This is a genomic window from Virgibacillus sp. DJP39 (genome assembly GCF_049310925.1).
In the GTDB taxonomy this organism is placed as follows: domain Bacteria; phylum Bacillota; class Bacilli; order Bacillales; family Amphibacillaceae; genus Virgibacillus_F.
Window position 1 is genome coordinate 1 of the sequence record NZ_JBMERP010000022.1, and the last position, 53,416, is coordinate 53,416.

Consider the following 53,416-nt stretch of genomic DNA (forward strand, 5'->3'; position numbering starts at 1 on the left):
TATAAAAAAAGAAGCCATAGTATCTGCTTCTTTTATAAACTAGGTGGCAGGTCATCAGGTTGAAATGAAAATGGCAGTAGTTCCTCCATTGTTACTGTTTTCAGCTGATTTTGTAAATTGGTTAAGTGGATAGTTGTTTCTGGTTGGAAAAATTCGCTCATAACCTGCCTACAGGAACCGCAAGGCGAAACAGGTCTCTTAGTATCTGCTGACACCGCCATTTCTACAAATTCTGTTTCCCCATCAGATACCGCTTTAAAAATTGCTACTCGCTCCGCACATAAGCTGACTGGATAAGCAGCATTTTCTATATTACATCCTGTATATACCTTACCGGATTTTGTTAAAACAGCAGCACCTACTGGGAATTTTGAGTACGGGACATATGCTTTTTTTCTCATTTCAATAGATCTTTCTATCAAATCTTCTTTCTTCATATAATTTTATACCCCTCTCACACTATGTGGAAAAATAGTATAAAAGAATTTCCTTCAATTGTAAAGAAAGTTCTTTTGCCACTACAAGTTTCGAAGTAGTTGATCAAAAATGAAAATTACAGAATGATTAAGCTCCATATAACGTTTTCTTTTTACATCAATGTAATAACTATGCATTAACAATAATTCCATATTTTCTCTAGTAGACGTAATTTGATGAGGATGAACATTTACCTTACTCTCTTTTATTATCTCAAGCACTTCTGTTTCCCATTTATCAAGCATTGTATAAACTGGTTCAGTTTTATTTTTTACTTCAGTGAAAAAAGCCATGTCTTTTTTATTTTCCGGAGGATTGTTCGCTTCATAATTATCCTTTAACAGTTGTAGCTGTTCTTTTAACTCTATTGTTAGTTCTTTTATATTCATATATTTTCGCGCACCTTTCTAACTGCCTCCTCCCTATTTTATCATTTTTTTGACAAGAATCCCACTTGAAAAAGACTTAAAGGTTTCTTAAAGTAGTACGAATGTCGCTTTTTTTCTGCATTGCAAAATTGATTTCTTGGTTCTGCTGTTGAAATGTCTTTTGTATAGCATGATCAACTTGTAGATCCAGAACATGATCCATCAGTTGTAATTGCTCATAAATATGTTTAAATGAATTACAAGTGCTTTTGTTGTCTAGTCCATCGGCCATATTGCTAATTTCATTTCGCATGATACCCATCGATAGCCCTCCTAGTTAAATATATTGTTATAGCGTAGTATTCGCTCTTGTCTTTGTATTACCTTTACGTTCGACAAAACTAGTGACTATAAGCATTTAATAGAAGAATTTAGACAAAAATTTTATTAGGTAATCAATTCTTTTAGAGAAACATACGAAAACAATAGCTTTCTTTTTCTGTAAAATGACTTCCCTATATCTGTTTTGATTCCATCTTGAGATTGAAATAGCCATTTATTTCTGACACCCCTCCATTTATACCAATCGTAACGAATATTATCTTGATGTCTGATGGGTGGGTAAATTTTCTTTAGCGGTGGACTTACCGGGAATGAAAAATTCTGGAACTTTTCATAATCCCATCTGGACCCTGAATGGCATTGAAGTTGTACAAAATTAACCAGACCAGAATAATGGGCTGGACTAAAGATAATTGATGCCAGATGCTTCCCTAGTGCAATTCTTTTTGAAAGGTTCGTAAAGCTATGAACATAAGCTCCATAAAGCGGTAATGTTTTAGATGGTAGCATGACTGCGTTCATGTAAAGCATATTCTGCAAATGATAAGGTAAATCATTAAACACGTGTGCTTTGAAAAAAGATTGTTTTAAAACCGGCTCATGTATTACATTTTGCTCATTTATAATTAAGGCCGTCATCAGCCTGTTCTTATCTTGGTCTATCCAAAATTCATTCCATTCTTTTTCCATGTAGGAGGAGACTCTTAAATAAGGAAGTAAATGAAACATGGGCTTGCTTAGTTTACATGACAACTGATAGGTTAATAATTGGGGATAAACATCGGAAAAAATAAGCCAATTCGCACGCTCATATGTCATAAATAACCTATTTCTCTCTTTTTCCCCTAGTAGTTTTTTGAATGGGGCTAAGTTAAGATCAGTCATATTCCAGCCGGCGTTTCGAGAAACTATACTAGCTAAAAATGCCCAATTTATCTCTTGATACCTGAAATAGAAGTTTTGATATGCATGAGTACGGGTAATATTATCAAAGTTATGTTTTTTTGTTTGCTTTATAATATAATGGAGATAATCCTGATTTTTACACATAGTTAACACATTTTTACCTACTCTCAAATTCCTTTTTCTGTTATGATATTTAGATATATTAAGGGGGAAAGTAATGAATTACCCAAATGGACAAAAGATACAAAGAACCAGTTCAGATACATTTACTACCTCTACTAAGGGATATAGTAATAGAGGAATGACTTTAGAAGAAGATATCAATATAACTAACTCCTTCTATTTAGATTCAGACATTGCTGTTATTCATAAAAAGCCTACGCCAGTTCAAATTGTAAACGTTAATTATCCAAAGCGCAGTGCTGCCGTAATAACAGAAGCCTATTTTAAACAGGCATCAACAACCGATTATAATGGGGTTTACAAAGGGAAACATATTGACTTTGAGGCAAAGGAGACTAAAAATAAGACACGCTTTCCACTAGCAAACATTCACCAACACCAGCATAAACACATGCGTTCTATTGTAAATCATGGTGGCATTTCCTTTTTAATTATTCGATTTGCACAATTAGAGGAAACTTATTTTTTACCTGCAGAGGTATTGTTTAACCTTTGGGACAAACTTTCGAGTGAAAAAAAATCTATACCCTATGAAGACATTAAAAATAATGGATACCTAATTCCATTTCATTACCAAAAAAGAATTGATTATTTAGCAATTATCGATACGCTTTATTTCTAGAACGGAGGCTGATGCAGAATGGCACAAGATAGCCAATCTCGAACAGCAAGACGAAAACAAAAAAAGACACAAAAAAAACCTGTATGGAAAAAAATAGCACTTATCACTAGTATGGTAATTTTAGCTCTGATCCTCGGGGTTGGTGCTCTATTTACGTATTATATTGCCACTGCTCCGGAAATTGATGCAGAGAAGCTTTCTACACCTTTCTCATCAAAATTATATGATAAAGATGGAGATTTGTTTGCTGACTTGGGTGCGCAGCAGCGAACAAAGATATCTTATACAGATCTTCCACCCGTTTTAAAAAATGCTGTTATTGCAACAGAAGATTCACGATTCTTTGAACACCCTGGAATTGATATTTGGCGAATAGGCGGAGCAATAATCGCAAATATCACTGATGGATTTGGATCAGAGGGTGCAAGTACAATTACACAACAAGTGGTTGAGAAAGCTTTCCTAACACCAGACAAAAAAATAAGTCTTAAAGTTCAAGAACAATGGTTAGCATTAAAATTAGAACAAAAGTATAACAAGAAAGAAATTTTAGAAATGTATTTAAATAGAATTTATTATGGCAATGGAGCCTATGGTGTTGCAAAAGCAGCTCAGGTGTACTTTGGTATTACAGATTTGAGTAAGTTGACTTTGCCTCAAGCAGCTATCTTAGCAGGATTACCGCAACGTCCATCTGCTTACAATCCATATGAGAGTCCTGAACTAATGAAAAAGAGAATGAACACTGTTTTAGATCTAATGGTAATGCATGGAAAAATCACAGAAAAAGAGGCCGATAAAGCGAGAGAGGTGGATATACCTTCTCTTCTAAAAGAAACTAAACCTGATGAAGCTTCTTATGCGGCATTTATTCAAAAAGTAAGAGAAGAAGTAGCTGCAAAAGTCGATGGAGCAGATATATATACGGATGGTCTCAAAATATATACTACTCTAGACACTAGCGCACAAAAACATGTTGAGTCTTTGTTGACCGACACAGAAAACAATCCAATTCCTTATTACGATGATGAAATGCAGGCTGGTATGGTTGTGCTCGATACACAAAACGGTGCAATTCGTGCAGTTGGAGGTAGTCGTGACAGTTTAGAGAATCGCGGATTTAACTATGCACTAGATATAAAACGACAGCCTGGCTCAAATATAAAACCAATTACCGTATATGGACCAGCAATAGAAAACCTAAAATGGTCAACCTATCATCAAATAAATGATGATAAACCATATTTACTCAAAGGAACCACTCCTAAAAAATATGTTCGTAACTTTACTAGGGATTACATTGGTTGGGTGTCTCTTCGAACAGCTTTAGCTAAGTCATTGAACGTCCCTGCTTTGAAGACTTTAGAAGAAGTTGGTATTGACAAGGCACAACCATTTGCAGAAAGCTTAGGAATAAAGTTTAATGATGACAAAATGGCGATTGGTGATGCTATCGGGGGTACAAAAACAGGTACCTCTCCTCTCACACTTGCTGGGGCATACCGTGCTTTTGCAAATGAAGGAATATACAACGAACCATACGCAGTCACTAAAGTTGAATTTCCAGATGGATCTGAAGTAGATGTTAAACCAGAACCAAAGCCAGTGATGTCTGATTACACAGCATATATGATATCTGATATGCTGAAAACAGCAATTACTGAAGGAACTGGAGTAAACGCAAATATCCCTGGACTTCAAGTAGCAGGTAAAACTGGGACTACGAATAAAGATGGTCTAGATGGGCCTAAAGACTCCTGGTTTACTGGATATACAACAAACTATACAATATCCGTCTGGACCGGCTATGAACATGAAGATCAAGGTCTTCAAAATAGTCAGATACCACATGCATTGTTTAAAAACACAATGATCAAACTTTCAGAGGGTAAAGAAACAGCAGATTTCCAAAAACCAGATTCAGTGGTTGAGGTTGCTGTCGAGCAAGGAACCAGACCAGCTAAATTACCAAGTAAATATACGCCAGAATCAAAAATAATCACAGAGCTATTTGTGAAAAGTAATACACCAACGAATACTTCTAAAAAATTTGATCAACTAGATCCAGTTGCTGGACTAAAAGCCAAATATGACAAAGATTCACAATCTATACAGATTGAATGGGATTATAATTCTAATGATGCAGTATTCCAAGTTAGCGCAAGTATAGATGATGGTGCAATGCAAGAACTATCATCAACTGAGGATAAATCATTGGAAATTTCCAATGTCGAACCGGGTTCCAGCTATACTATCCAGGTTATAGCGGTAGATAAGGACGATTCCGAAAATGTAAGTGAAGCAACGACTACAACTGTAAAGGTTCCAAAAGATGAAGAAGAAGACAAAGATAAGGATAAGGATAAGGATAAAGAAAAACAGGTAGCAGAACCTGTAAAGGGATTAAAGGCTAATTATGAAGAAGAAACAAATGCCATCAACGTTTCTTGGCAATATGACAAACCTTTTTCCCTATTTGAAGTGACTGTAACTCCGGATGGAAAATCGGCAACGACTCAGGATGTGAAATCTAAAGGTCTTGTTATCGAAGGTGAAGGTGTACAGCCGGGGCAAACATACACTATATCAGTGGTTACGGTTGATAAGGCCGGAAATCGAAGTGAACCTACAACGACCACAGCCAAAGTTCCTGAAGCGGAAAACAAACCGGATGACGGAGACGATCCAAAAAAACCAGATGAATAACCAAAAAGATCACTCAGACTATGAGTGATCTTTTTTCGGCAGTAAAGAAAGTATAAACACTTCTTTCTGCATAAGTATAACTAGGGCTTTTGCTATAATGTTTGGCGATAAGCCCTATTTTTCTAATTTCTTTTTTTCATTCTTTTCTGCCCTTCTCTACATATACCCAATAAAGGACAGTCGGGACAATTTGGATTTTTTGCTTTACAATGGTACCTGCCAAAAAAAATAAGCCTATGATGGGTTGCTGTCCACTCTTCTTTTGGAACCTTTTTCATTAGTGTTTCTTCAACCTGTATTACGGAGTCCTTCCAACGACAGATTCCCAGGCGTTTAGAGACTCGTTCTACATGTGTATCCACTGCAATTGCCGGTTCACCAAAAGCTACTGACGCAACAACGTTTGCAGTCTTACGTCCCACCCCTGCAAGCTTAACCAATTCTGACTTCGTATTAGGAACCTCGCCATTATAATAATCAATTAACGAGCGACAAAGCTTTTGAATGTTTTTAGCTTTATTCCTGTATAAGCCAATCGATCGAATGTCAGATTGCAGTTCTTCAACTGATACAGCAAGAAAATCCTCAGGTGTTTTATATTTTTGAAATAGGTTTTTCGTAACCTTGTTTACAAGTACATCTGTGCACTGGGCAGAAAGCAACACAGCTATAACAAGTTCGAACGGATTTTTATAGGTGAGTTCACATTCGGCATTAGGGAACATTTTTGTAATTTCATCTAAGGAGTGTCTTATTTGGACTTTTGTTAACAAGATTAATCCTCCCCTTCTAGCCAATTATAGTAAAACGAAGTATCTCGCTTTTTTTCAGTGTTATTATTGGGAGTAGTTTGTTTTTTATGGAAACTCTTGCTCGATTCTCGGGCTTGTTCAACTGTTGTAATTCCTTTTTTCTTCCATTCACGTAGAATACGATCGATATATTTAAAATTTAATTTCCCCATCAAAACAGACTCTCTAAGGGCTGCTTTAATTAACGAGGGTTCTAATTTATCCTCATCCAACCAAACATTTACCGTTTCAATTTCAAATGGAGAAATAGGTCGTCCAAACTCTTGCTCAAATAAGATAAACAAGGTGCCATCTTCAGGTTCAGACTCCTGTTTTTTCTTCTTTTCTTCAAATAAACGGTTCCAAAGTGGATCTAAAGAATATATTTCGGATACTCGGTTTTCGCTATTTTGTTTCTGTTGAATAGACAAATAATTCTTTTGAATAAGTTGCCGTAATGTTTGGGCACATTCCTGCTCACTTAAGGTTAATATTTCAGCCAACTCTAGCGGGGTTGGAAACTCATTTTTCACAGATAAAAAACGATGTATTTGTAAAATGAGCATAGTTTCTGTTTCGTTTAAACCAAGCGATTTGTATGTGGTGAGTAACTTTATCGGTATAGACAATTGGTCGATTAATAGTGTTTGATATGATATTGATTTAGTCAAATTAATACACCTCATTCCTAGTATAGCATGAAATTCATCTATTTTTATTAGCTATTTTACTTAGGTATTGTTGCTCTTCAACTACCGTAGTTGATTAAAATTGAGACGTAACAGCTGTACTGATTTCCGCTACGGGCAGTCGCTTTCACCGGAATTTTATTTAAAAAGACTCCCCTGTGCTTTAGTCGCCAAAGGGAGTCTTTTTGAATTTTTATGGATATAAACGGTTTAGCAAACGAGGAAATGGGATAGTTTCTCGTACATGGTCGACCCCAGATAACCAAGCAACCGTACGTTCAAGTCCTAATCCAAACCCTGAATGTGGAACACTGCCATATTTACGTAATTCTAAATACCATTTGTAGGCTTCACCAGTAAGACCATGTTCTTCGTAACGTTCTGTCATCAATTCTAGATCATCAATTCTTTGTGACCCACCTATTATTTCTCCATAACCTTCAGGTGCAATTAAATCTGCGCATAATACAACATCAGATCGATTTGGATCTGGTTTCATATAAAATGCTTTTATCGATGCTGGATAATTCGTAATAAATACTGGTTTATCAAAGTGTTCTGCAATAGCAGTCTCATGTGGAGAACCGAAATCTTCACCCCACTCAATATCTTCAAAGCCTTTTTCCTTTAATAAAGTAATTGCATCATCATAAGAAATTCGTGGAAATGGCGCTTTAATCGTTTCAAGTTTTTTTGTATCACGTTCTAAAATAGTTAATTCCAACTTACAATTTGCAAGAACTGACTGAGCCACAAAGCTAACATATTGTTCTTGAATATTTAAACTTTCTTCGTGATCAACAAAGGCCATTTCTGGTTCAATCATCCAAAATTCGATCAGATGCCTTCGAGTTTTAGATTTCTCAGCACGAAAAGTTGGACCAAACGAAAACACTTTGCCAAATGCCATTGCTGCAGCTTCCATATAGAGTTGTCCACTTTGTGATAGATAAGCTTCCTCTTCAAAATACTTCGTATGAAATAATTCTGTTGTCCCTTCTGCGGAAGATCCGGTAAGAATTGGTGGATCTATTTTGACGTATTCATTTTCATTAAAAAATTCGTATGTAGCACGTATTATTTCATTTCTGATTTTCATAACAGCATGCTGGCGTTTTGAACGTAACCAAAGATGACGATGATCCATCAAGAATTCTGTTCCGTGTTCCTTCGGTGTGATAGGATAATCTGTTGCTTCGTGGATCAATTCAATTTCACTAACCTGCATTTCGTAACCAAATGGTGATCGCGTGTCCTCTACAATTTTTCCGGTTATGTACATAGATGTCTCTTGTGTCATATTTTTGGCTAATTGAAAGGTTTCCTCTGTAACGTCACTTTTAGCCACAACTGCTTGCATAAATCCTGTACCATCACGAAGTTGTAAAAATGCAATTTTACCGCTTGATCGTTTATTTGTAAGCCATGCACCTATAGTTACTTGTTGTTCTTCATTTTTTGGTGATTGTGATATTGTAATTTTCAAGTTAAATCCTCCATATTTTTAATTGTGACTACTGACAAAACGTTTAATTCGTTCTGCTGCTTCAGTTAGTAAATCAATCGAACTTGCATAAGATAATCTTACGTTTCCTGGTGATCCAAACCCTGATCCAGGAACGAGTGCTACCTTTTCTTCTTCAAGTATTGCAGTTACCCATGCATCAACGGAATCAAACCCGTTCATTCTAGCAGCTTTTTCAACATTTGGGAAAAGATAGAAAGCGCCTTTAGGTTTTTCACAATCTATCCCAGGTATGTCTACTATCAACTCGTATAACATTTCTAAGCGTTCCTTAAAAGCTTGTTTCATCTCTATAATTGGATCAACGGACGAATTATATGCCGCAAGTGCTCCATATTGCGCAATAGAGGTGGGGTTAGACGTTGAATGTGATGCAAGGTTCGTCATTGCCTTGATGATTGTTTCATCTCCTGCAGCATATCCTATACGCCATCCTGTCATAGCATGTGATTTTGAAAGTCCGTTAATAACTATAGTAAGTTTTTTAAGTTTGGCTGACAATTGTGCAATAGAAACGTGTAAATCATCTGTATAAATTAGTTTTTCGTATATTTCATCTGAAATGATTAAAATATTGTGTTTTATACAAACTTCACCTAAGGCTTTTAACTCATTTTCATCATACATCATTCCAGTAGGATTACTTGGTGAATTTATAATTACAGCCTTTGTTTGTTCCGTAATTGCTGCCTCTAGTTGTTCTGGCGTTAATTTAAAACTGTTTTCTTCTGTTGCCTTGACAATGACAGGGTTACCTCCAGCAAGCTTCACTTGTTCTGGATAGCTGACCCAATATGGGGCAGGAACAATCACTTCATCTCCAGGGTTTAATAAAACCTGAAACAACGTATACAATGCATGTTTAGCACCTGTGGTTACGATGATTTCATCAGTACTATAATCTAAGCCATTTTCATTTTTAAATTTAGCACTAATAGCTTTACGCAGCTCCAATACTCCACTGGATGGTGTGTATTTAGTCATGCCATTGTCCATCGCAGCTTTTGCAGCTTCAATAATGTATTGTGGTGTATTAAAGTCGGGTTCTCCAGCGCCTAATCCGATGACGTTATGTCCTTCTTCTTTTAGACGCTTCGCCTTGGCAGTTATGGCAAGTGTAGATGATGGTGTCAACGTTTTGACTCTATTTGCTAATTCCATTTTATCACCTTTTCTAATTAAAAATTGATTTAAGCCGGTATTGCTGTACACGTGTACCATCGAACATGGACAAGTAATCAAAAATATAGCGGTTTGAATCATCTATATACGTCACTTCCCATAAAGGCTCACTGTTTTCAATTGCCGGTGTAATATCTATTAGTTCACAATCCTCACATTGCTTTGCCCATGAGTTCTTTATTTCCTGCTGACTAATAATTTCTGCTTGATTAAAAGTGGTTAGTTTACCACTATTTTCATTTAACGGGACAAAAACGATTTTATTCGCGCCTTCATTTGTAGATCCGAAAATGACATGAAACTGATTTTTTCCATTATATTCTGTAATATTTTCAATCTGTGACACACTAGTCTTTTCAATAACCGCATCTTTTGAGTCTTGATATTTTAAGGTTCTGTTATCTTGAATATCACTGTACAAGAAAAAAAGATACGTTAAACAAGAAATAACGATTAGAATTAGTCCCAACAACACCCATTTAATCCAACTATGTACGGTATATTGTGAATTTTGCTTCCGCATTATTCTTATCATCCAATGCCAAACCAAACATTAGATTTTCTTCCTTCAGTGTTCGATTTAATGTATCGACAATTTTGTATAGATCTGATGAATAGGCAACCCTGACAGTTGAAATGGTTTCATATTTTTTATCCATCAATTTCCCTCCAATTATAAAACCTTCTTGTTTTATCATATTTTTCTACACATTATCCTCAAAACAATTGTTCATACTATGATTACGCTTGAGAACAATTCCCCATTAATTATAACAAGCAAATAACTTTTATGTTAAAAAAACGTTCCTAACCCAAACCTTTTTTCCTGGTGTACAATAATGTGCATCAGATTTTTTTTACATATGAATTGTTAAAACCACTCTTTGGCTTTTTTCATCAGATCATGAGTTGTCGTGAAACTTGTTGGTACATCTGGAATGGAGTCTATAAAATATTTACTGTACCTCGCCTTCATCATACGTGCATCACAAACAAATACGATACCTCTGTCATTTGATGAACGAATAAGCCTTCCGAATCCTTGTTTAAAACGAATAACTGCATTTGGCAATGATAGTTCAAAAAAAGCATTTTTCCCCTGTTCCTTCAAGTAGCTCGACTTTGCTTCATACACAGGGTGGTTTGGAGGTTGAAAGGGAAGCCTTACAATCATTAGACAGGAAAGATCTTCTCCTGGAATATCCACACCTTCCCAAAAAGAGCTTGTTCCTAATAATATGGCTTTATCGAAATTGATAAAATTTTTCTTTAATCTAGACCGACTACCACTGGATATACCCTGTGCAATCAACATGTATTTAGTATCAAGCGTTTCTTTCAACAAATAATAAGCACGTTTCAACATGTCATAGGATGTAAATAGGATTAACATCCTCCCTTTTGTAATGTCAGCAAGTGAAATTATTGCCTCACAAGTGGAATAAATAAAATCATCTATATTGCCACCCTTTATGTCCGGAAAATCATTCGGAACTAAAAGCTGCACTTGGTCATGATAGGAAAATGGTGATTTTATTTTGTTTGTTAGTAAGCGGTCATCTGGGATTCCTAACCTTTTTTTTATAAATGAAAAAGATTGTTTCATGGTCAATGTTGCGCTCGTTAAAACAATACTTTCTTTTTGTTGAAACAAGTCATTCGCAAGTAATTGAGAAACTTCAATCGGTTCGCTATACAAAAATGCTGCGTTTTTTGCACCGTACGCTTCAATCTCAATCCATTTTACATGTTTTTCGTGTTCATCTATTAAAAATAAATGTTCAATCCTGTCAATATTTGCTTGCAATGTCTGCATAGTCGATAAAAATTCATCCTGTTTTGATTTATCTAATGCCTGTATTTTCACCAATTGATGTTCGGCAAAAGTTAGAAAGTGAATAAGGTCACGCAAGTAAAACGTTAATCTTGATGCAATTTCTTTTATAGTTTGCCAATCCTTAGAACCTTCTTTATCCTTGTCAAAACGATATTGAATTCTCCCAACATCACTTACTGCTTTTTGAGTCCGGTTCTGTTCTGTTACAAATTGAAATAGCATGCGAAACAAATCATCTATTTCGTATTTAGTCAGGGAATATGTTTCATTCCATTCAGGTATAGCAATATCATTTTTTCCAATAACCTTAGCAAGCCAATTTCCATCGTCACTGGTACCAATACTGTTTAACGTGTATTGGAAGTTAGTATAATCCAATGTTAGTCCATAGTGCTTTGATACAGTTTCTTCAAGGTGATGCGCCTCATCAATAATCGCTTTTTGATAGGAAGGTATAAACTGGAACTCATTAGACATATCGGTACAAAGCAACGCATGATTGGTAATGACGATGTCAGCCTGCTGCGCATTTCTGCGTGCTCTTTGATAAAAAGACTTAGTTGACCATGGGGAGTTAATGTCATATACCCCTTCACTTTCGGCTGAGATACGTTTATGAAACAGAAACCCCTTTGATGGTAATTGGATTTCCTCAAAATCTCCATTTTCCGTTTCAGTCAACCAAACAAGAATCATTGCTTTTGTTAGTGTTATGTCATAATTATCATTTGTGTCATCCGATAATTCTTTTTCAAATTTTTCAAGGCTGATATAATGCTGCCTTCCCTTAAGCAGAGCTGTTTTAAAATTAAAGGGCACTAATTGCTTGACTAACGGTATCTCACTGTCCAAAAGCTGAGATTGTAATTGTGTCGTATATGTACTGATAACGATTCGTTTTTTCTTTACTACAGCTTCAAAGACAGCTGGTAATATATAAGCTAATGATTTACCAGTCCCTGTTTCTGCCTCGATTAATGCATGCTTTTTCCCTTGAAAAGCGTCAAATATTTCCTCAGACATTTCTCTTTGACCGACTCGTTTCTCATAATGATCCATTAAGTTATCCATCGAACCTTCTGACTCATAGATAGCATCCAAATAATCGCCAAATGAGAGTTGCATATCTGATTTGTGGCTTTCTATTTCATTAACCTTTTTAAAGGCCAATCCTTTATAAGAAGTTATTGTTTGTTGTTCAATCGTTGAGAATGCTAATGCTTCACTTCTTGCAAAAAGAAGTTCGTACAAATCAGATTTTAATTTTTTTTCTAATCGAAGCAACTGATTTACCGTTTCATATGGCAAAGTTTCAAGTTTTTGCTTTAAGTGTAAAAATAATGAAGCTGTTACATATGCATCAGATAGTGCACGATGTGGATCGGTATGTTGAATATTTGTATATTCCGCAAGCTGACTAAGTTTATAGCTTGGTGCTTGAGGAAATAATATCCGCGAAAGTTCTACTGTATCAATAACAGGATTATTTAATGGCTTTTTATCGTTTTTAATAAGTTCCGCATTTAAGAATCCCAAATCAAAAGGAACATTATGGGCAATTAGATAACTATTTTCAAAAATCTCCACGATTTCATCCGCTTTTTCTGAAAAGCTCGGTGCATCTATTACATCATCATCCATTATTCCTGTTAAGTTTGAGATAAATGTTGGAATAGGCTTGTTCGGATTAAGAAAAGTTCCATATTCTCCTATGATTTTATCATCTTCAACAACCACAATTCCTACTTCAATAATTTTATCATCATTAGACGGTGAATGTCCTGTTGTTTCAAGATCTATTATTACGTACCTATTCATTATCCCACCTCAATATCTACTTTACACTTTTCATTATATATGAAAACTCTTATCATTTAAAAATGATAAGAGTTTTCTTCTTTTATAAAACTTCTACATTTCCGTTAGTGGAGGTTCCTGTTCAATTACCTCTTCAACTTTATTATCCTGATTCATTAATGCAACTTTGGGTTTAAACGAAACCAATTCTTCATCCGATAGGATTGCATAAGTAACGATAATAACCGTATCACCAGGTTGGACTAATCTTGCAGCTGCTCCATTCAAACAGACAACACCTGAACCCCGTTCTCCTGCAATAACATACGTTTCTAGGCGAGCTCCGTTATTATTATTAACAATTTGGACTTGCTCATGTGGTAGAATACCTACTTTATCTATAATATCCTGATCGATTGTAATACTGCCAACATAATTCAAATTAGCTTCTGTTACTCGTGCACGATGAATTTTAGCTTTCATCATTGTACGAAACATACTATTTCCCCCTATATATGTTTAACAATTTCTCCGCTTCTATCGAACAGCAGATTGTCAATTAACCTTGCTCCCTCAAAAAAAACTGCTGCAGCCAAGATCACTTGCTGATCAACTGTAGATACAGGCTTAAGTTCTGGATAACTTAATAACTCAACATAGTCGATTTTACCATTAGTATGGTTATCAATCGTATCTAAAACCTCTTTTACTACTATAGCAGGATTTTTCTCCCCGTCAACAACTACTTGCCTGCCATATTCTAAAGCTTTGTATATCCATGGTGCGTCCACACGTTCATCCTCGCGCAGATTAACATTTCGACTACTCTTTGCCAGACCATCTTTTTCACGAATCGTTGGCAATGTAACTAGTTCAACAGGAAAATTTAAATCTTTTATCAAAGCATCGACAACTGCTACTTGCTGCGCATCTTTCCTCCCAAAATATGTTCTGGTAGGCTGAACGATAAGGAATAGTTTTGATAATACTGTTACAACTCCCTGAAAATGTCCTGGCCGCGTTTTACCACACAACACGTTAACCCGGTCCTTAATGTCCATGCTGATTACCATTTTATTAGGATACATGTCTTGTGTTTGAGGGATAAATAGAATGTCAACTCCTACATCTTTTGCATTCATAATATCTTGTTCTTCATCCCTTGGGTATTGCTCATAATCCTCACTCGGTCCAAACTGCAATGGGTTAACAAAAATACTGGTGATTACAATATCATTTTCTTTTTTTGCCTGCTTCATTAAAGCGACATGCCCTTCGTGAAAAAACCCCATCGTCGGAACAAAACCAACTGTCTTGTTTTCAAGGATGAATGAAAATGCAAGGTTTTGCATTTCACTTACCGTACGAATAATTTTCATTTTTCTACCTTCTTTTGACTTATCAATTTGATGTAAAGCTATATTTTTCGGATGGAAACGTTTGGTCAACTACATCGTTCCGGTAAGATTCAATTGCTTCTTTAACCGTACTGTTTAAATCTGTATACGGTTTAGCAAATTTTGGCAAACGGTCAACACCATACTTTAAAATATCATGATACACTAATACTTGTCCATCACAATTTGCACCTGCACCAATGCCAATTGTTGGAATAGATAGAGCTTCCGTTACTATTTTTGCTAATTCCATTGGGATACATTCAAGGACCAAAGCGATTGCCCCACTAGCCTCCAATTTTTTAGCATCTCCTATTAGTTTATCAGCAGTTTCTTTGTCCTTTCCTTGAACCTTATAGCCACCTAGTACGTTGACAGACTGTGGTGTCAATCCCAAATGTGCAATTACTGGTATCCCAGCATCGGTTAATCGTTTTGTTAAAGTAAGTATTTCTTCTGAGGCACCTTCAATTTTCACTGCCTGTGCATCTGTTTGTTGGAAGATGCTACGTGCATTTTTAAGTGATTCCTGAGGAGAAATGTGGTAGGACATAAACGGCATGTCGACTACTACAAATGTATTTGCCGCTCCACGTCTTACTGCCTTTCCGTGATGTATCATATCGTCTACAGTGACTTTAATGGTTGAATCATAACCCAACACAACCATACCCAATGAATCCCCTACAAGGAGCATGTTTATTCCCGCTTCTTCAGCTAATTTTGCAGCTGGATAATCATAAGCAGTTAGCATTGTTATCTTTTTATTTTCCTGTTTCATTCGTTGAAGATCTATTCTAGTTAACATTTTTATCTCCTCCTCCAAACCAATCAATTTCTGCTGAATACAGTTTTTGAATCCTGCCATCATCATTTTCAATTAACAGTGCACCATCATTGGCAATTCCATCAAATTTAGCAGTCCAGTTTTTTTTCATAGTGTTTACTTTAATGTCCTGTCCTATTTTAAATCCATAGCTTTCCCATTTTTCTTTCGTTTCCGTGAATCCATTGGTTATATACTGATTATACGTAGGTTCAAATGTCTGTAAAATTTGTTGAATGAGATCCTTGATAGGTCTTTCTTCCTTAGATGCAATATGTAATGAAGTTGCTGTATTTACTAGGTCTTCTGGAATCTCGTTGATTGAATGGTTCACATTTATTCCTATTCCAATTACAATATATTGAATTTGGTCTTGTTCAGCTTGCATTTCAGTTAAAATTCCTGCAACCTTCTTCTGATTAATCAGTACATCATTTGGCCATTTAATTTGGGGTGTAATACCAAGCTGTTTACTAAAAACTTCTGCAATAACTGTTGCTGTTAGTAAGGTTAACTGTGGTGCTAAATATGGTAATATCTTTGGCCTTAGAATGATGCTCATCCAGATACCTTTGTTTTCACTTGAATGCCAGGGTCTGTTCATTCTCCCTTTACCTTCTGTTTGCTCATCAGCAATAACAACAGTTCCATGTAAAGCATTTTCACTAGCAAGCTGGTGTGCTAGGTGCTGTGTTGATGTAACTGAATGTCTGTGTATTATTTTATTTCCTAACCACTCTGTTTGAAGTCCCCAGTGTAATGTGTTTTCACTTGTTTTAGATGGGTACGCTGTAATTCTATATCCTTTTTTTGTTTTTCCTTCAATTCTGTATCCATCTTCCTCTAACTTTTTCATATGTTTCCATATAGCAGCACGTGAAATGTGTAATTCATTTGATAATTGTTCTCCAGATATATAGGTGGAGTTATTCTCTGCCAGTAATTTTATTAATTTGTTCCTGGTGGATTCCATTTTACCCAATCCTTTAATTCAGTTTTTTTGTTTAGAACATGATTTTGAACAACAAAGTCCTCCAATTCATTTAGGGCTTCTTTTATCCAGGGACCTTTATCTTTATTCGGAAATAAGGTAATTAAATCCTGCCCATTGATTTGTAATTCTTGTCTGGAATGGATGGGAAGTGAATTGTAAATAGTTAATAATTCAGCTTTAGTTACCAAGGAACTTGGATCTATCATTGTTATTAAGCGCATAAAAGCATCAATATATTTTTGCTGTAAGCAATATAAAAAACGATTATCGATACCGTTTACCTTATAGTAATTTACAGCTTTAATTAAATGTCTAACCTCTTTTTTCTCCTGATTGGAACACTTCCAGGAATCAAGCCATTCTTTTATAGGTATGTTTGATTCCAAATAATGAAATAAGGTGACTACCTCAGAAAAACTTTTTAATGGAATAAAATTTGATGGAAGGTTTCCAATAATATATGGATAGTTTATCATAACTGGTAGATACAGATGAATTTCTGTTCTTTTTAAATATTCCAATCCATTTTTAATGAATAAACCACCAAAAAATTTAGTGATCTCAGTACGAACACGTTCCACTGCCAATTTAGAAATTTCAGGAGCGATTATCTTCATGTTATTTATTGTTTCAGGATCTATCTCGAATCCGAGCTGACTTGAAAATCGAAGTGCACGTATGACTCTTAATGGGTCCTCGTCAAATCTTTCTCTACCATTACCTACAGTTCGAATGATTTTATGTTTAAGATCATTCATACCATCGAATAAATCTATAATATCCCCTGAATGATCCATTGCTAACGCGTTAATTGTAAAGTCCCGGCGTTTTAAATCATCGTCAATAGTCTGAATAAACTTAACGTTGTCAGGCCTTCGCTTATCCGAATACTTTCCATCTACCCTGAATGTTGTTACTTCATACGACTTGTTTTTATGTCTAACGATAACTGTCCCGTGTTCGAGCCCAACTGGTATTACATTTGGAAATAGCTGTTGAACCTTTTCCGGCGGTGCAGAAGTAGCAATGTCTATGTCAGAGATTGTTCGATTAATTAAATAATCTCGTACACATCCACCAACGAAATATGCTTGATAACCATTATTATTTAATTTATCAATAATATGCACAGCTTCGTCAAATGTTTGATCAAGCATTCTGTTCACCACTTTTTACATTCATTTTTTTGATAAAACACGATTATATATATCTGAATACTCTTTAACAATGATTTCTGAGTGAAAAAACTCTCTAGCGCGCCTAAAAGCATTACGGGAAAAGCGTTTTAACAATTCCTCGTTCTGCAGTAATTGTACAGCATATGCTGCCGCTTGGTCAGTATCGCCTACACTAACAATATAACCCGTCTCATTATGCTCGATAACTTCTGGGATTCCTCCGGTGTCAGTTCCGATAGTTGGAACCTCACATGCCATAGCTTCCAGCAGAACAAGACCAAAACTTTCTTTTTCTGACATCAGTAATTTTAAATCCGAAATAGATAGGAGATCACTGATATTTTTTTGTTTTCCAAGAAACAAAATTTCATTATTTAAACCAAGTGAATCGACTAATTGACAAATACTTGAGTACTCAGGACCATCACCGACAAGTAACAGTTTAACATTCATTTTCGCTTTAATTTTGTTGAAGGTGTGAATCACATCCTCAACTCGTTTTACTTTACGAAAATTAGAAATATGGATTAAAACTTTTTCGTCCTCTTTAATACCGTATTGTTTTTTAATATGTGGCAATTCTTTTTTGCTGTATTCATGTTCATTTACAAAATTATAGACAACATCAATTTCTCTTGTAATTCCGAGCATGTCTTTAGTTTGCCCAACAAGACTTTTTGAAACAGCAGTAACTGCATCAGATTGCTCAATCCCGTGCGTTATCATTTTCTTGAAGGTTTGATCTATCCCAAGTACTGTGATATCAGTACCATGTAACGTAGTAACAATTTTAACGTCATGTTTAGCAATATCTCTGGCTAATATGGCGCATATCGCATGCGGCATGGCGTAGTGTACGTGTAGAACATCTAGCTTCTCTCTATCTATTACATCTGCCATTTTATTTGCAAGTGCTAAATCAAAAGGCGGATATTGAAAAACCGGGTAATGGTTTAGTTCTACTTCATGATAAAAGATTGTCGGGTATACGCGACTAAGACGAAATGGCAAGCTTGAGGTAATAAAGTGTATTTCATTTCCCTGTTCAGCAAGCAACATACCCAACTCAGTCGCAATAACACCAGACCCCCCAACAGTAGGATAACATGTTATTCCTATTTTCATTATATATTCATTTCCTTATCTTTTTTATTTTGCTTTACTACTTCTCTCCATTGAAAATCACCACGCTCCAAAGCGCGAATTAAAATCTCTCCAGCAGCTAAATTTGTTGCTAATGGAATCAGATAGACATCACAAAGTCTCATTAGCGCAGTTATATCAGGTTCGTGGGGTTGTGCTGTCATTGGATCCCGAAAAAATATAACCATATCCATTTCATCGTTAGCCACCATTGCCCCGATTTGCTGGTCACCTCCTAGTGGACCAGACTGAAATCGATGGATTGGAAGATTTGTTTCTTCCGTTATCAACAATCCAGTTGTTCCAGTAGCATAGATAGAGTGTTTTTGTAATACATGTTTGTAGGCAGTACTAAATCTTACCATTTCTTGTTTTTTTTCATCATGTGCTATTAATGCAATGTTCACCAGATTCACCTTCTCCCCATTATTATCCTATCCTTTATTTTTGCTTCCAGCGATCTTTATCACGCGTTTCTATTTTTGTGATAGACCGAACGAATGCATCCGATAAATCAATATCAAGCGAGTTTGCAAAACTGATGAGAACAAATAACATATCTCCCAGTTCATCCTCGATTGCCTTGTCATGTTCAGTGATTTTTTTTGGTTTTTCACCAAAATGATGATTAACTTCCCTTGCCATTTCTCCGAGTTCTTCTGTTAACCTAGCAATCTGAGCAAGCGGGGAGAAGTAGCCTATTTCAGATTTCGAAATATATGTATCCACTCGTTGTTGCATTTCATGAGTCGTAAGTGTATTTTTATTAGTTGTCATTTGCATTCCCCCAATAAATGTTTTCTTCCTCTCATGTTAGCTAATTGACTTTAATTTGACAAATTATTAACCTGCTAAAACATACACGTTGTTGATTCTACTGAAATTGTCTATAATAGAAAAAGTGTGTTTCTAGGTGAAGCCTGCACAAAAATAAAAATATAGGTGAATAAATTATTTTTAAATATGAAAAGGAATGGGAGGGTTCATGGTGGTTTTTGGTATAAAAATTAAAAACGTCATATTTATCTTATTAGGTTCAGCAATTTTTTCTTTTGGTCTTGTACATTTCAATATGCAAAACAACCTTGGTGAGGGAGGATTTACTGGTATAACACTATTGATGTATTTTCTTTGGGGATGGGATCCTGCTGTTACAAACATTATACTCAATATTCCAGTATTTTTTATCGGTTGGAAGTTCCTTGGACGTAATACTTTTACTTATACAATCATAGGTACGCTTTCAGTATCTTTATTCCTGGCAATCTTTCAACTCAAGCCTTTCCAGTTGGATTTACAATCTGACATGACATTAGTTGCATTATTTGCTGGCGTATTTATCGGGGTGGGACTGGGAATTATTTTCAGATATGGTGGCACTACCGGAGGGGTAGACATAATAGCGAGACTAGTCCACAAATATGCAGGCTGGAGTATGGGGAAGACAATGTTTCTGTTCGACGCAGTTGTAATAGCAACATCTGTAATTACTTATTTAGAACTAGTTGAAGGTATGTATACTCTAGTAGCTGTTTATATAGCTGCACGCGTAATTGACTTTATCCAGGAAGGTGCTTATTCAGCACGTGGGGCAACTATTATATCCAGCAAGAGTGACAGTATCGCTGAAACAATTATTAGAGATATGGATCGTGGAGTAACTGTTCTTACAGGAAGAGGAAGTTTTACTGGAGAAACCCGCGATGTTTTATATTGCGTGGTAGGAAGAAATGAAATAGTACGATTAAAAAATGTAATAAACAGCATAGATCCACATGCATTTGTTGCTGTTAGCTCTGTTCATGACGTGGTAGGAGAAGGTTTTACATTAGACGAAAACAAAAATCCGATCGCTGATTGATTGTGAAAGCAGCAACATCACTGTTTATATCAAATTAGAAAACTTGGCTTATCGCCAAGTCTTAATTGCGAAAGCTCTAGTTGTACTTATGCAGTAAGAAAGGATTTATACTTTCTTACCTGCCAAAAAAGATGGCACAGTTGGCCATCTTTTTATTCATTACTTGCTGTAAACATTAGGATGAATCGAATTAATTCTGCAAGAGCAACTAAGGCAGCTGCAACGTATGTTAAAGCTGCTGCATTAAGAACCTTCTTCGTTTCACGTTCTTCATTATTATTTATAACACCTGTTGAAACCAACTGTGTCATTGCACGACTTGAAGCATTAAACTCAACGGGTAATGTGACCAGTTGGAAAAGTACTGCTACGGCAAAAAATATAATGCCAAACAGCACAAGGTTCATCATACCAAATATAAATCCGCCTATGATAAGGAAAATAGATAAATTTGAACCAAGACTTGCAACAGGTACTAAAGCATGTCTAAATCTCAAAAAAGCATAGGCTTCAGCATCCTGAATTGCATGACCAACCTCATGTGCTGCAATTGCAGATGAGGCCATTGACTTGCCGTGATAGTTTCCACTGGACAAACGCAGGACTTTATTTCTAGGATCATAGTGGTCAGACAAAAATCCTTTCGTTTCTTCAACTTGTACATCATATATACCATTATCATTTAAAATTTTACGAGCAACCTCTGCACCTGTCATTAAGGAAGACGTTGGTTTTTTTGAATACTTTTTATATGTTCTCTTAACTTTAGATTGTGCCCAAAGCGGGATAATCATTAACAAGGCAATATAAACAATATATCCACCAAGTGTCATAGCTATTCCTCCATAAAATAATAGTCTTACTAAGGTCAATTTTAGTCAAAGATGACATAAAAGTCAACTGTCAGACTCTCTTTGCTGACGTTTCTTTTCGGCTTTATATTTTATCCAACTGACATAAGCTAATACCACTATAATGGTTCCACCAACAATGATTATAACCCATAATAAAGAAGACGTACCCTGGATGAGATTAACTATTGTAGAATAAGTATAAATACTCAAATATAATCAACCCCTTAAAACCTTTTTCCCTTTATAAAGTTATGTAAGGTTAGAAGAGGATATCACAACTATTACAGCAACTGCTTATTTTTGTTCTTAATTGTGAGCGCATAAGCGATGAAAATGGATACTACACTTAACCAAAAAGTAAAGTAACCAATCTTATTCATGTAAACATTTAAGGAAGAATATACAGGCATCATGTTAAATACGTAATCAATTATGTCATTATGTAATGTCCAGATAGCAGCAACTACAATATGTCTCACCTTTATTCGATAATAAGGTGCATAGAGTAATCCTTGTATGGCCATCGCCCCGTGTGAAACCATCAGCATATAACCTTGCCAACCAAGAGATCCGGAAACAACTAAAGTTAATATGTTCATTGCAACTGCCCATATCCCATACTTAAATAAGGTAATAATAGCAAGCGCTTCTATGTATGGAGCGTTCTTTTTGAATAAAAAAAACAGGACAACTATCGTAAAAAACAGGCTTGCGGTTGGGCTATCTGGAACAAAAACCAGAAAAATATCTGGTGTTGCAGCAAGTTGGGAGCCATACCATATGTATCCATAAATTGTGCCAAACAGGTTAACGAAAAAAAGTAAAAGTAAAAATAACTTATCACGCAATATGTAGTGTAACATGCTGCTACCCCTTTCTGACAAAAGTAAAAGACGCCTTCACCAATTCTCTGTTGGCAAAGGCGTCATGTATAACTAAGTGTTTTAATTATTTCGCTTTTTCATTTACATTTATAATAAATTCTGCCAATGCTGCCAATTCTTCTTTGGTACCTTTAAAAACCCCTGCAGGCATTGTTTTATAACCCTCTTGAGCTATTTTCATGATTTCCTCTTTCGTATGATCAATCCCGATTAAAGAAGGTGCCGCAGCACTTCCTTCAAGTGATTCTCCGTGACATGACATACAATTTTGTTCATAAACTGCATATCCAGGGTTTTCTTTATTAATTTCTGTTGCTGGAACTGGCTTATTGGCTTCTGCACGTGCTTCCCAATTAACGTGTGCAGCTGATTCATAAGTAAGTAACATAGTAGATGCTAAGCCCAATACCATCATTGCAACAGCAATAGGTCTTTGATTGGGTCTGCGTCCTGGTCCTGGATCTAAGAATGGTGCTAATAATAAACCACCGAATGCTAGTCCGGGAAGAATAATGATACCAAATAAAATCCATGGTCCACTTGCAAATTCATACTTTAACAGTTCATATAAAAACAGGAAGTACCAATCTGGCAACGGTACGTATGTTGCATTGGTTGGATCAGCTACACCTTCTAATGGTGCAGGATGAGCTAAAGTTAAGCATAAAAATCCAACTAAAAATACAGCACCGACTAACCACTCTTTTAACAAGAAGTTAGGCCAAAAAGCTTCAGTTCTTCCAGGATATTCAGAATAATCTTTTGGTATATTCGGTTTGCGTTCTGAAGATATTCGTGAATCTCCAACAAACTTCATTCCTTTACCCTTATGCACAGCTTTCCCTCCTTTTTATAGTGGTCCAGAAATTCCTTGTTTACGAATTAATAGAAAGTGAGCAGCCATTAACCCAAACAACCCTGCTGGTAAAAAGAATACATGGATTGCAAAGAAGCGTGTTAATGTTTGTGCTCCAACGATACTCGGATCACCCGCCAACAGCGTTTTTAATTGCGCGCCAATAAATGGAACTTGTTCAGCGATATTTAGTCCAACCTCTGTAGCAAAGTATGCCTTGTTGTCCCAAGGTAACAAGTAACCAGTAAAACCAAGACCTAGCATAACAAAGAATAATAGAACCCCTATCATCCAGTTAAGTTCGCGTGGCTTTTTATAAGCGCCTTGGAAAAACACGCGTAAAGTATGTAACAAGAGCATTACGATTACTACACTCGCACCCCAATGGTGCATTCCTCGTACTATCTGACCATGTGCTACCTCTGTTTGTAGGTAGTAAACAGATTTCCAGGCATTTTCTATATCAGGTACATAGTACATGGTTAGGAACATTCCGGATAGAATTTGTATAACGGTAACAAAGAATGTCAATCCACCAAAACAATACACAAACGCTGAAAAATGATGAGCGGGGTTTACATGTTCTGGCACTTCATGATCTGCAATGTCACGCCATAAAGGCGTAATGTCTACTCGTTCGTCAATCCAATCATAAATTTTCTGTAACATTTATACTCCCGCCTCCCCTCTTGCGTGTGCATTTCCTAAGTATAACATTCCATTTTCAACTTTTGATTCATATACATCAAGTGGTGCTAATGGTGGTGTACCTTCTACGTTAACACCATTTTTGTAGTAACGTCCACCATGACATGGACAATAAAATTGGTCTGGAAATTTATCGCTACCTTCCCAGGCTACTACACAACCAAGGTGTGTACATATTGGGGAAAGTGCGACGATATTATCTTTTTCATCTTTATAGACCCAAGCTGATTTACTTACTTTTGATTGATACCAAGCATCTATTTGTTCAATCTTCCAGTCAACACGTTGTGGTTCATTTGTTATATCTTCGACGGCAATACCAGCATTATTTAGGTTACCGGACGTTGTCTTCTTTAAAATCGGATCAACTGCCATACCTAACATCGGTACAAGCATACCTGCTGCCATAAAACCACCTACACCCGTAAGTGTATAATTCAGGAATTGTCGACGGGATACTTGTTGCTTTTTTTCGCTCATGATTTTCCCCCCTCTTTTCATTTAATCACGGACATTACTAATTTAAATCAGATTACTAGGACATTACCATGATAGCGCAAACTGCTTGTTCGGTCAATATATAATCAAAAATGTTACCAACAATTCATGCAACTAATTCACATTTAGCACACTTTTTCATGGTTATTACCAATAGGATTTAATTAATTCACTTATTTGCCCAACTTGATCATGAATAACTCCATGCATTTCTCTTGATGACAAATCACCAGATTGAATACCGGGGAACCACAGAAGCGTACCTTTTAATGATTGTTCATGTTTTTTCCAACTCGAATCAAAAGTGATAAAGAAGGTATTTGAAAATGGTTGTTTTGTGCTATCCTCTATCCATTCATTCAATCTAGCAACTTCTTGCTCTTTGTCTGCGTTTTTTAAATAATTATAGCTTGGTGTTAACACAATTCTTCCTGTTAACTCTTTTTCAATTTCATTTGTTAGGATAGAAAGAACTTCACCCTTAAATGCACTTTTTGGTATATCGGTGTCATCAGACAAATGAAATGGTGACAAAGGCACAATTATAGTATCTACATATTCTTTTGCTTGTATGTATTGTAGTAAATCTTTTTTTACCCATTGCATTATTAGCTATACTTCCTTCCTTTTCTTAAATCTAGGACAAATTTATTTCTTACTGAATTTTATCTTATTTAGACAAAAAAAATCAACCTATTGGTTTAATAACTTAGGTTGACCTTGATTATTATTTTCGAGTTTACTCAACTTTATAGTAAGTTCCATGAACAATTGCTGATCATTAATATCAAGACTATGGTCAATTGCAGCTTGTATTTTCTTTTTTTCTTGCTCGTATACCAACATTTCTAAAAGTAATTTAGCATTTTCCTGATCACTCTTCGTAATATAATAATCTTCAGGAATAAACGGATTATCTTCCAGAACGGCAACATAAGATGCATTTTGGATTGAATTATGAAAGTTCAGTTGAACATAAAGCGCTTCTTCTCTATTCATTCGTATATCATGGAATGACTTCTCAGCGTCTGTTGTGACCAAATGATTTTTGTAGAAACGAAACGGGGCATCATTTGAACATTGGCTGGAAATGATGATGCCTCGTGGGCAAAACTTAGCTTCACGAATGAAATGAACATTTTTTAAAAGGCTATCATGATTAACTAAGTAGTTCAAAATCCAAACACTTTCACGTTTCTTTAGTTGATAATGATTTAGGAACCATTCAATAAATGATTTTTTGTCTTGAATGGATATAGGAGCCTGCATATCATTTTCCTCCCTCATTACATCTATATTACCTTTCAGTTGATTGAATTAATCGATCTAAGTATTCCTCAATGTCCGTATCTAAAGGCTGGATTTCCAAATATTTTGTAAAAATACTAATTGCTTTTTCCGTTTTCCCCTCCTCAGTTAAAAAATACCCGTATTCTTTTAAGAAATCACTGTCTTGATTTAGTCTATTGTATGCTTCATCATACTGAATTAATGCATCTTTAAACAATTCTCTTTTATCTAAAGCACGGGCAAGTTCCCAATCATACAGAGGGTCATCTGCACCCGATTTTTTAATTTCAATGATTAAATCGTGAATTTCGTCATATTTTTCCTGCACTTTTAACGTTTCTACTAGAAATAGGACTGCCTCTTTATAATCCGGATCAATTGCTACGGCTTCTCGACTGTATTTTTCACTTTCATCATTTTTGTTTAATTGATGAGCTAAATTAGCAGCATAAAAATAGAGTTCTTTGTTGAAATCATCCAGACTTAATCCCCTGCTAATTGTTTCATATGCTTCATTTGTACGCTCTTCTGTTTCATATGCCTTTGCAAGCTCATAATACACAGACAGATAATGTGGATCGATTTCAATTACATGCTCCCATGCTTTTATCGCGATATCGTTTCGATTAGCGTGCGCAGCTGTATACCCATATTTAAACAGCGTATCAGGATTTTCACTTTCTAGCTCCTGAAAATAGCTAAGCGCGAGTTCATATTCTCCAGATGCAGCATACGCCTCAGCAAGACGGTCATTAATAGATACATTAGCTATCTCATTAGTTTTTGGTAAAATTCTTTCGTAAAACGTGATCGCTTTTTGATACTCTCCAATTGAAAAGGCCAACTCACCTAATGCAAAGTCAATCAGTGCTTCTTCTGGCTCAAGATTTTTTGCTGCGAGCAATTTCTGTTCTGCAACTTCAAATAGGCCTTGAGCTTGATACAGATCTGCTAATTGAATCAACGTTTGGATATAGGCTGGGTCATCCGGCTTAATATCGTTTAACAAATCAATTGCTGTTTCATCATCGTCTAATTCAATATAGATATCTGCAAGCATTACGCGTAATTCACTTTCATCTGGGTATTGCTGTAATAAGTCCTGCAAAATGTAACTGGCTTGAGGATATATCCCCCATTGAATATATAATTCTGCTATCGTAAATTTTTCGTCTTCATCAGCTGAAGGAAGATGGTTTTCTAATAAGTCGATCGCTTCTTTTGTTTTTTTGTTTTCCATTAAATGAACTGCTTCCATAATTGTTTCCATTTCTTACATCTCCTCTAAACGCGATTCCTATATTTTTATCTTTCCTCATCAAAAAAGGCTATCATATATTTCTTAAGATCGGTATCGTTTATTTTTACACTGACAGGGTTACCTATACCGTTTAATAACACCATTAGGATATGATTATTTACAACCTTTTTATCCGATTTCATTCGTTTTATTAGTTTTTCAATGTTGATTTGATTCAATTGTAAAGGATACATATTATCGTTTAACCATTTTTGCAGCCTCTCCACAGGAAGACTAGTGGAAAAAACCGTCTCACTGACATTCATAGCAAACAACATCCCAATCGCTACAGCTTCTCCATGGGATAGTGTCCCATAGCCGTATTCCGATTCTAGTGCATGACCCAACGTATGTCCAAAATTAAGAAAAGCACGAATACCTTTTTCATTTTCATCTGCTTCGACAAAATGTTTTTTTATTTCAATTCCTCGAAATATATGATTCTTTAAACTCTCATCCGATAATTGTCCTAATTTGGTTTTCAAAATATCTTCGAAAAGTTCCTGATCAGCAATTAATGCTTCCTTCACGATTTCTGCATAGCCTGATCTGATCTCGTTTGCTGGTAAAGATTGCAACGTCTGGATATCATAAATAACCGCTACTGGTGGATAAAAGCTACCAATTAAGTTTTTTCCTAGTCCATGATTTACAGCTACTTTACCACCCACACTACTGTCATGAGCTAATATAGTAGTAGGTACCTGGATAAAATCTATTCCCCGCATAAATGTAGAAGCAACAAAACCTGCTAAGTCACCAACAACTCCACCACCAAACGCAATAATAAGTGCGTTTCTATCTAGTCCATATTCTATAGCCTTTGTTTGCAACTCGTAGAACATTTCTATGCTTTTAGATTTTTCTCCGCTTGGTACCACTGTATGAAAAACACACGGATGATTTTTCAAGCCTTTTTTCATATCACCTAAATAAAGCCCTTCTACCTTCTCGTCGGTTATAATAAGTATCGTTGAATATTCTTTTGCCAGGTATGAATTCATTTGGTGAAGAAGATTCCTGCCAAGATAAATTGGATAGTTATTTGTTTTTGTTTTAACTTCTAGTCTCTCCATTTTAAAAACACCTTATTTCTTCTCGATAATCCTTTATCGCTTGTTGTAATTTAGGAAACTGGTCAAACGGAAATTGTTCTGTAATAGCTTTTGCCAGCTCAAAAGCAACCACATGTTCCATCACTACCGATGCTGCAGGCACTGCGCATGAATCAGAGCGTTCAATACTTGCGTTAAACGGTTCTTTTGTTTCTATATCAACACTTTGAAGTGGTTTATATAGTGTTGGAATAGGTTTCATAACTCCTTTTACAATGATTGGCATCCCAGTGGTCATACCACCCTCAAATCCACCAAGATTATTCGATTTTCTATAATATCCAATCTCTTTATTCCATGCAATCTCGTCGTGTACTTGACTGCCACTTCTTCTTGCTGCTTCAAAACCCAGACCAAATTCAACACCTTTAAATGCATTGATACTTGCAACACTTCCTGCAATACGTCCATCTAGTTTTCGGTCATAGTGTACATATGAACCGATTCCAGCCGGCATCCCTTCCACATATACTTCCACTACTCCTCCAATTGAGTCCCCTTCATTTTTAGCCTGATCAATGGCGTCCATCATCTTTTTCTCTACTTGTTTATCCAGTGTACGAACAGGCGATTCTTCTGAAATATCTTGACGTTCCTTGCTTGTGAGCTGTTCTTTATCCTCTGCTTTAATTCCTGCAATCTCTTTTACATAACCAGTTACTTCAATACCAATTTGCTGTAAAAGTATTTTTGCAACAGCTCCAGCTGCAACCCGAGCAGCTGTTTCTCGTGCTGAAGAACGTTCAAGAACATTTCGCATGTCCCGGTGTCCGTACTTAAGTGCACCATTTAAATCGGCATGACCAGGTCTAGGTCTTGTGACAATACGTCTGATTTTGACGTCTTCACTCAATGGGTCCTCACCCATAATGTCTATCCAATGCTTAAAGTCGTCATTATGTATAACTAAAGATATAGGGGAGCCCAGGGTATAGCCATGTCGAACACCACTCGTTATATCTACCAAATCCTTCTCGATCTGCATACGTTTACCTCTGCCATGTCCTTTTTGTCTCCGTAGCAAAGAGTGGTTAATATCTTCCTTGGTTAGTGGCATATGTGATGGTAGACCTTCAATAATGGTTGTTAATTGTTTTCCATGTGATTCTCCTGCAGTTAAATAGCGCATAAGAATTACCTCCCTTATTTTTTTAATTACCTTTACCATAACAAACTTGATGGATGTTTAGGTATACTAACGGTTTAAATATTAAAGCTGTTTTCTAAAAGATTATTGTTTATGAACCAATTTCTATAACTGCGAAGTAACTGTTAGGTTGATTTCCTACCACCCTTTACTAAATTGGTGCTGACCCAGCACTGCGGAAAAACACTCGCTTTCCGTGGGGAACGCCTCAGCCTCCTCAGAGCAAAAACCGCTCACTGCGGGGTCTTCAGACTGTTCCTCTCCCACTGGAGTCTCGCATTTTTCCGCAGCTTAAATAGCTTTTCTCTTCAAGGGAGAAGGAGTCCCATGAAACATAGGGTTCATTACATGTTTCTATCTTAGTGAAGGCAGAATACGTAGACTCCTGCTTAGAACAGCACGCGTCCGAAGACCCCGGAAGAAGCGTTCTTTGCTTCTGAGGAGACTAAGGCCGTGCCCGGCGGCATAGTAGACACTGTGAAAGCGTCAGCTTGAGCAGATGTCGCACTTGTACCCGGAGTGGTGCAAGCGAAGTATTCTGCCGGAACAGCGTAGAAAAAGTTTTCACTATGTCGCAGTTTGCATCAACTGCGACGTAACTTACCAAAAATGCCTAGATTAAAGAGTACCCTTGCCAGATGACAAGAGTACTCTTAACTTTTTTGATAGAAAAATGTATCCAATAATTCAAGGTCATATATCTTTGGAGTGAAGATCTGTTCTGTACTCCCAACAAATAACACACCTTTTCCTTTGAGTGATTTACTGAAATTGTTATATATGATTTCTTTTGCGTTATCTGTGAAATAAATTAAAACATTGCGGCAAACAATTAAGTCCATATTACTAGGATATTTATCTGCTAACAAGTTATGTTTCTTAAAATGAATCATTTTTTTAAGATCTGAATCAACATGATAAAGGCCGTGATTTACCGAAAAGTATTTGTCTTTGAGTTTAGCAGGTAAATCTTTTAATGCTTGTACTTGATAGATTCCCTGTTTTGCTTTGGCTAAAGCCTGTTCATCTATATCTGTTGCTGTTATTTTAACAGAATGTTTAGGGAAAAATTCAGCAGCTAACATTGCTAGCGTGTAAGCTTCTTCACCAGTTGAACAGGCAGCACTCCAGATATTTATCTCCCGTGTACCTTGTAAAAGAGAAGGTAAAATCTCGTTGCACAAAACGTCCCATCTTTTAGGATTACGATAAAATTCAGAAACGTTAATCGTTAGCCTATCGATAAATTCCTGTAAAAGTATTGGATCGTGATCCATTGCTGCCCCGTAAGATTCAAAATTAGTATATCCCCGCTTATTTCTAAGAGATATGATGCGGCGTTTCATCTGAGTTTCCTTGTACAAACCAAGATCAATTCCCAGTTTTCGTTTTATATGTATAATAAACTCGCTGTATCTTTCTGGCATAGTATACCCCTCTACAGTAGAACAGTAGTTAAAGAAAGCCTCCGGTTTAAGGGAGGCTATTTATTCATTCTTTTAATTTTTGATTAAAGAAATACAGGAGTTAATAAATCCAATCTCCATCTTGCTTAGAATAGGTAATTAAATCTTTTTCATCAAAGAATAAGTTAAGTTCTCTTTCAGCACTCTCTGGGGAATCGGAACCATGTATAATGTTTTTACCAACAGTCATAGCATAGTCTCCACGAATCGTACCTGAAGTTGCATCTGATGGATTCGTTGCGCCCATCATGTCACGAGCTGATTTAATTACATTTTCACCTTCCCAAGCCATTGCGAAAACCGGACCAGAAGTAATGAAGTCAACTAATTCTCCAAAGAACGGACGTTCCTTATGCTCACCATAATGTGTTTTAGCTAAATCATCTGAAATCACCATAAGTTTAGCTCCAACTAATTTAAATCCTTTACTTTCAAAGCGTTTAACGATCTCTCCAATAAGATTACGCTGTACACCATCTGGTTTTACCATTAAAAATGTTTTTTCCATTTTCAACACCTCTTCTTTTATGTATAGTCAATATAATTTTCATCAACCGTTAAATTCTAACAAATTTTTCACAAAAAGACAATTCATTCATCAGAGGAAGTTTCGATTATGAACGTCTTTTTCCGATATAGGTAGCAATTCCATTTAAAGACTGTTTTGCACGGTTGTCTGGTAACTTGTCTAATGTTCGTAATGCTTTTGTTAAATATAGATTACTTACATGATAAGAACGTTCAATTGCATCTGTCTGTTTTAGAGACATAATTAATCGATTCATCTGCTCCTTTGTTACAGGTTCTGCTTTATTGAATGTGCTTTTAATTAAAGAATTGAATGATGGATACTTCATAGCATAAAGCACAGGTAGTGTTACATTACCCTGTAACAGGTCATTTCCGGCAGGTTTACCTAATTCTTTTTCTGATGACGTGAAATCTAGAATGTCATCAATTATTTGATAGGACATCCCTATGTAATAACCGTACTTGAATAACCGATTTGCATCAGTATTATTTACACCTGCTACGATAGCACCGAGCTTACAGCTAGTTGCTATCAATAATGCCGTCTTTCTTTTTATTCTACGTAAATATGTACGCATAGATTGATCCCATACATATTTGTCTTTTATTTGTTCAATTTCGCCGATGCAAACTTCCACTATTGTTTTTGCAAGGGTTTGATGTGCCTGTTTCTCATTTAGCGTCGTAATACTTTCCAAAGAGCGCGCTAGCAAATAATCGCCCGTATACATGGCAACCCGATTATCGTATTGCTCTTTAATAGTCATTTCACCCCGGCGTATTTCTGCATCATCAATTACATCATCATGTACAAGTGAGGCCATATGAATTAATTCCAGGGATGTTGCAACGATATTCATTCTTTCAATGTCATAGTGACCGAATTGTCCACCTAATAGAACAAAAACTGGCCTTATTCTTTTTCCACCAGCTTTAAGTAAGTGGGATGATGCTTCTCTTAAAACAGGGTGATCGGCTTTGATTACCTCGTTTAAAGCACTTTCTATATAATCTAAATCTCTTTTTAAATAATTGTATGTTTTTGCTAGTTTCATGCAATTCACCTTTTAACATTCGCAACTTTTTAGTTATTTTTTTTTTCTTTAAACCCCATATGCATTGCTGCGACACCACCTGTGTAACTTTTCACCCGCACATGAGAAAACCCTGCCTGATGGAACATTGTCTGGAGTTTCTGTTTATCTGGGAAATCTTTTGCTGATTCATGTAACCATGAATATTCTTTATAACTTTTTGCGAACAGCCTTCCAAATAAAGGCATAACATATTGGAAATACATATAGTAGAGTTGTCTGTATCCTCCTATGGTAGGTTGGGATGTTTCCAAACATACTACTTTTCCACCTGGCTTCACAACCCGGTACATTTCTTTTAACACCTTCATGTAGTCTGGAACATTTCGTAATCCGAATCCAATGGTAACATAATCAAATGAATTGTTCTCAAAGGGGAGTTCCATTGCATTACCTTGTATAAACTCAAGTTGATTTAGCCCAAGTTCCATTTGTTTATCTACTGCAACTGACAGCATATTTTGACTAAAATCAAGTCCGTAAACCTTGCCATCAGAACCTGTCTGATTTGCAATTGCGATAGCCCAGTCACCTGTTCCACAGCAGATATCAAGTGCCTTTGTGTTTTTCCCAACCTGCATGTGATTCATAACATCTTTACGCCAAGCTTTGTGTCGTTGAAACGAAATAATGGAGTTCATTGAATCGTAATTTGTATATATTTTTTCAAAAACATGGTGGACACGTTCTTCTTTAGTTTGTTGTTGCATGGTTCACCCTTCTTTAACAATGGAAATGTCGTTTTGAAGTATATTCTCCAGGATTTTCATTAGATCATGTTTTAGAACATCATAATGAGTTGGGATCTCAGCAATGTATTTTTTTATTAATAGAATTTTTTCCTCAATAATTGTATCTAATTTCCCCAACAAACCTTGCTTGTTTTCTGTCGGTATAGATATTCTATTAAATAATGATGACTGATCCTCATGTATGAGTAACAAATCTTTCTGTTGTAACAACGTGTTGACTATAATAATTTCTTCTATCAATGCTATTTCTGGTATAACCTGAACTTCTTTAATTATCCGAGAAACCAGTAGTGAATCTATTTTCATCAGCAACTCAATTGCTTCTTCAACTGAGCCAATATGATTGTAATAAAGATGCATTTTGTTCTCATTAATTTCCCTAATAGCTGTAGCTAGGATATGTATAATTGAAAAATCTTCTGTTTCAGAAAGCAATGAGTAAAATAAACCACTGTAGTAATCTCCTGCTAAGACCATTAATTGTCGGCTTTTCTGATTAGTTTTGCTTTCGCCTTTGCTGTTTTCAACTGGTACTATTTCATGTATGTCCAGAGCCATTTGCACGAACAAAGTAGATAATATATAACTCTCTTTAGTCGATTGTGGTAAATTAGATTGCTTCATGGTGATGTACAACAGTGACAATTTAATCTCATCGATTGCTGGTTTCTGAATAATTTCATCTACATAATCGTGTTGTATTTTATCTTCAATCAATGACCGGAGTTTATTAACCTCCACATTAGAAGTTGGCAACATAATCACCTAAACCTTTTCATACATACTTTATTCACATTTGATATTATAGCACACTTTGACTAGCCTATCATACTAAACACTGTTTTTTGGTTGCTGGTAACATCGAACTATCAGGTTACTTGAGCACGGAATTTGTCAATCACGATTGCTTTCCTCATAATAATCTGCTGTGTTTTTTTATGTTTATTATTCTGTGCTAACTTCACCATGACTTGTTTGGATGATTGCTTTGCCTCTAATTTTAACTGCTGAAGTATGATCAGTGAACTGAGCAATCATTACTTCATTACGATCAAGTTTTTCAGAGTGGTGAAAACGCGTATCCGAACCACGAGTTAAACCTATCACGTTAACACCGTCTTCTAATGCCTTTATAACAAAAAAGTCATTCTTATCTCCAGATTTTTCCACGATATCTCTCCTCGTTAGTTTTATGTATTTAATACTATCACTTAAAATCGATAGTGTGTCAACGATTTAAGAGTACATTGGTTTTCCAAAGTCTAAAATTTAAACAATAAAAAAGGGTGCGACTAGTCGCACCCCTTTTCCCCTATGTAGAAATATTACTTAACACTTTCTTTTAGGGCTTTACCTGGTTTAAAAGCAGGTACTTTGCTTGCTGGAATTTCGATCTCTTCTCCAGTTTGTGGATTACGACCTTTACGAGCTGAACGCTCACGTACTTCAAAGTTCCCAAAACCAATTAATTGAACTTTCTCACCGCTTTTAAGTGAATCCATGACAGATTCAAAAACCGCGTCTACAGCTTTTGTAGCATCTTTCTTTGAAAGTTCGCTTTTTTCAGCAACTGCATTTACTAAGTCTGTTTTATTCATGACATTCACCTCCTCCCAAAAAAACTTCAATTCGACATTGGAGTAAATAATTAATATATATATTATATATCACATTATTTAACCAATTTGCCATCAAATATACTTTGTGTCAACATTTTCATGTCTGACAAGGCTTATATTAACCGACATTGCCTTAAAATTCAACAATAAGTACGTAATTTCTCTAGATTTATTTGTAATTTAGACCATATTTACCATAAAATACGTTATTTTTTTCCAATTCTTGAAAACTAGGCTTAGTTTATATAAACCTTAATACACCATTCTTTTACCGGGTTTTTGCCCTTAATAGATATATATACGACATTAACGCTTGTTTTCCTGCCGTTTTAGTTAAAACTTTTATTATTTTCTATCAGTTCAATTCTGCAGCTTAATTTTTGAAACAAAAAAAATAGCAGCCAGTGTTGCGCTGCTAAAGAATTATAGCGATTAGACCGCCGGAGCCTTCATTAATAATTCTCTCTAACGTATCTTTTAGTTTATATCTTGCATTTTCAGGCATCAAAGCAATTTTAGCTTGTATTCCTTCTCTAACGATTGAACTAAGTGACCTACCAAATATGTCAGACTCCCAAATCGATAATGGATCTTCTTCAAAATCCTGCATCAGATATCTTACCAACTCTTCACTTTGTTTTTCGGTCCCTATAATTGGAGCAAATTCAGATTCAACCTCTACTTTAATCATGTGAATAGACGGAGCAACTGCTTTTAGTCTTACACCAAACCTAGAGCCTTGTCTGATAATCTCTGGTTCTTCTAATTCCATATCTTCAAGTGATGGAGCAGCAATACCATAACCTGTTTGTTTCACCATTTTTAATGCACCTGATACTTGGTCATACTCTCTTTTAGCATAAGCAAAGTCCTGCATTAATTCTAATAGGTGATCTTTACCTCTAATTTCTTCCCCTACTATTTCCTTTAGGATCTGGTCGTAAAGGTATTCAGGAGCATGTAAATCAATCTCTGCAACCCCTTCACCGAGTTCCATTCCTGCAAGATTTGCTTTTTCAATATATTCATATTCATCAAAGTTTCCAACAATATTGTCAACATCACGCAGGCGTTTAATACTTTTAACTGTTTCCTGAATAGCTTCCTGATAATTTGTACGTAGCCAATGGTCTTCTTTAAGTACCATCACCCAGCTAGGAAGGTTAACATTTACTTCTAACACAGGAAACTCATATAAAGCTTCACGTAATACATTGTAAACATCGTGCTCTGACATTGTCTCAACATTCATTGCTAACACTGGAATATCATGTTTTTCAATTAATTCCTGACGAAGTAATTCAGTTTCCCTGCTAGTTGGTTTAACAGAGTTCACAACCATTATAAATGGTTTTCCTACCTCTTTTAATTCTTCTACCACGCGTGCTTCCGCGTCTATAAAATCATTACGTGGTATTTCTCCGAAGGAACCATCTGTGGTAACAACTACACCAATTGTTGAATGTTCTTGAATCACCTTTCTAGTCCCTATCTCTGCAGCATCATGAAATGGTATTGGATCTTCATACCACGGAGTATGAATCATTCTAGGGCCATTCTCGTCTTCATATCCTTTTGCACTATTGACCGCATAACCAACACAATCAACAAGTCTAATATTAACATCCAGACCCTCTTCTACTTCTATACTTACGGCTTGATTTGGTATGAACTTAGGTTCTGTAGTCATTATTGTCCTGCCTGCGGAACTTTGTGGCAGCTCATCCTGTGCTCTTGAGCGATCACTTTCATCATGGATATTAGGTAATACAGCAAGCTCCATAAACTTTTTAATGAAGGTTGATTTACCTGTTCTTACTGCTCCAACAATTCCTAAATAAATGTCTCCGTTTGTCCGTTTCGAAATATCTTTAAAGATATCAATTTTTTCCAAACGATCCCCTCCCAATTTCCTTAACCAATTAATTATGAACAACATACGTATAATTGACATTACAAGTCTATGATGTTGTCCTATCAATTTATGACTCAATACGTAAAATAATTATGTATGTTGTGTGTACAAGAAACTAGTTTTATTCGATAAAAAATAACCCCTTGTAACAATCTATGCTACGTGGGGTTATTTATGAATTTATTTTATCTATTTATATACTACTTCTCCACTCTTCACTGTAGAAGGATAGGAATATGCTGGTAAGAATGGTGTATTTTCAGCTAACAGATAGCGGATATCATCACCAAATTTATACGAATGCTCATATTTATTAAGCGCCTCGTATAAATCAGCCCGATAATCCACATACAGCTGCCCTTCAGTATCCATTATGATAGGTAATTTTTTTTGGGAGTATGGACTAGTTACATATGGTTCGTGTTCGTAACCAAGTTTCTCATAATCAATTTTATATAAATTATTTGTAATAGGTCGTCCAAAGGGCGGATACATATTTTCATTCCTGTAAATATTCAATTTAACCCCAACCTCACGGATCACATCTGCAATTCTTAAATCAATCAACTTAACACGTGGGTTTTTTTCAGGGGTAAGTAAAGCATATTGATAAAGCCCCCCGTTTTCATAGGCCGTTCCTGGTATTTCAGTTAAAACACCTTTTTCTTGAAGTGCACTAAAATCAAGCAAGTATTTACGAAATATTGGTGTATCCTGATCTTTCGTTTTAATCGGTACTAGCCCTTGTGTTTCTTCACGGTAGGTATCCACTGCTGACTGAACCATTTCTAATTGCAGCTCATTAGGTACCTGGTTCTTAGATAACTCACTATTTGGATATAGACATCCACTTAGTAAAAAAACCATTAGGATAGCTCCTATGACGCGTATGTACGTATATTTCATGCCTGGCCCTCCTATTGCCTTACTTGGTTGGTCCGCTTAAAACAATATAAAATATAATAATGCTACCAAATATCAGACAGATATATGCGATTGTTGCTACAATACCTGCTAGCCATCCTTTAAGCTTATATCTACTGAGAACAATTAATCCAATTGCCAAAATTAAGAGTCCCATGCCTACAAAAGATATATACATATTTAGCATGGAAGTGGACATATCATTTCCTCCTATACTTACGGTTTATTAATTGCCAATAGTATTATAACATACGGCAATAATGATAGGCAGCAGATAAAAACATGAATTTGTGGCAAAAACCGGACAAGTCAAATACAGCTTGTGCATTTCCGGTTTCAAAAAAGGCAGTTAATTGGTTTTTTGTAGTTACAACAAAAAAATAACTGAGATGAAGAGGGCTAGCTCCATCCCAGTAAGACTAAATAATATCCTCGGCAACTTTATCCATGAATGCATGTGCGTTTTATTTTATGCGAACGATTACTATTTTGTATCATCACTTGCCTATAAAACCTAACTTTTAAAAATTTTATTTAACGATTGCATATCCATCGGAATATTATTTTTAGTTACAGATTCTACAATTTTATCTTCTTTTTCCTGAGGTAGCGGTTTATTAGCCATTCTTGCTAACTGTCTTACGAGATTTCTAACTGTTTCTTCATCAGAAAGATTAGCATGCTTCATAGAATCAGCTACTTTATATACATCCTCTTGCTTAATATTAGATTTTTTTTCTAAGTTACCAAAAAGATCTTCTTTAAAATTACCCACACGGTTTCCTCCTTGCAAATGTCTTTTCAGGCATAGTATATGCAAAGAACAAACCCACGTGATAGTACTTAAGAATACTTCTTACTTAGTAATACAGCCAAATCATCCATTTCTTCCCGCTTTGAGCGACTCATCAATTGATCAACGACAGTCTTTGGTTTTTCGTCTTCAAACAAAATGGAGTAAATCCCACTGGTGATAGGCATATCAATTTGCTGTTTTTCTGCAAACTGATATGCAGCTTTAGTAGTTCTTACCCCTTCTACTACCATCCCCATCTGGTCTAAAACTTCATCTAGCTTACGTCCTTTTCCTAACAAGTTTCCTGCACGCCAGTTTCTACTATGGACACTTGTACAAGTAACAATCAAATCACCAACACCTGGTAACCCCAGAAATGTAAGTGGGTTTGCACCAAGAGAGGTACCTAGTCTAGCGATTTCAGCTAAGCCTCGGGTTATTAAGGCAGCTTTGGCGTTATCGCCATACCCAAGCCCATCTGAAATGCCCGCACCAAGTGCAATGATGTTTTTAAGTGCCCCCCCTAACTCAACTCCAAGAATATCATTGCTTGTATAAACGCGAAAAGATTCATTTATAAACAAATCTTGAATTACTTTTGCATTCTTTTCATTTAGGGATGACACGGTAACCGTTGTGGGTTGTCGCTTACCAACCTCCTCGGCATGACTGGGGCCAGACAAAACTACGATATCTTCATACAGGTAATTGGTCATTTCTTCATCCATCATTTCAGAGATTCTTTTTAAAGAGCCTGGCTCAATTCCTTTTGAGGCATGAACTACTGTAACTTCTTCTGAAATGAAATTATTTAATTTGGAACAAACATCTCTTATAGCACTGGAAGGTACAACTACAACCACTACGGAAACACCTTCAACAGCCTTAGCCAAATCGTCATATGCTTTAATGTGTTTTGGAATCATTATTTCTAAATATTTTTCATTTTTATGTGTTGAATTAATAACATCAGCCTGTTCTTTTCGATGTGTCCATAATCTGACATCATGTCCGTTATCAGCCAACACGATACTAAGGGCAGTGCCCCAGCTACCCGCTCCTAAAACAGCTACTTTACTCACAAGTCGTCTCCCCCTTACTGTCTTCTTCTAGCAAAGATTTTAATTGGTGTTCCAACAAATCCAAATGCCTCTCTTATCTTATTATCCAGAAATCGCTGATAAGAAAAGTGCATTAAGTCTGGGTCATTAACAAAGATTACAAAACTTGGTGGTTTTACAGCTACCTGGGTTGCGTATAACACTTTCAAACGTTTCCCCTTATAAGTAGGTGTTGGATTCATCGCAATTGCATCCATAATAACATCGTTTAAAACATTTGTTGCAATACGAATTGAATGGTTTTCACTAGCGACCTTAATAGCCGGTATCAGTGTATGTAACCGTTTTTTAGTTTTGGCTGACAAAAAGACTATAGGTGCGTAATCCAGGAATAGGAAATGAGCACGTATTTTTTCTTCAAAATCTTTAATAGCTTTCTCATCAGATTCAATCGTATCCCACTTGTTAACAACAATAATAATGGCACGACCTGCTTCATGGGCATATCCAGCTATCTTTTTATCCTGCTCCTGTATTCCGGTTTCTGCATCAATTAATACCAGAACAACATCAGAACGTTCAATTGCTTTTAACGCACGTAAAACGCTATATTTTTCTGTTGTCTCATAGACCTTACCACGTTTACGCATGCCAGCTGTATCAATAATAACGAAATCCTGATCATCCTTATGAAGATGGGTATCAATTGCATCTCGTGTTGTACCCTCAATTTCGCTTACAATAACACGATCCTGATTAAGTAATGCATTTACCAGTGAGGACTTGCCTACATTTGGTCGACCAATCAAGCTGAAATAAATTGTGTCTTCATTAACATCTTCCATTTCTCGTTCAGGAAATTTACTAACAACTTCATCTAATAAATCACCTAATCCAAGTCCATGAGAACCTGATAAAGGAAATGGTTCCCCAAATCCAAGTGAATAGAATTCATAAATTTGTTCTCTCATTTCTGGATTATCGATTTTATTTATACCAAGCACGATTGGTTTGTTGGATTTAAATAAAAGCTTTGCTACCTCTTCATCGGCCGCCGTTATGCCTTCTCTACCATTTACAAGGAAAATGATAACATCTGCTTCATCAATAGCTACCTCTGCCTGATGCCTCATCTGAACTAATAAGGGTTCGTCGCCGATTTCGATGCCTCCAGTATCAATAACATTAAAAGTGGAGGTTAGCCATTCACCTTCAGCGTATATTCGGTCTCTTGTTACACCAGGAATATCTTCTACTATTGATATACGTTCTCCAACTAATCTATTAAAAATGGTTGATTTACCAACGTTAGGTCTTCCTACAATTGCTACTACAGATTTCCTCATGAAAGGAACATCCTCTCTCTACTACCAAAATTTTATGTTTGACTTTCTTATTATAACTTCAATTTATTCTAGCAAAAGAACAAGATATAAACAATTATTTTCGTTACAATAGTTATTAATCCTCTGTTATTACACGAAAAGATTTTTTTAAGATACCCAACAAGGATTTGATTTTAATCCATAATGCTTGAAATCCTTCTATTCCAATAAGCGAAAATAGTATAACCATAATACAATCAAAAAACACATACCCTCCGATTGACTCATTAATTGAGTAACTAGATAAAATAAAACTATAAACCAGTTCTCCACCGCTCACCCCTAGTAATGCAGTATAAACTCGATCATAAAATCCCTTAGGTATAATAAGAATTACAATCAGAACAATTATAAAAGGAGATACAAATGTTTTAGAGATCATTACCCAAAGCGGAAAATAATTTTCCCACAACCTGATCGTTAGGTATAAAACCATAATGGTTAAAGAACAAAATAAATGATAATATAAATAGGAACTTTTTGAGAACATGAACATAGCACCCAAAGCCAAGAGTACAAAAGAAATCGTAAATTTAAATCCCATAATTGTTAGATACACATCTGAAAAGGCTATAATAAGAAGAATCCAAAGCCCTAGTAATGTGCGACTTTTACCCTTTTTCATTAAAAATGTAATGTAGATCCATAATAACCAACTTAACCAGTAAAATAGTAACCCATTTGTCATTTTCATCACCTTATACTAAGTATGACAAATTACAACCAAATTTAAACTTAGGTTAATGGCTTAAAAGACTTAATTAATTAATTCTTGGTGAAATCAGAGTCATTTGCCTTCAGAATGAAAGAGCACAACTCCCAGTTGAGTTGTGCTCCTTTGTTTTTCTTTTATTTTTTATATTTATCTAGCTTGTTTCCAATCATATCCCCAAGTTGAAAACTGGATTGTTCTTCATCTTTTTCATATTTCTTATACTCAGCTGCTGCTTGTTCTTGCTCTAACTCTTTGATACTTAATGACATTCTTTGTTCTTTTTCATTCACATCAAGCACTTTAACTTCCACTTTTTGCCCAACCTCTAACACCTCTTGTGGGGTGCCAATATGACGGTTAGCAATTTGTGAAATATGCACAAGACCTTCAATACCTGGCAAAACTTCAACAAATGCCCCAAAATTCACCAAACGTTTAACGGTTCCTTCCAGGATGTCGCCAGTAGATACTTTACTACTAACCTCGGTCCAAGGTCCTGCTAAAGTTTTCTTATGAGATAATGAAATACGCTCATTATCCCGGTCAATTGAAAGAACCTCTACCTTTATTTTTTGTCCTTCTGACACAACATCTGAAGCTTTTTCAACACGTTGATGGGAGAGCTGTGAAATATGAACAAGTCCATCTATGCCACCAATATCAACAAATACGCCAAAGTTCGTTAGTCGTTGAATTGTGCCTTCTAAAACCTGACCTTCTTTTAACGATTGTAAAATATCCTGTTTTTGTGTAGCTGACTCTTCTTCAGTAACGGCACGGTGGGACAAAATTACTCGATTTTGTTCGCGATCTAAATCAACAATTTTTACTGATAACGATTTATTAATGTAATCAGAAAAGTCCTCTACATAAAAGGTTTCTACTAGAGAAGCAGGTATAAACCCTCTAAGTCCTACATCAACAACAAGTCCACCCTTTACAATTTCTTTTATTTCAGTTTCAAACACGACTTCGTTTTTATATTTATCTTCAAGCTCTAACCAAGCCTTGTCGGAATCAACAGCTTTTTTTGAAAGGATTACCTCGTCATCCTCCACTTTTTTAACCATAAGTGTAAGCTGGTCACCTTCTTTTACAACATCACCTGCAACCTCAATATGGAGATTAGACAACTCACCAATTGGGACTATTCCTTCCGTTTTGTAACCAATATCAACGAGCACCTGTTTCTCATCAACTTTAACAACAGTACCTTCTACTGTGTCGCCGACATTTACTTCCAACATTTCATTTCCTGATTCACTCATCTAAAAAGCCTCCTTAAAATACATAAAACAACAATATAAAAAACATTCTTTTTTATAACTTCTAATAATTATAATTATTTGTCAAGTAAAGTAGTTTATAAACTGGGGGTTTATTCAATTTCCAATTTTATACATTAATTTGCTAATTGGGTTCGAATTAGCTTTTCACTACTTTTAATGCTTCGCCTAGAATTTGATTTGCTACTTCGTTGATAGATAATGAAGTCGTGTCTATTTCAATAGCATCTACTGCTTTAATTAGAGGTGCAGATTTTCGCTTAGTATCTATTGAGTCCCGTTGTTCAATTTCCTTTTTCAGTTCTTCTATATCAGAATCGAATCCTTTTTTAATGTTTTCTTCGTGACGACGTTTTGCACGCTCTTCAACAGTTGCGTGTAGAAATATTTTTACCTCTGCATCTGGAATCACGTGTGTACCAATATCCCGGCCATCCATAACGACACCTCGTTTTTTCGTTAACGCCTGTTGCCGCTTAACCATTTCTTTTCGAACCTCTGCATGTTTTGCAACATGGGAAACGTTATTTGTAACTTGAAGCGAACGTATTTTCAGGGTTACATCAACCTGATCTAAGTAAACCTTTTGCCCTCCTTCTGTTTGTTTAAGTTCCACTATCGTAGATGTAAGTAACGTTGCTAAATCTGACTCATTTTGCAATGACACTTGCTTGTTTAATGCCTTTAGCGTTAAAGCCCGATACATCGCACCAGTGTCAATATAAATATAGGAGAGTTCAGCTGCAACCATTTTAGCAACTGTGCTTTTCCCTGCTGCTGCAGGACCATCAATTGCTATCGCTATTCTTCTTTCCACCATTAACTCTTTTCATTCCCCTCGTAACCAATATAATAAATCAATCGTCTATTGATAGTATTATTCTCTATTTTACTAAAAAAACTTGGCAAATGCCAAGTTTGAAAAGTGAATTGCTTATATTAAATATAACATAAACAATAATTGCACTGCCTGTTTTCTGTCTAATTAGATTCTTTCCTTTGTCCGTAATTCACGCTGTTTCTCAAAGCAATATCGTATTAAGACTTGCTGGTCATGGTTAGACATATTTTCAAACTTAATAGAAGCTGTATGTATGTTACTGCCAGTAATAACTCGTACCACCCTTGATTGGGTACTTATATAATGAAATATACCGTTTTGCATTTCTAAAACTATCCATACATCTAAGCTGTCATTTTCATTTAATAAATGGATTGAAGGCAAGATTACTAATAAACCACCACCACTTATATCAGAAGTAACCGTGACAAAAGGCTTTGTATTGTGTTCTTTACTATGAATAGACACGTCAACTGCAGTCTCTATTCTTACAAATGAGCGGCGCTGAATTCGTTTAATGTCATCTTTGTCAGGTATACTTATTGCTAATGCAGGAATATTTAGGTTTGCTTTAGCTATAACTTTTGTGCTAAAAGAATATACAGAATGGTCGTTTCCAATGTAAGAGGTCTGTAAATTTGTTCCTTTAGGTAACAAAACCGTTCTTTTTGTTTTTATGTTAACAGGGTAATCTATAAATAAAAATCGCTCATTTTTATCAATGATTTTACAACGGTAGTTTGTGCTTTCATCTTTTTTGGTTTTCTTTTCGGTAAGTGTTAGCTGTGTACCTATTTCCATATTCCATTATCCTCTCACAAAGATACTATACACTTATTATTACAGAAAAATCAAAAAAGGGGAAGAGTAAATCTTCCCCTATAAAACTAAATCCAGATTAACTTCAGTACCATTTAACTTTTCTATTTTCTCTTCTCTTCCATCCATTGCATTAATAAATATACGAAAAGTCTCGTTATTTAAAACACCTAAAAATTCGTATGTTAGTACCTCCTTGCCTTCTGTATTGTCAATAACAGCCATATGCTGCTCCTGTATTTTAACACTTGGATTAACTTTACTTTTCGCATCCTTTTCCGAAATTTCTGGAGATGGAATATCCCGCTTTTTATGGTTCATGAAATAATTTCTAGCTGTCGATCCAAGTATATCACCGTTATCTAAAGCAACCTTCACTTCTATAGCGTCTGAATATACACGCACTCCATCTTGATTGTACAGAAAAGAAAATACTCCAACATTGTTGTATTCATTGCTTTGGTAAATCATCATATTTTCTATACCTTGTTTTTCCAAAAATGCATTTGCTTTCTCAAGTCCTTGATTTAAACTTATCTTATTTTTTTTAACAGGTCTATTAACCAAAAAAGTAACCGGATGGCCTCCTTTTTGCGTCATATCCATATAAACATTTTTATCTGGACCTCTGTAAGAAATACTGTACATTGGAACATCGGCACCCTTACCAGTTTTGGTTATATTAATCTTTGCATCGTTACCTAAATCAAATAACTTTCTGCTTTTCTTTAATGCTTCTTCTTCGCTCATTTTTGAACCAGATAAGAACTGATAGGGATGGTCCTGAGATGAGGTCCCGATTAGATTGGATTCGACATTACTCTCTGAATACCCTTTTACCTTTTTTTCAACCGTTTTAAATCCATCAATGATCGTATTATCTGCCTTTTCTTCTGTAGAAGCTAAAGCAAGCTGTACGTCCATCCAGCGTAAGTTATTTTTTAACACTAAGTACTGTACTTTTCTTAATTCCTTCTTGATATCTCCCGATTGTTTATAAAGCTTCGTTAATTTTTTAGTTTCATCTTCTGATAATGGTTTATTATCCAAGTCTCGTACAGCGGTTTTATACGTGAAGTCCCCAATGTCAGATAGAAACTCTTCTGTCTTGTTAAATGGTATCAATGCCAATGGTAATTGACCAACATTTGACAATGCTTGAGAGGTTAATCTCCAAATCTCAACTAATTGTGGAGACAAGCTAGTTGGTGAATTCATTGCTAAGGAAGTTCCAATTTTGTTGTGAAGTAAATCAATATGATAGGTTAACTCATGGAATGCCCTTTGATAGTCGTTTTCAGCTTGAATTAAGATGGAGTTTTTTTCTTGATGCTCTTGAAAACCCCATACCCCGACCCCAACTATACCTACTGTAAGTACGGTTATTAAAATCCATCGAACCAATGTAATCACTCCTTCCTATTTAGAATATATATGTTTCCCAATTTTTTTAATCTGTGGCCTTGACCAAATCCAATCAGAAGTAGCTGTATTTGGGTTGAAGTAATATAAAGCATTTCCTGAGGGATCCCAACCGTTAATAGCGTCAATTACAGCTTCTTTAGCAGTTTCATTTGGGGTCAACCATATTTGACCGTCAGCAACTGCCGTAAAGGCCCGGGGTTCAAAAATTACACCAGAAACAGTATTTGGAAATGTTGGCGTGTTTACCCGGTTTAAAATAACGGATGCTACTGCTACCTGCCCCACATAGGGTTCTCCACGCGCCTCTCCATACACCGCATTGGCCATTAATTGTATATCATTTTGTGAATATCCTTCCGGCACGTTTTTAGCCGTAGGAGTTGGAGCTGCATTTTTACCCTTATCAGGGCTTGGATTGTTACCAGTTTGTTTATTCGTGTTAGTAGGCTTTTTATTTGTTGTACCACCGTAATCATATTTACTTGCTTTCACTAGTTTTTGCCTAGTTGTTAAACCAGCTAATCCATCAATTTCCAGACCAAATTCATACTGAAAGTTTCGTAAAGCCCAATATGTCCCCCAACCAAACACACCATCAATTTCACCATTGTAGTAACCAATATACTGTAATCTAGATTGTAATTCGATTACATCGTCACCGACAGCACCATGTTGGATGACTTGTGATGAAAATGCGTAAACGGGATTATTTGTGCTAGTTGCATGCGTTAGAAAGGTTACACACGAGACAATCACTAACACCAGCCCTACTTTTCGAAGCATATGTTTTTCCTCCTAACAGCTTATGAATTTCATAACTCTAGTTTCCGAACATGTTGTTTTTTTATACATTAATTGATTAGAAAAACATTTGTTTGAGAATTTTTAATTAGAAAACTCGGCTTATCGCCAAGCCTTAATGGCCACTTAGTTGCACTTATGAAGAAAGAAAGTTTTTATACATAGAAAAAACCTTTGCGAGTTCACAAAGGTCTTAACTGTTAGATATTTTAGTTGGTAAGGTGGCATTTGCAACTTTTACCCTTCTCAAGGCGACCGCCCACAAGAAAATCATAAAAGGAATCAATAAAAGTAGCCAGTCACTCGTAACTTTTATTAATATAAAATTATAGACACCATGAAGGAGGAATGGAACAACAAGTGCTAATGAAATGTTTGCCTTTTTCTTTTTAATTTCTATCTTAGCTTTCCCAAAATAAAAACCCATAATAACACCAAATAATGCATGAGATGACACAGGGAAAAGCGCACGGGAAAAAGCGTATTCAATTCCGTTTGATAATAAAAACAAAAAGTTTTCTACTGTTGCAAATCCTAAACTGATTGCAACAGCATACACAATTCCGTCATAATGAGCATCAAACGCTGTATGATGATAAATAATGTAAATAAAAACAAACCATTTAAAAAATTCTTCCATCAATGCAATTACAAAAAAGGATTGGATAATATCACCGTTCCCAATACCTTCAGATTGTAATGCATATTGCATAAACATAATCGGAAATACTAAAATAGCACCATATATAAAATTACGAACAATTAGATGGAGTGGTTCTGTAAAGCGATCCTTTAAATAAAAGAAAGACATTAACGCAAGTGCAGGTGCAACACCGGCTGATAGTATAGCAAGCATAGTCTAACCTCATTCTAAATAAGTTAACTCAATAGTAACATTAACTAACTATTTTTAACATACAAACTGAGTTAACAAGGCAAATAATCCAACTTTAAAAATGCGGTCCTTTTCATAAGCTTTGTTCCTCTATAATCCTCGCATTTGATGTAAATTGTGACGTAGTGAAAATTCTTTTGATGCCGGCAGAATACTTCGCTTTCCACGGGCACGGCCTCAGTCTCCTCAGAAGCAAAGAACGCTTCTTCCGGGGTCTTCGGACTCGTGCTGTTCTAAGTAGGAGTCTTCGTATTCTGCCGTAACGGCGTCTAAGTTCTATATTTTCACGGAACCCCTTCTCCCTTGAGAAGAAAGCTATCTAAAGCTACGGAAAAATGCGAGACTCCTCAAAAATGAAAACCGCATTTTCTTCGTGCGATATCTTTCAAGAAGCGTTCCTTATCCAGTGAGAAAGGAACAGTCTGAAGACCCCGCAGTGAGCGGTAGATGACGCGTGCCGACTAAGACCGTCCTTTGCGGACAACATCGGCATACCCCTTGCCGGGGCAAGGAGGCTGAAGCGTTCCCCACGGAAAGCGAGTGTTTTTCCGTAGCACTGGATCAACACTATCTAATAAAGGCGGTAGGAAATAAACATAGCTGTAATGTCGCAGTTTATAGATTATCTGTCAATAACAACAATCTTTAAGAAAACAGCCTAATAAAAAGAAGGGTCATAGATTCGTTCTATATTGGGGTATTCACTTGCTAATCCTACCATAAGCTTAATTCTAGCCTTCTTGCTATCGTAATCTCTACCCAAAATAACACCATTTTTAAATAAATCATATGCACTGCCTAAATAATCGTAGGTAGTGTATACTTCTCCTTCTTCAGCAGATGTTGTGACGACAACCTTAATTCCCTTTTCAACACAACGTATAATTTCATTAACCATTGCAGGAGCAACTTGTCCTCTACCAACACCTTCTAGGATTAGGCCCTTTATGTTGGAGTCTCTGGCAGTACGAATATATTTGGCATCTGCATCCATATAACATTTTATAATGTCAACTTCAGGCAGATCCTTCTTAATTTCAAAATATTCATTTGTGATCGGCTTTTGATGTACATGTACATAGCCATTATCAATAATTCCTAAATAACCGAATCCAAATGAGTTAAATCCTTGAATGTTCGAAGCATGTTCTTTCTTTACGTATTTTGAATGGAAAATACGTTCATTAAAAACAACTACTACCCCAACATCATAAAGATCATCACTGCAAGCTGCAAGAATAGAATGTTTAATGTTACTGAATGAGTCTGTTCCAACTTCATCCGGAGCACGTTGTGAACCCGTAACTACAATTGGCTTCGCATGATTAGTTACCAAATTTAAAAAATAGGAAGTTTCTTCTATTGTATCTGTACCATGGGTTATAACAATACCATTGACTTCAGGTTTGCTTAAATGTTGGTCAATCTTTTGTTTTAAAAGTAATAGGTCCTCATACGTGATATGCATACTAGCTTTTTGGAAGACAGACTCCACTTCTATATCTATGTCTATGTCACTAGGTATGTCACAGAGCTCGAGCAGTTCATCTCCATTAATAACACCTGATTCTAATAAACCGGAATCACTATTCTTTTTACTTGCAATCGTACCTCCCGTTGATAAAACCACTACTTTTTTCATTAAATATCACCCAGCTTCTCTATTTAATTATTCTTTATTTATAATTGCGTTTGCTATTGCTTGCCCATGATGTCTGCCATTCTCAATAAAAATTTTGTTGTTATTGAATCCAGCTGCTATTACACCAGCTACAAATACTCCTGGGATATTTGTTTCATACGAACTTTCATTAAATTGTGGTCGTCCGCTATTTTCTTCAATTTTTATTCCGATTTGTCTTAAAAAAGCATAATCCGGTTTATACCCTGTCATGGCAAATACAAAGTCATTAACAACGACTTTTCTTTCACCATTAACCATATAAATAACGTGTGTGTTAGTTATTTCAGTTACTTCCGCGTTAAAATCCATCTTCACTTCTTCTTTTCTTACCAAAGCATCAAACTCAGGTAATATCCATGGCTTTATGCTTTTAGAATACGATTCACCTCGGTATAAAACTGTAACATTAGCTCCTGCTTTATGAAGCTCTAGTGCTGCATCAACGGCTGAATTTTTCCCACCAACTATTAGGACTTCTTTGTTGAAGTAAGGATGTGACTCTTTAAAATAATGCATCACTTTTCCAAGTTCTTCTCCAGGAATTCCCATGTAATTTGGCTGATCATAATAACCGGTAGCAACAACTACATTTTGAGCTTGATAGCTCTTAATTTGACCATTAATTGATTCTGTATCAACATGAAAAAGTTTACCAATCTTTTTAATAGAGGTTACCCTTTCAAATGTATTTATACGTAAATTATGTCTGTCTGCAACAGACCTGTAATAGGCCAATGCTTGATTTCTAACCGGTTTTTGCCTTTCTGTTATGAAAGCAATATTACCAATTTCAAGCTTTTCACTTGAACTGAAGAAAGTTTGATGTGTAGGAAAATTATATATTGTATTGACGATATTTTCTTTTTCAATTATTAATGGTTGTATGTCATGATTTTGTAATTCAATAGCACAAGACATCCCACATGGGCCACCGCCCACGATAATGGTATGTTCAACTTGCAACTCAATACACTTCCTTTACTTTACATTTTTATCCGGACTGCGCTTATTTGTATAGTTAGTTACCCGAGCTTAAACTAAGTTCTGCAGTAAATACAAAAAAACCCCTACCTAACTATACACGATAAGAGTTTTTTCGTCATTAAATTCGGTTTTTTGCATTTGCTTATTCTTAATTAAAACAGTACGTCCAATGCTCAGTGCTGGGAAGGTTAATTAAGCGCTATATCCTTTACTTTAAACCCAACCACGGAAACGTGAAGCTTCTGCCATTTTCCTTACGCCAATCATATAAGCTGCTAATCGCATATCGACACGCCTAGTTTCAGCTGTGTTATAGATTGAATTAAATGCCTTAACCATAATTTTGTTTAGCTTTGCCTCTACCTCTTCTTCTTCCCAATAATAGCCCATATTATTTTGTACCCATTCAAAATAGGAAACAGTTACGCCTCCAGCTGACGCTAGAACATCGGGTACAAGCAAAATTCCACGCTCTGATAGAATTTTTGTTGCTTCTAGAGTAGTCGGACCATTTGCTGCTTCAACTACAATACTAGCCTTTATATTATACGCATTATCTTCTGTAATCTGGTTCTCCACAGCTGCTGGTACTAAAATATCACAGTCTAACTCAAGTAAATCATTGTTTGAAATAGTATTGTCAAACAGTTTAGTAACTGTTCCAAAACTGTCACGTCTATCCAATAAATAATCGATATCTAGACCCTCGGGATCATGAAGGGCTCCGTAAGCGTCCGATATTCCTACCACTTTGGCCCCCGCATCATGCAAGAATTTAGAAAGAAAGCTTCCAGCATTTCCAAATCCTTGAACAACCACCTTAGCTCCTTTTAGGTCAATTCCTTTTTTCTTTGCTGCTTCATTAATGCAAATAATTACGCCTTTTGCAGTTGCAGATTCTCTACCATGTGAACCACCTAAAACAATTGGTTTTCCTGTAATAAATCCTGGATTATTAAATTCATCAATTCGGCTGTATTCATCCATCATCCAAGCCATAATTTGTGAGTTGGTAAATACGTCCGGAGCGGGAATATCCTTGTTCGGTCCAACTATTTGACTAATCGCACGAACATATCCGCGACTTACACCTTCTAGTTCACGGAAAGACATTTCACGTGGGTCACACACAATTCCGCCTTTTCCACCACCATATGGCAAGTCAACAATACCAGCTTTTAAACTCATCCAGATAGATAATGCTTTTACTTCAGTCTCGGTTACATCTGGATGAAATCGAATCCCACCTTTAGTTGGACCAACAGCATCATTGTGCTGCGCGCGATAACCAGTAAAAATCTTCATCGATCCGTCATCCATGCGAACTGGTATCCGAACAGTCATCATACGTATAGGTTCTTTTAATAGTTCAAATACCTCATCAGGATAACCCAATTTTTCTAAAGCTGTTTTGACAACAGTCCTTGTTGAGTTTAATACATTATCTTTTTTACTTTGTCCCTTAGTAGAATCTGCTGCTTTATCGGCTACCATGAACTTACCTCCTAGTAAATCTACTCATTATTATATATATATATAGCTACACTCAGAGATTAGTATACACTTTCATCATAAATATGCAATAAAAGAAAGGTTTTTTCTCCAATTATTTTTTTATATTGAAAACGTTACCATTTACTGTTCATAAGAGTTTAAAATCTTGTTGTTAATAAAAGTTATCAATTATCTGATTTATTGCGTTATGTTCCATGATTGTCTTTCCATATTCGTTTAATCTTGCAGAAGTAACGATACTTGGAGAAGAGAATTCTGATAAAATCGCAATAACATTTTCTTTCTGTGATATATTGAGCTCGTTATCCTTTAATAACATATAGTATTTTTCGTCCATAAAATATACCTTTCCACCTGTAATCGAAACATTGGTAAGATATGTGGCAACTTGAATCAAATCCTCAAATTCCTGAAAACAAAAAATCAATTCATTGCTTTCGTCTAATGTAACTTTCATTTCAATAAAATCCTCATCCCAATTTGTATGTTCTATTTTTTGTGTCACATACACATGCATACCTTGTGCCTGCATCAAATGTACATGTACAAGGAGCATTCCTTCCAATTCAATGCCAAGCTCACTGCTGGCTTCATACATCATGTCACTAAATAAATTTCCCGCGTCTTTAACATCATTCCACAGTTCTTGGGTTGTGAAACCTCTTTCAGTTAAATCATCAAAGGTTAAAAAGATAGTGAATTGATCATTTGATATACGCTCAATACGCATTGTAGAAACCCCCTTCGCACACTAGATGTTTTTTTATTCTTGTTCACTTCTTGTAATACTATATGCAAATAAAGTGTACATTGCACATACTCTTTACACTTTTTCTTTAAAACTTATGACATGACATTCGGACCTTGTTCCTAAACGAAACGGTAGTCTAGTGTAACCATAACCTTCACTTACTAATATATAACTTTTTCCTTTCCTTTGAAAACTTCCCTTTTCATAAAAACCAAACCCTGCTATCCGTATTTGGCCACCGTGCGTATGTCCTGCTAAAACCAAATCAACTTCTTCCTGCTCCTCTTCAGACATGTCATTAAAGGCACTTGGTGCATGTGTCACCAGTATCGTATAGTTGTCTTGTTTATTCTTGCTAGCTAGATCGTACCGTGCCTCTTTATACTTACAGCAATCAAGCCCCACTATATTAATACTTTTTCTACTAACGGTTTTCATACACCGCGTTTCATTTGTCAGTATAATTACACCATTTCTTACTAGCGTTTGATATAAAGCTTCAGGATTCTCTTCATAGTCATTATTACCCCAAATAAAATAAATTGGTTTTCCCCACTTTTTTAATAAATCTAAATTTTGTCTTACCCTTTTAAGAGGAACCCCTTTTTCCTTTAAGTCACCACCGATAATAATAAGATCAATAGCACTGTTAATTTTATTCAATGTAGACGATCTTACCCT

At 35.8% G+C, this 53,416-nt stretch carries 58 protein-coding genes; 3 read left to right on the forward strand and 55 right to left on the reverse strand.

The window, feature by feature from the left end; translation table 11 throughout:
* Positions 1–32: 32 nt before the first annotated feature.
* The 4 genes from ACOI1D_RS09275 to ACOI1D_RS09290 form a co-directional block, all read right to left on the reverse strand.
* On the reverse strand, positions 33–437 hold the full coding sequence (locus ACOI1D_RS09275; RefSeq protein WP_422500995.1) for a cytidine deaminase: 405 nt from the start codon (positions 435–437) through the stop codon (positions 33–35).
* An 81-nt stretch (positions 438–518) separates the two neighbouring features.
* Positions 519–866 carry a DUF1798 family protein gene (locus ACOI1D_RS09280; protein ID WP_422500996.1) on the reverse strand — a complete coding sequence of 116 codons (348 nt, stop codon included), beginning with the start codon at positions 864–866 and terminating at the stop codon, positions 519–521.
* A gap of 76 nt (positions 867–942) precedes the next feature.
* On the reverse strand, positions 943–1,167 hold the full coding sequence (locus tag ACOI1D_RS09285) for a hypothetical protein (RefSeq protein ID WP_422500997.1): 225 nt from the start codon (positions 1,165–1,167) through the stop codon (positions 943–945).
* A gap of 125 nt (positions 1,168–1,292) precedes the next feature.
* Positions 1,293–2,237, reverse strand: a complete 945-nt coding sequence (locus tag ACOI1D_RS09290; protein ID WP_422501049.1) for a DUF2515 family protein — start codon at positions 2,235–2,237, stop codon at positions 1,293–1,295.
* A gap of 73 nt (positions 2,238–2,310) precedes the next feature.
* Between ACOI1D_RS09290 and recU the strand changes: the two genes are divergently transcribed.
* Entirely contained in the window at positions 2,311–2,898 is a 588-nt protein-coding gene (recU, locus tag ACOI1D_RS09295; protein WP_422500998.1) for a Holliday junction resolvase RecU, read from the forward strand.
* An 18-nt stretch (positions 2,899–2,916) separates the two neighbouring features.
* Complete coding sequence (locus tag ACOI1D_RS09300; RefSeq protein WP_422500999.1) at positions 2,917–5,604, forward strand: PBP1A family penicillin-binding protein; 2,688 nt, start codon at positions 2,917–2,919, stop codon at positions 5,602–5,604.
* A gap of 122 nt (positions 5,605–5,726) precedes the next feature.
* On the opposite strand, the gene nth is transcribed toward ACOI1D_RS09300, so the two are convergent.
* The 15 genes from nth to ACOI1D_RS09375 all read right to left on the reverse strand — a co-directional run bounded on the left by nth (position 5,727) and on the right by ACOI1D_RS09375 (position 19,740).
* Positions 5,727–6,377 (reverse strand): endonuclease III, encoded by a 651-nt coding sequence (nth, locus tag ACOI1D_RS09305; RefSeq protein WP_422501000.1) that lies wholly within the window; start codon positions 6,375–6,377, stop codon positions 5,727–5,729.
* Between the two features lie 2 nt (positions 6,378–6,379).
* Positions 6,380–7,066 (reverse strand): DnaD domain-containing protein, encoded by a 687-nt coding sequence (locus ACOI1D_RS09310; RefSeq protein ID WP_422501001.1) that lies wholly within the window; start codon positions 7,064–7,066, stop codon positions 6,380–6,382.
* Between the two features lie 211 nt (positions 7,067–7,277).
* The gene (asnS, locus tag ACOI1D_RS09315; RefSeq protein WP_422501002.1) at positions 7,278–8,570 is read right to left on the reverse strand and encodes an asparagine--tRNA ligase; all 1,293 of its coding nucleotides are present in this window, start codon (positions 8,568–8,570) and stop codon (positions 7,278–7,280) included.
* Positions 8,571–8,588: 18 nt separating this feature from the next.
* Positions 8,589–9,770 (reverse strand): pyridoxal phosphate-dependent aminotransferase, encoded by a 1,182-nt coding sequence (locus tag ACOI1D_RS09320; RefSeq protein WP_422501003.1) that lies wholly within the window; start codon positions 9,768–9,770, stop codon positions 8,589–8,591.
* Positions 9,771–9,783: 13 nt separating this feature from the next.
* The gene (locus ACOI1D_RS09325) at positions 9,784–10,314 is read right to left on the reverse strand and encodes a DUF5590 domain-containing protein (protein ID WP_422501004.1); all 531 of its coding nucleotides are present in this window, start codon (positions 10,312–10,314) and stop codon (positions 9,784–9,786) included.
* On the reverse strand, positions 10,280–10,450 hold the full coding sequence (locus ACOI1D_RS09330; RefSeq protein WP_422501005.1) for a YpmA family protein: 171 nt from the start codon (positions 10,448–10,450) through the stop codon (positions 10,280–10,282). The genes ACOI1D_RS09325 and ACOI1D_RS09330 overlap by 35 nt, the downstream gene beginning before the upstream one ends.
* Before the next feature lie 212 nt (positions 10,451–10,662).
* Positions 10,663–13,446, reverse strand: a complete 2,784-nt coding sequence (dinG, locus tag ACOI1D_RS09335) for an ATP-dependent DNA helicase DinG (RefSeq protein ID WP_422501006.1) — start codon at positions 13,444–13,446, stop codon at positions 10,663–10,665.
* Between the two features lie 93 nt (positions 13,447–13,539).
* The gene (gene panD, locus ACOI1D_RS09340) at positions 13,540–13,923 is read right to left on the reverse strand and encodes an aspartate 1-decarboxylase (RefSeq protein ID WP_422501007.1); all 384 of its coding nucleotides are present in this window, start codon (positions 13,921–13,923) and stop codon (positions 13,540–13,542) included.
* 11 nt (positions 13,924–13,934) lie between these two features.
* Positions 13,935–14,804, reverse strand: coding sequence for a pantoate--beta-alanine ligase (panC, locus tag ACOI1D_RS09345; RefSeq protein ID WP_422501008.1), 870 nt, complete (start codon positions 14,802–14,804; stop codon positions 13,935–13,937).
* Between the two features lie 22 nt (positions 14,805–14,826).
* The gene (gene panB / locus ACOI1D_RS09350; RefSeq protein ID WP_422501009.1) at positions 14,827–15,630 is read right to left on the reverse strand and encodes a 3-methyl-2-oxobutanoate hydroxymethyltransferase; all 804 of its coding nucleotides are present in this window, start codon (positions 15,628–15,630) and stop codon (positions 14,827–14,829) included.
* Positions 15,620–16,621: a biotin--[acetyl-CoA-carboxylase] ligase gene (locus tag ACOI1D_RS09355; protein ID WP_422501010.1), complete on the reverse strand. Its 1,002-nt coding sequence runs from the start codon at positions 16,619–16,621 to the stop codon at positions 15,620–15,622. Before ACOI1D_RS09355 ends, panB begins: the two co-directional genes overlap by 11 nt.
* Entirely contained in the window at positions 16,597–17,799 is a 1,203-nt protein-coding gene (locus tag ACOI1D_RS09360) for a CCA tRNA nucleotidyltransferase (protein WP_422501011.1), read from the reverse strand. Before ACOI1D_RS09360 ends, ACOI1D_RS09355 begins: the two co-directional genes overlap by 25 nt.
* A 21-nt stretch (positions 17,800–17,820) precedes the next feature.
* Entirely contained in the window at positions 17,821–18,948 is a 1,128-nt protein-coding gene (gene bshA / locus ACOI1D_RS09365) for an N-acetyl-alpha-D-glucosaminyl L-malate synthase BshA (RefSeq protein ID WP_422501050.1), read from the reverse strand.
* The gene (locus ACOI1D_RS09370) at positions 18,945–19,370 is read right to left on the reverse strand and encodes a methylglyoxal synthase (RefSeq protein ID WP_422501012.1); all 426 of its coding nucleotides are present in this window, start codon (positions 19,368–19,370) and stop codon (positions 18,945–18,947) included. Before ACOI1D_RS09370 ends, bshA begins: the two co-directional genes overlap by 4 nt.
* 34 nt (positions 19,371–19,404) lie before the next feature.
* Entirely contained in the window at positions 19,405–19,740 is a 336-nt protein-coding gene (locus tag ACOI1D_RS09375; protein WP_422501013.1) for a nucleotide pyrophosphohydrolase, read from the reverse strand.
* 208 nt (positions 19,741–19,948) lie between these two features.
* Between ACOI1D_RS09375 and ACOI1D_RS09380 the strand changes: the two genes are divergently transcribed.
* A complete protein-coding gene (locus ACOI1D_RS09380) occupies positions 19,949–20,824 on the forward strand; it encodes a YitT family protein (RefSeq protein ID WP_422501014.1) in 876 nt (291 codons plus the stop codon).
* 152 nt (positions 20,825–20,976) lie between these two features.
* Here the strand turns inward: ACOI1D_RS09380 and ACOI1D_RS09385 are convergent, their stop codons facing one another.
* From ACOI1D_RS09385 to ACOI1D_RS09560, 36 genes are all read right to left on the reverse strand, one after another.
* Positions 20,977–21,657, reverse strand: coding sequence for a zinc metallopeptidase (locus tag ACOI1D_RS09385; protein ID WP_422501015.1), 681 nt, complete (start codon positions 21,655–21,657; stop codon positions 20,977–20,979).
* Positions 21,658–21,720: 63 nt separating this feature from the next.
* A complete protein-coding gene (locus ACOI1D_RS09390) occupies positions 21,721–21,888 on the reverse strand; it encodes a sporulation protein YpjB (RefSeq protein WP_422501016.1) in 168 nt (55 codons plus the stop codon).
* 71 nt (positions 21,889–21,959) lie between these two features.
* Entirely contained in the window at positions 21,960–22,541 is a 582-nt protein-coding gene (locus tag ACOI1D_RS09395) for a DUF1405 domain-containing protein (RefSeq protein ID WP_422501017.1), read from the reverse strand.
* An 85-nt stretch (positions 22,542–22,626) separates the two neighbouring features.
* Positions 22,627–23,397 carry a c-type cytochrome gene (locus ACOI1D_RS09400; protein WP_422501018.1) on the reverse strand — a complete coding sequence of 257 codons (771 nt, stop codon included), beginning with the start codon at positions 23,395–23,397 and terminating at the stop codon, positions 22,627–22,629.
* A 15-nt stretch (positions 23,398–23,412) separates the two neighbouring features.
* Positions 23,413–24,087: a menaquinol-cytochrome c reductase cytochrome b subunit gene (gene qcrB / locus ACOI1D_RS09405; protein ID WP_422501019.1), complete on the reverse strand. Its 675-nt coding sequence runs from the start codon at positions 24,085–24,087 to the stop codon at positions 23,413–23,415.
* On the reverse strand, positions 24,088–24,606 hold the full coding sequence (locus ACOI1D_RS09410; RefSeq protein ID WP_422501020.1) for a ubiquinol-cytochrome c reductase iron-sulfur subunit: 519 nt from the start codon (positions 24,604–24,606) through the stop codon (positions 24,088–24,090).
* Positions 24,607–24,771: 165 nt separating this feature from the next.
* Positions 24,772–25,230 (reverse strand): YpiF family protein, encoded by a 459-nt coding sequence (locus tag ACOI1D_RS09415; RefSeq protein ID WP_422501021.1) that lies wholly within the window; start codon positions 25,228–25,230, stop codon positions 24,772–24,774.
* Positions 25,231–25,317: 87 nt separating this feature from the next.
* Positions 25,318–25,893, reverse strand: coding sequence for a ReoY family proteolytic degradation factor (locus tag ACOI1D_RS09420; RefSeq protein WP_422501022.1), 576 nt, complete (start codon positions 25,891–25,893; stop codon positions 25,318–25,320).
* A 28-nt stretch (positions 25,894–25,921) separates the two neighbouring features.
* On the reverse strand, positions 25,922–27,184 hold the full coding sequence (locus tag ACOI1D_RS09425) for a tetratricopeptide repeat protein (protein WP_422501023.1): 1,263 nt from the start codon (positions 27,182–27,184) through the stop codon (positions 25,922–25,924).
* Between the two features lie 35 nt (positions 27,185–27,219).
* Complete coding sequence (gene aroB, locus ACOI1D_RS09430; protein WP_422501024.1) at positions 27,220–28,290, reverse strand: 3-dehydroquinate synthase; 1,071 nt, start codon at positions 28,288–28,290, stop codon at positions 27,220–27,222.
* 1 nt (position 28,291) lies between these two features.
* Entirely contained in the window at positions 28,292–29,458 is a 1,167-nt protein-coding gene (gene aroC / locus ACOI1D_RS09435) for a chorismate synthase (protein ID WP_422501025.1), read from the reverse strand.
* Positions 29,459–30,129: 671 nt separating this feature from the next.
* The gene (locus ACOI1D_RS09440; protein WP_422501026.1) at positions 30,130–30,903 is read right to left on the reverse strand and encodes a CheR family methyltransferase; all 774 of its coding nucleotides are present in this window, start codon (positions 30,901–30,903) and stop codon (positions 30,130–30,132) included.
* Positions 30,904–31,003: 100 nt separating this feature from the next.
* Positions 31,004–31,450 (reverse strand): nucleoside-diphosphate kinase, encoded by a 447-nt coding sequence (gene ndk, locus ACOI1D_RS09445; protein WP_422501027.1) that lies wholly within the window; start codon positions 31,448–31,450, stop codon positions 31,004–31,006.
* Between the two features lie 106 nt (positions 31,451–31,556).
* Positions 31,557–32,528, reverse strand: coding sequence for a heptaprenyl diphosphate synthase component II (gene hepT / locus ACOI1D_RS09450; protein ID WP_422501028.1), 972 nt, complete (start codon positions 32,526–32,528; stop codon positions 31,557–31,559).
* A 29-nt stretch (positions 32,529–32,557) separates the two neighbouring features.
* Positions 32,558–33,277 (reverse strand): demethylmenaquinone methyltransferase, encoded by a 720-nt coding sequence (locus ACOI1D_RS09455; protein ID WP_422501029.1) that lies wholly within the window; start codon positions 33,275–33,277, stop codon positions 32,558–32,560.
* A 3-nt stretch (positions 33,278–33,280) separates the two neighbouring features.
* The gene (locus tag ACOI1D_RS09460) at positions 33,281–34,060 is read right to left on the reverse strand and encodes a heptaprenyl diphosphate synthase component 1 (RefSeq protein WP_422501030.1); all 780 of its coding nucleotides are present in this window, start codon (positions 34,058–34,060) and stop codon (positions 33,281–33,283) included.
* Positions 34,061–34,264: 204 nt separating this feature from the next.
* Positions 34,265–34,489, reverse strand: a complete 225-nt coding sequence (gene mtrB / locus ACOI1D_RS09465; protein ID WP_422501031.1) for a trp RNA-binding attenuation protein MtrB — start codon at positions 34,487–34,489, stop codon at positions 34,265–34,267.
* A 155-nt stretch (positions 34,490–34,644) separates the two neighbouring features.
* On the reverse strand, positions 34,645–34,917 hold the full coding sequence (locus tag ACOI1D_RS09470) for an HU family DNA-binding protein (protein ID WP_404452853.1): 273 nt from the start codon (positions 34,915–34,917) through the stop codon (positions 34,645–34,647).
* 436 nt (positions 34,918–35,353) lie between these two features.
* Positions 35,354–36,832: a stage IV sporulation protein A gene (spoIVA, locus tag ACOI1D_RS09475; RefSeq protein WP_422501032.1), complete on the reverse strand. Its 1,479-nt coding sequence runs from the start codon at positions 36,830–36,832 to the stop codon at positions 35,354–35,356.
* A gap of 210 nt (positions 36,833–37,042) precedes the next feature.
* Positions 37,043–37,759: a hypothetical protein gene (locus ACOI1D_RS09480; protein ID WP_422501033.1), complete on the reverse strand. Its 717-nt coding sequence runs from the start codon at positions 37,757–37,759 to the stop codon at positions 37,043–37,045.
* Between the two features lie 19 nt (positions 37,760–37,778).
* Entirely contained in the window at positions 37,779–37,976 is a 198-nt protein-coding gene (locus tag ACOI1D_RS09485; RefSeq protein WP_422501034.1) for a DUF2768 domain-containing protein, read from the reverse strand.
* 315 nt (positions 37,977–38,291) lie between these two features.
* Entirely contained in the window at positions 38,292–38,552 is a 261-nt protein-coding gene (locus tag ACOI1D_RS09490; RefSeq protein ID WP_422501035.1) for a stage VI sporulation protein F, read from the reverse strand.
* Between the two features lie 68 nt (positions 38,553–38,620).
* Positions 38,621–39,655: an NAD(P)H-dependent glycerol-3-phosphate dehydrogenase gene (locus tag ACOI1D_RS09495; protein ID WP_422501036.1), complete on the reverse strand. Its 1,035-nt coding sequence runs from the start codon at positions 39,653–39,655 to the stop codon at positions 38,621–38,623.
* 14 nt (positions 39,656–39,669) lie between these two features.
* Positions 39,670–40,980, reverse strand: a complete 1,311-nt coding sequence (gene der / locus ACOI1D_RS09500) for a ribosome biogenesis GTPase Der (RefSeq protein WP_422501037.1) — start codon at positions 40,978–40,980, stop codon at positions 39,670–39,672.
* A gap of 115 nt (positions 40,981–41,095) precedes the next feature.
* Positions 41,096–41,707: a YphA family membrane protein gene (locus ACOI1D_RS09505; RefSeq protein WP_422501038.1), complete on the reverse strand. Its 612-nt coding sequence runs from the start codon at positions 41,705–41,707 to the stop codon at positions 41,096–41,098.
* A gap of 161 nt (positions 41,708–41,868) precedes the next feature.
* Positions 41,869–43,002, reverse strand: a complete 1,134-nt coding sequence (gene rpsA / locus ACOI1D_RS09510) for a 30S ribosomal protein S1 (protein WP_422501039.1) — start codon at positions 43,000–43,002, stop codon at positions 41,869–41,871.
* A 157-nt stretch (positions 43,003–43,159) separates the two neighbouring features.
* Positions 43,160–43,837 carry a (d)CMP kinase gene (cmk, locus tag ACOI1D_RS09515; protein WP_422501051.1) on the reverse strand — a complete coding sequence of 226 codons (678 nt, stop codon included), beginning with the start codon at positions 43,835–43,837 and terminating at the stop codon, positions 43,160–43,162.
* A 168-nt stretch (positions 43,838–44,005) separates the two neighbouring features.
* Complete coding sequence (locus ACOI1D_RS09520; protein ID WP_422501040.1) at positions 44,006–44,662, reverse strand: flagellar brake protein; 657 nt, start codon at positions 44,660–44,662, stop codon at positions 44,006–44,008.
* Positions 44,663–44,740: 78 nt separating this feature from the next.
* Entirely contained in the window at positions 44,741–46,084 is a 1,344-nt protein-coding gene (gene ypeB / locus ACOI1D_RS09525; RefSeq protein ID WP_422501041.1) for a germination protein YpeB, read from the reverse strand.
* A gap of 15 nt (positions 46,085–46,099) precedes the next feature.
* The gene (gene sleB / locus ACOI1D_RS09530; protein WP_422501042.1) at positions 46,100–46,888 is read right to left on the reverse strand and encodes a spore cortex-lytic enzyme; all 789 of its coding nucleotides are present in this window, start codon (positions 46,886–46,888) and stop codon (positions 46,100–46,102) included.
* Between the two features lie 211 nt (positions 46,889–47,099).
* Entirely contained in the window at positions 47,100–47,762 is a 663-nt protein-coding gene (gene prsW, locus ACOI1D_RS09535) for a glutamic-type intramembrane protease PrsW (RefSeq protein ID WP_422501043.1), read from the reverse strand.
* Between the two features lie 697 nt (positions 47,763–48,459).
* On the reverse strand, positions 48,460–49,443 hold the full coding sequence (locus tag ACOI1D_RS09540) for an asparaginase (RefSeq protein WP_422501044.1): 984 nt from the start codon (positions 49,441–49,443) through the stop codon (positions 48,460–48,462).
* A gap of 27 nt (positions 49,444–49,470) precedes the next feature.
* On the reverse strand, positions 49,471–50,448 hold the full coding sequence (locus ACOI1D_RS09545) for a YpdA family putative bacillithiol disulfide reductase (RefSeq protein WP_422501045.1): 978 nt from the start codon (positions 50,446–50,448) through the stop codon (positions 49,471–49,473).
* A gap of 234 nt (positions 50,449–50,682) precedes the next feature.
* The gene (locus tag ACOI1D_RS09550) at positions 50,683–51,963 is read right to left on the reverse strand and encodes a Glu/Leu/Phe/Val family dehydrogenase (RefSeq protein ID WP_422501046.1); all 1,281 of its coding nucleotides are present in this window, start codon (positions 51,961–51,963) and stop codon (positions 50,683–50,685) included.
* Positions 51,964–52,135: 172 nt separating this feature from the next.
* Positions 52,136–52,714: a genetic competence negative regulator gene (locus ACOI1D_RS09555; protein WP_422501047.1), complete on the reverse strand. Its 579-nt coding sequence runs from the start codon at positions 52,712–52,714 to the stop codon at positions 52,136–52,138.
* A gap of 93 nt (positions 52,715–52,807) precedes the next feature.
* Positions 52,808–53,416 (reverse strand): metallophosphoesterase (locus ACOI1D_RS09560; protein WP_422501048.1); only part of this gene is annotated, 609 nt, incomplete at its 5' end.

What these genes read in the sequence shown, in the direction of transcription:
- ACOI1D_RS09280 (WP_422500996.1), bottom strand. Translation starts at nt 866, where the DNA reads ATGAATATAAAAGAACTAACAATAGAGTTAAAAGAACAGCTACAACTG.
- ACOI1D_RS09505 (WP_422501038.1), bottom strand. Translation starts at nt 41,707, where the DNA reads ATGACAAATGGGTTACTATTTTACTGGTTAAGTTGGTTATTATGGATC.
- rpsA (WP_422501039.1), bottom strand. Translation starts at nt 43,002, where the DNA reads ATGAGTGAATCAGGAAATGAAATGTTGGAAGTAAATGTCGGCGACACA.
- panB (WP_422501009.1), bottom strand. Translation starts at nt 15,630, where the DNA reads ATGTTAACTAGAATAGATCTTCAACGAATGAAACAGGAAAATAAAAAG.
- ACOI1D_RS09385 (WP_422501015.1), bottom strand. Translation starts at nt 21,657, where the DNA reads ATGACACTTGGTGGATATATTGTTTATATTGCCTTGTTAATGATTATC.
- ACOI1D_RS09540 (WP_422501044.1), bottom strand. Translation starts at nt 49,443, where the DNA reads ATGAAAAAAGTAGTGGTTTTATCAACGGGAGGTACGATTGCAAGTAAA.
- ACOI1D_RS09440 (WP_422501026.1), bottom strand. Translation starts at nt 30,903, where the DNA reads ATGCCAGAAAGATACAGCGAGTTTATTATACATATAAAACGAAAACTG.
- ACOI1D_RS09290 (WP_422501049.1), bottom strand. Translation starts at nt 2,237, where the DNA reads ATGTGTAAAAATCAGGATTATCTCCATTATATTATAAAGCAAACAAAA.
- ACOI1D_RS09455 (WP_422501029.1), bottom strand. Translation starts at nt 33,277, where the DNA reads ATGCAACAACAAACTAAAGAAGAACGTGTCCACCATGTTTTTGAAAAA.
- ACOI1D_RS09395 (WP_422501017.1), bottom strand. Translation starts at nt 22,541, where the DNA reads ATGTTACACTACATATTGCGTGATAAGTTATTTTTACTTTTACTTTTT.
- aroC (WP_422501025.1), bottom strand. Translation starts at nt 29,458, where the DNA reads ATGCGCTATTTAACTGCAGGAGAATCACATGGAAAACAATTAACAACC.
- ACOI1D_RS09410 (WP_422501020.1), bottom strand. Translation starts at nt 24,606, where the DNA reads ATGAGCGAAAAAAAGCAACAAGTATCCCGTCGACAATTCCTGAATTAT.
- ACOI1D_RS09360 (WP_422501011.1), bottom strand. Translation starts at nt 17,799, where the DNA reads ATGCTTGATCAAACATTTGACGAAGCTGTGCATATTATTGATAAATTA.
- recU (WP_422500998.1), top strand. Translation starts at nt 2,311, where the DNA reads ATGAATTACCCAAATGGACAAAAGATACAAAGAACCAGTTCAGATACA.
- ACOI1D_RS09285 (WP_422500997.1), bottom strand. Translation starts at nt 1,167, where the DNA reads ATGGGTATCATGCGAAATGAAATTAGCAATATGGCCGATGGACTAGAC.
- ACOI1D_RS09330 (WP_422501005.1), bottom strand. Translation starts at nt 10,450, where the DNA reads ATGGATAAAAAATATGAAACCATTTCAACTGTCAGGGTTGCCTATTCA.
- ACOI1D_RS09320 (WP_422501003.1), bottom strand. Translation starts at nt 9,770, where the DNA reads ATGGAATTAGCAAATAGAGTCAAAACGTTGACACCATCATCTACACTT.
- ACOI1D_RS09300 (WP_422500999.1), top strand. Translation starts at nt 2,917, where the DNA reads ATGGCACAAGATAGCCAATCTCGAACAGCAAGACGAAAACAAAAAAAG.
- ACOI1D_RS09375 (WP_422501013.1), bottom strand. Translation starts at nt 19,740, where the DNA reads ATGACAACTAATAAAAATACACTTACGACTCATGAAATGCAACAACGA.
- ACOI1D_RS09415 (WP_422501021.1), bottom strand. Translation starts at nt 25,230, where the DNA reads ATGCAATGGGTAAAAAAAGATTTACTACAATACATACAAGCAAAAGAA.
- dinG (WP_422501006.1), bottom strand. Translation starts at nt 13,446, where the DNA reads ATGAATAGGTACGTAATAATAGATCTTGAAACAACAGGACATTCACCG.
- ACOI1D_RS09380 (WP_422501014.1), top strand. Translation starts at nt 19,949, where the DNA reads ATGGTGGTTTTTGGTATAAAAATTAAAAACGTCATATTTATCTTATTA.
- ACOI1D_RS09355 (WP_422501010.1), bottom strand. Translation starts at nt 16,621, where the DNA reads ATGGAATCCACCAGGAACAAATTAATAAAATTACTGGCAGAGAATAAC.
- ACOI1D_RS09550 (WP_422501046.1), bottom strand. Translation starts at nt 51,963, where the DNA reads ATGGTAGCCGATAAAGCAGCAGATTCTACTAAGGGACAAAGTAAAAAA.
- ACOI1D_RS09485 (WP_422501034.1), bottom strand. Translation starts at nt 37,976, where the DNA reads ATGTCCACTTCCATGCTAAATATGTATATATCTTTTGTAGGCATGGGA.
- panD (WP_422501007.1), bottom strand. Translation starts at nt 13,923, where the DNA reads ATGTTTCGTACAATGATGAAAGCTAAAATTCATCGTGCACGAGTAACA.
- ACOI1D_RS09470 (WP_404452853.1), bottom strand. Translation starts at nt 34,917, where the DNA reads ATGAATAAAACAGACTTAGTAAATGCAGTTGCTGAAAAAAGCGAACTT.
- ACOI1D_RS09425 (WP_422501023.1), bottom strand. Translation starts at nt 27,184, where the DNA reads ATGGAAACAATTATGGAAGCAGTTCATTTAATGGAAAACAAAAAAACA.
- ACOI1D_RS09555 (WP_422501047.1), bottom strand. Translation starts at nt 52,714, where the DNA reads ATGCGTATTGAGCGTATATCAAATGATCAATTCACTATCTTTTTAACC.
- hepT (WP_422501028.1), bottom strand. Translation starts at nt 32,528, where the DNA reads ATGAAACTAGCAAAAACATACAATTATTTAAAAAGAGATTTAGATTAT.
- aroB (WP_422501024.1), bottom strand. Translation starts at nt 28,290, where the DNA reads ATGGAGAGACTAGAAGTTAAAACAAAAACAAATAACTATCCAATTTAT.
- ACOI1D_RS09325 (WP_422501004.1), bottom strand. Translation starts at nt 10,314, where the DNA reads ATGCGGAAGCAAAATTCACAATATACCGTACATAGTTGGATTAAATGG.
- panC (WP_422501008.1), bottom strand. Translation starts at nt 14,804, where the DNA reads ATGAAAATTATTCGTACGGTAAGTGAAATGCAAAACCTTGCATTTTCA.
- sleB (WP_422501042.1), bottom strand. Translation starts at nt 46,888, where the DNA reads ATGCTTCGAAAAGTAGGGCTGGTGTTAGTGATTGTCTCGTGTGTAACC.
- ACOI1D_RS09275 (WP_422500995.1), bottom strand. Translation starts at nt 437, where the DNA reads ATGAAGAAAGAAGATTTGATAGAAAGATCTATTGAAATGAGAAAAAAA.
- prsW (WP_422501043.1), bottom strand. Translation starts at nt 47,762, where the DNA reads ATGCTTGCTATACTATCAGCCGGTGTTGCACCTGCACTTGCGTTAATG.
- ndk (WP_422501027.1), bottom strand. Translation starts at nt 31,450, where the DNA reads ATGGAAAAAACATTTTTAATGGTAAAACCAGATGGTGTACAGCGTAAT.
- qcrB (WP_422501019.1), bottom strand. Translation starts at nt 24,087, where the DNA reads ATGTTACAGAAAATTTATGATTGGATTGACGAACGAGTAGACATTACG.
- ACOI1D_RS09480 (WP_422501033.1), bottom strand. Translation starts at nt 37,759, where the DNA reads ATGAAATATACGTACATACGCGTCATAGGAGCTATCCTAATGGTTTTT.
- ACOI1D_RS09520 (WP_422501040.1), bottom strand. Translation starts at nt 44,662, where the DNA reads ATGGAAATAGGTACACAGCTAACACTTACCGAAAAGAAAACCAAAAAA.
- der (WP_422501037.1), bottom strand. Translation starts at nt 40,980, where the DNA reads ATGAGGAAATCTGTAGTAGCAATTGTAGGAAGACCTAACGTTGGTAAA.
- ACOI1D_RS09420 (WP_422501022.1), bottom strand. Translation starts at nt 25,893, where the DNA reads ATGCAGGCTCCTATATCCATTCAAGACAAAAAATCATTTATTGAATGG.